Below are 56,218 nucleotides of genomic sequence, written 5' to 3' on the forward strand. Positions count from 1 at the left end.
ATGCTGAACTCCTTGCAGTGACATGGATTGAATTGAGCCCAGGCCAGAATGTTTGGCCCTGTCAGGGCAAAGGGATTGCGCCTTGGGCTAAGCCGTTGAAAAAAAATGGTAGATACAGTATATCTGATCGACCGGAAAGTGCGTTATCCATCATAAAACAGCGCACCCGATATCAATAATGACGTTCAATTACAGAGAAAATCAATGAGTGGTAATCAGTTAATTAAAAGTGTTCTGGCCAGTGTACTGGCAGCGTTTATTATTCCGTTCCTGCTACAACGTGTTGCATCCATCGAGATCGGTTTTTCACCGGCGGTTCTGGCAACCATCGCCATTGTAGTCTTCGTGGTAACCCTTGCTGCGGCTTGGCAGCCGGCTGATGCCGCACCGGTACCGGCTGGTAATCGTGCGCCTGCCGGCGAAAGTGACGAGGATGATTCGCGCGAACTCGGCGTGGTCAAGTGGTTCAATGTGTCCAAGGGGTTTGGATTCATTACCCGCGACAACGGTGATGATGTCTTTGTTCACTTCCGTAATATCCGTGGCCGTGGTCATCGCTCGCTGAACGAAGGGCAAAAGGTTCGTTTCAACGTGCGCGAGAGTGAAAAAGGCCTTCAGGCTGAAGACGTGTCCGTCGTTAACGGCTGATCCCCTCCCGGCAGCCTGGTGAACCAGGCTGCCCCTCCTTCTGCTTTCCTGTACTTCCCTATCAGGCTCCACCCGTCTACTCTAGTCCTCACTATCTGTTCACTGCGAAAGGAGCGCTCCATGTTCGTTGTCTGTAATCGCATCATGGTTAATCAGGGGTATGAAGAGGCTTTTGCGGAGCGTTTTCGTCAGCGCGCCGGGCAGGTTGAAAAACAGCCCGGATTTGTCAGCCTTCAGGTCCTGCGACCGGCCCGCGCCAATGAGCCCTGGGTGGTGATGACGCACTGGCAGGACAAGTCCGCATTTGAAGCCTGGGTTGAGTCGGATGACTTCAAGGCGGCGCACCGCGAGCAGACCTTGCCGAAAGAGGCGTTTGGCGAGGGCGGCGGCCTGGAGATGCACGAAGTTGAAATTCAGGCGGGACAACACCTTTAACCAGGTTCGCAGGAGAGCGCCATGTCATCACCCCCCTCGAACAAGGCGGGCCAAATCAGTACCCAGCGCTGGATGTGGCGAAACCTGCTGCGCAGCGCACTCATTCCACTGCTGCTGGTTGAAACGGTCCTGATCGGGATCTATCTGTTTTCCAACGCCTATATCCGTGATTCCAATATTGCCGTGCTGCGGGAGCAGGCGGATGAACAGTTGGCCAACACCGCCAGACTCGAGGTGGATGTGATCGACCGTCAGTTGCAGGAGGTCGAGGGGCTCACATCGATCTATCAGGGCGCGGTGACCCGGCTGATGCAAGCGCCGTACCCTGAACAGGACACGCTGCCGCCCGGTTATGCACGCACGGACGAAGGGGTTCTGTTCAGTACCGAGGATGACGGCAGTGCAGCCTCTTTCTATTCTGCTCTGACCCCGCCACATGAGCAGGATCTGGGCAAGGTGGTTCAGCTTGAGCAGGCCGATCCACTGATGCTCAGCATCATGCGCAATAACCCGCTGGTGAATGCGATCTACTTCAATACCTGGGATTCCTATAACCGCATCTACCCCTGGTTTGAAACTCAGCTACAGTATCCGCCCCGCATGGATATTCCCGCCTACAACTTCTATTACGATGCGGATGCCCGTCACAACCCGGAACGCGGTGTCGTCTGGACCGATGTCTATGTGGACCCGGCGGGGCAGGGCTGGATGACCTCGGCGGTTGCGCCGGTGTACAGGGGGGACTTTCTGGAAGGGGTCGTAGGGCTTGATATTACGGTCGAAACGATCATTCAGCAGATCCTCCGGCTGGATATTCCCTGGGGCGGTTATGCGGTGCTGATGAACCGGGAAGGCACCATCATGGCGCTGCCTCAAAGAGGTGAGGAGGACTTTGGCCTCAAGGAGCTGACAGAGCACAGCTATCAGGAGGCGATTACTCAGGAAAGTTTCAAACCGGAGCGGTTCAATATCAACAAGCGCGAGGATACCCGCGAGCTTGCCGACGCGATGAAAACCGATGCTTCCGGCGGTGTCACGATCACCCTGCAGGGGCGTGACAAGCGTGTGGCCTGGCGCGAGATCGGGGCAACCGGCTGGACACTGCTGACGATTGTGGATGAAGCCGAGGTCTACAGCGAAGCCACCGCACTGGCGGAACGATTCAAACAGGTAGGCTACCTGCTGATAGCCGGGCTGGTGGTGTTCTATCTCTGCTTTTTCGCTTTCATGTGGCGCCGTTCCATTGCCATGAGCAAGGCGATCTCCACCCCTCTGCAGCGCTTGAATGCCCTGATGGCCGAGATTGGTCGTGAGCGGTACGAGCAGCCTCTGCCTCAGTTCAAACTGCTTGAGCTGCAGCAAAGCGCTCTGGAAGTGGTGCAAATGGGTGAAGCGTTGGGTGGCGCCAACCGAGCCAAGAACCAGTTCGTTTCAAGCATCAGTCATGAACTGCGCACGCCGATGACGACCATTATCGGGTTTGCGCAGCTGCTGCAGTCATCCGAGCAGTTGTCTGCCGAGGATCGGGAGTGTCTGGATGAAATTCTGCATTCGGGCGAGCACCTGCTGCGGCTGATCAACGATGTGCTGGAATTGGCGCAGGTTCAGGCTGAAGCGGGCCGAATACCCGGCGAGCCGGTTGATCTGCACAATGTGGTTGCCTCGGCGGTGCGAATCAGCGAGCCGGCGGCGCGCAGCAAGCAGATCAGGATCGAGTCGGGCTCCGCTGCTGAATGGCAGGGCGTACAGGTTGTGGCCGATGGCAGTCGTTTGTGTCAGGTGCTGATCAACCTGATTTCCAATGCGATCAAGTACAACGCTGAGGGGGGGCGTGTCAGTATCGGCTGGCAGCCGGTCGACGCAGGGGTTCGCATTCTGGTGACGGATACCGGCGTTGGCATCAGCCCGGGCAAACAGTCCGAGCTGTTTCAGCCGTTTAACCGCCTGGGGTATGAGACCAGCAATATTCAGGGTACCGGGATCGGTTTGACCATCAGCAAGCGGCTGGTCGAGTTGATGGGGGGCAGTATCGGCGTGGACAGTCAGGAAGGAGAGGGCAGTACCTTCTGGGTGGATCTGCCCGCCGCTGATCAGGTGCCCTGAATACCGGCCTTCTTTTTGGTGGCAGCTGTCGCTTGAGCGCGGGTCGGGTCCTCGGGCCAGGGGTGTTTGGGGTAACGCCCCTTCATCTCTTTTCTTACCTCGGCATAGCTGCCTCGCCAGAATCCGGCCAGATCCCGGGTCACCTGCAGTGGCCGCCGGGCGGGTGACAGCAGGTGCAAGGTCAAGGGAACGCCGAACCCAAGGCGCGGCGTGTCCATACAGCCAAACATCTCCTGCAGTTTAACGGCCAGGGTGGGGGCGGGTGTGCTGTAATCCACCCGCAGCCGTGAGCCTGAAGGGACCTGAATGCGCTCGGGCGCGAGTTCGTCCAGTGCCTGCTGCTGCGACCATTCCAGCCGGGACAGCAGAATGGCGTGCAGGTCGAGCCCCTTGAGGTCCTCGCCACGGGTTACGCTGTTCAGCCAGGGTGTCAGCCAGCTTTCCAGGCTGCCCATCAAGGCCGGCTCAGCGAAGTCAGGCCAGTCTTCCGGCTCAGGCGCATACTGGCGGACAAACTGTACCCGTGCCTTGAGGCTGAGAGCCTTTTCACTCCAGTTGAATACCCTCAAACCTGCGCGGCTGACGTGCTCAATGATGGCCCGGGTGGCTTGCTCGGGGGGCAAGGTGCTCAGGGGACGGCTGGCCAGCACCAGTTGTCCCACGCGCGTGCGTGCTTCCGCCACGAGACGGTCCTGGTCGGAATCCCATTCCACACACTCCTCACGGCTCAGGCTGTCAGCCAGCAGGCCTTCAAACAGGGCCGGATTCAGTGGGGCTGCCAGCCGGATGCGGTCGACGGCCTGGTTCTGGTGGCTTGATACGGCGGCGATGGCGAGCCAGGTCGAACGGCTGAGGCGATCGGTTGCGTGCAGCCGTACACCGCGTCCCTGGCTGAGCCGGTAGTCGGTTGTCTGGCCGTCCCGCTGTTGTGCGATACGGTCCGGGTAGGCGCAGGTAATCAGGTAGCCCGGTACGTCCGATGGTTCAAGGGCAGCCGTGCAGGTCGGTTGCGGCAGCAGTTGCCGGTACTGTTTGGCGAGCCGGCGAATACGGCTGGCGCTGGGGCTTTTGGCCGTCTCCAGCCATTCCAGCCGCTGCAGCAGGTCGGCCTGCTCCGTCTTGAGTGGGTCACGCTCGGTCAGCAACGCGGCGATGTCAGCGGCCAGTGCCAGCTGCCCCTGCTCGGCACCACAGATCAGCATGTGCGCCAGTCGCGGGTGTACGGGCAGTTCAGCCATCTGCGCTCCACGCTCGGTCAGCCGGTGCTGCCCGGGTGCCGGGGATTCCACGGCACCCAGCAGGTGCAACAGGTCCAGCGCCTGATTGAAGGCGGCTTCGGCAGGCGCGTCCAGCCAGTCCAGCTCGTCCGGATGATTAACGCCCCATTGCAGCAGTTGCAGTGCCAGCGGGGCCAGATCCGCCTGCAGGATTTCCGGTGTGCGCTGTGCAGGCAGTTCGGCATGCTGTTGTTCAGACCAGAGCCGGTAGCAGGTGCCCGGCCCCAGACGACCGGCACGGCCCGCCCGCTGGTGGGCCGATGCCTGAGAAACGCGGGTGGTATAGAGCCGAGTCATGCCGTTGCTGGGGTCAAAGCGTGCCTGTCGGCTCTGCCCTGAATCGATAACCACTTCGACCCCCTCTATGGTCAGGCTGGTCTCGGCAATGGCGGTGGCCAGTACAATTTTACGTTGACCCTCCGGCGCCGGGGCGATGGCGCGCTGCTGCTCGGCCAGGGCCAGATCGCCATACAGCGGGGCGATCAGCACATCATCGTTTCGGCCCAGCGCGGCTTCCAGCGCCTGATGCACACGCCGAATTTCGCCCTGACCGGGCAGAAACACCAGCAGGCTGCCGCTGTGATCATGCAAGGCCTGGAGCGTGCGTGAGACGACACGTTGCTCGACAGGTGTATCCGTTCGTGCAGGCAGGGAGTAAACAATGCTGACGGGATAGGCGCGGCCCTCGCTGCGAATCACGGGCGCCTGCGGCAGTACCTTGCCCAGTGCAAGGCCGTCCAGCGTGGCAGACATCAGCACCAGCTTGAGCGGCGGGCCTTCCCGCAACAGCTCACGTCCCTGCAGTGCCAGTGCAAGCCCCGTATCGGCTTCAAGGCTGCGCTCGTGGAATTCGTCGAACAGGATGGCTCCCACCCCTTCAAGGCCCGGATCCTCCTGCAGCATGCGGGTCAGAATCCCTTCGGTGATGACTTCAACGCGGGTGTCGGCACTGACACGGCTTTCCAGACGGATGCGGTAACCGATGCGTTTGCCAACCGGCTCGTTCAACTGCTCAGCCAGACGCTGCGCCGCGGCCTTGGCGGCCAGGCGCCGGGGCTCCAGCAACAGGATTTTCTGTTGTCCCAGCCAGGGCTGGTCCAGCAGTGCCAGAGGCACGCGCGTAGTCTTGCCGGCACCGGGAGGTGCTTCGAGAATCAGTTCGTTGTGCTGCTGCAGGGTGTGGCCGATTTCAGTCAGCAGGCTGTCTATGGGCAGGCTGGGCGTGGACATGGATGAATCAGTTGGCTAAAGGGGATCACTCTACCAGAAATCACGTGGTTTGAGAGCGATGTATCAGTTCGCTATTACACGTGCTTGCTGTATCATCCTTGATGGAGCCCACAGCAGGCACCAGGTTCTGAAAACAGGCCAGGCAGCCGTTGAACAAGAGAGTGAGAACACAGCGTCTATGCTGCTGATGATTGACAATTACGACAGTTTTACCTGGAACGTGGTGCGTTACTTTGAAGAGTTGAGCGTTCAGGTCAGGGTATACCGCAATAACGAAGTGTCGCTCGAGCAGATTGAGGCGCTGGCACCCAGTCATCTGGTGATTTCCCCGGGGCCCTGTACACCGGCTGAGGCCGGTATTTCGGTGCCGGCAATCCAGTATTTTGCGGGCAAGCTGCCGATCCTGGGCGTCTGTCTGGGGCATCAAAGCATCGGTCAGGCCTTTGGTGCCGAGGTGGTCCGCGCGCGGCAGGTGATGCATGGCAAAACCTCAGCAGTCCATCACACTGGCACAGGCCTGTTTACAGGGCTTGAGCAGCCACTTGAAGTGACACGCTATCACTCTCTGGTACTGCGGCGTGACAGTTTGCCGGGCTGTCTGGAAGAGGTCGCCTGGACCGAGCGTGAGGCAGGTATGCGCGATGAAGTGATGGCGATACAACATCGTGAGCTGGCGATATATGGCGTTCAGTTTCATCCCGAATCGGTTCTGACCCGTCAGGGGCATGCGCTGCTGGAGAATTTCCTGCAGCAGTGATCAGAGTGTTAGGAGGCAAGGATTCATGAATATTCAGGAAGCGTTGGCCCGCGTGGTCGACCATATCGATCTCAGCCGTGACGAGATGGTTGAGGTCATGCGACAGGTAATGACGGGCCAGTGCAGTGAATCCCAGGTGGCCGGTTTTCTGGTCGGGCTGCGCATGAAAAGCGAGTCGATCGAGGAAATCACCGGTGCCGCCCAGGTCATGCGCGAGCTGGCGACACCAGTGCGGCCAGCGAGTGGACCGCTGGTGGATATTGTGGGCACCGGAGGCGACGGCGCCAACCTTTTCAATGTGTCCTCGGCCAGCGCCTTTGTTGCCGCCGCCTGTGGCGTGCACATTGCCAAACATGGCAACCGGGGCGTGTCCTCCAAAAGCGGCAGTGCCGACCTGCTTGAGAAAGCCGGCATCAACCTGGATCTGGGAGCCGATGCGGTTGCACGCTGCATCGATGAAGTCGGCGTTGGTTTCATGTTTGCACCGGGTTATCACGGCGCCATGAAGCATGCGATTGGTGCGCGTCGGGCACTGGGGATGCGCACCCTGTTCAACATCCTGGGACCAATGACCAACCCGGCCGGTGCCAGGCGTGAAGTGATCGGCGTATTCACCAAGAAGCTCTGCCGTCCCATGGCAGAGGTGATGCATCAGTTGGGTGCCGAGCACATCATGGTGGTGCATGCGGATGACGGGCTGGATGAAATCAGCCTGGCGACCCACACCCATGTGGCAGAACTCAAGGACGGGCAGATCCACGAATACACGGTATCGCCTGAGGACCTGGGTATTGAGAGCCAAAGCCTGATCGGGCTGGGCGTGGACAGTTCGGAACAATCGCTGGCGCTGATTCGTGCGGCGTTGGGCAACAGCGAAACCCCGGAAGCCCGCAAGGCGGCCGCGATGGTTGCGCTTAACGCCGGTGCGGCGATCTATCTGGGTGGTCAGGCCGAAAGCCACAAGGCAGGTGTTGAGAAAGCGCTGGAGGCGATTGCCTCCGGTGCGGCGTTGCAGAAAATGGAACAGCTGGCCGCTTTCAGCCAGCAACTGGAGCAGGGCGAGTAATGAGTGATACCCCGACCATCCTGAAGAAAATTATCGCGCGCAAGCGCGAAGAAGTGGCAGAGCGCAGTGCCCGGGTGTCTCTGGAGGACCTGAAGGCCCGCATTGAACAGCAGCAGGGCACCGCGACGGACCCGCGCGGTTTTGTCGCCAGCCTTGAGCGAGCGCTGTCCGAGGGGCGCGCGGCCGTCATTGCCGAGATCAAGAAGGCGAGCCCGTCCAAGGGAGTGATTCGTGATCCCTTCGTACCGGCCGAGATCGCGCCTTCATACGAAGCCGGTGGTGCCAGTTGCCTGTCGGTGCTGACCGATGTGGACTTTTTCCAGGGCAGCGACGAATACCTGCAACAGGCCCGCGCAGCCTGCACCTTGCCTGTGATCCGCAAGGATTTCATTGTGGACCCCTACCAGGTGTACGAGGCACGTGCATTGGGAGCTGACTGCATCCTGCTGATCGTGGCCGCACTGGATGACCAGCAGCTGGCCGACCTGACGGCGCTCACTCATGCGCTGGGGATGGATGTACTGATTGAGGTGCATAACGAGGCGGAACTGCAGCGTATTCTGCCGCTGAATACACGCCTGATCGGCATCAATAATCGCGACCTGCATACCTTTGAGGTCAGCCTGGACAACACCTTCAAGTTGTTGGATCAGATACCGCAAGACCGAATTGTGGTGACGGAAAGTGGTATCCTGTCACCCGACGATGTGGCTGCCATGCAGGCGCGTGAGGTCAATGCCTTCCTGATTGGAGAGGCCTTCATGCGTGCCGAAGATCCGGGCCAGACGCTGGCTGACTTCTTTGCGGCAGCACGCACCCACTAACCCGATTGTTGAGATACACCCGATGAGTATGAGTGTTCGTGTCGGCTGGGACGGAGATGATCGTTTCAAGGCGACGACCGGTTCCGGCTTTGACATTGTGATAGACAAAGACCTGCAGCAGGGGCCGCGCCCGATGGAGTTGATGCTGGCAGGCCTTGGCGGATGTACCAGCGTGGACGTAGTGGCGATCCTGCGCAAGACGCGACAGGACGTGGTGGACTGTGTGGCCGAGATCCAGGCCGAGCGTTCCGACGACGTGCCGTCTGTCTTTACCGAGATCCACGTGAAGTTCGTGGTCAGCGGGCGTGGGCTCAAGCCGGCAGCGGTCGAACGCGCCGTACGCCTGTCCGCTGAGCAGTACTGTTCGGCTTCCATCATGCTCGAGCGTGGCGGGGTCAAGATCAGCCACAGCTTTGAAATTGTTGAAGTGGAATAAAGCCACTGTTTGGCTTGCTATACTGGGGGCGCTGAAGTAGAATTTTGCGTCCTTTTTATTTGTTTAACTCCTTGCTTTCAACCATTCGCATTCGGCGGATGACTTGGAGGCTGTGAAACCGTAAGGAGCAAAAATGCGTCATTACGAAATCGTATTTCTGGTTCACCCGAACCAGAGCGAGCAGGTTCCGGCGATGGTCGAGCGTTACAAAGCGCTGATCGAAGGTGCTAACGGCCAGATTCACCGTCTGGAAGATTGGGGCCGTCGCCAGCTGGCTTACCCGATCAACAACGCACACAAGGCACACTACGTGCTGATGAACGTTGAAGCGACTCAGGATGTGATGGACGAGCTGTCCAGCATGTTCCGCTACAACGACGCCGTTCTGCGTAACATGGTGATCCGTTGCAACGAAGCGATCACTGAAGATTCTCCGATCAAGGCAGCCGAATCTCGCGAAGACCGCAAGCCGCGTCGCGAAGAGCGCACCGAGCAGAAGCAGGAAAAAACTGCTGAAGCCAAGCCCGCTGCTGCAGAGTAATTTTTTAACCTGATTAATTGGAGAAATTCAGATGGCACGTTTTTTCCGTCGTCGCAAGTTCTGCCGTTTCACTGCTGAAGGCGTCAAGCAGATCGACTACAAAGATCTCGACACCCTGAAAGGCTACGTTACCGAAACCGGCAAAATCGTTCCGAGCCGTATCACTGGTACCAAGGCACGCTACCAGCGTCAGCTGGCGACCGCTATCAAGCGCGCGCGCTACCTGGCCCTGCTGCCGTACACCGACAGCCACGACGTATAAGCGTCGGCTGATACAGCCGGAGGCCGTGCGCGGATCTGTGCACGGCCGATCAAGATTAATGCTGTGGATATCCCTGTACGATACGAAGAGGGTATTCATGGCCAGGATTCAAACTGCAGCCTTTGCAGAACAAGAGGTTTTACGAGATGGAAGTTATTCTGCTCGAAGATATCGGTAAGCTGGGCCAGCTGGGTGACAAGGTCGCCGTCAAGTCTGGTTTTGGCCGTAACTACCTGATCCCCCAGGGTAAAGCCGTACCCGCCACCGCCGCTAACATTGCTCAGTTCGAAGAGCGTCGTGCCGAGCTGGAAAAAGCCGCTGCTGACAAGCTGGCTAACGCCCAGGCACGTGCTGAACAGCTGAACGAACTGGAACTGTCTCTGGTGACCAAAGCCGGTGACGAAGGCAAGCTGTTCGGTTCTATCGGTACCCGCGACATCGCTGAAGCTCTGACGTCTGCTGGCGTTGAAGCTGACAAGAGCGAAGTTCGTCTGCCGGAAGGTGCGATCCGCCACGTGGGTGAGTTCGACGTCGACATCCAGGTTCACCCGGATGTGACCGCGACCATCAAGCTGGTCATCGCTGGCGAATAATTCGCCTCAGCGGACAGAACTTGAAAAGCACTGCGCAGTTGGACTGCGCAGTGCTTTTTTTATGCGTAAAATAAGTCATTGGTGTTTTTCGGCACACAGGGTGCCGGCTCAATGGCGAGGAGGTCGTGCAACAGAATGGAAATGGCTGATCTGAATGATGAGGTGCTGGAGTCCATCAAGCAGCCGCCACACTCGGTCGAGGCCGAACAGTCGGTACTGGGTGGGTTGATGCTGGATAACAACACCTGGGATACCGTATCCGAGGTGTTGCTGCAGGAACATTTCTACCGCCCCACGCATCGCATGATCTTCCGCACCATGCAGAAGCTGGTGGATGATGGTCGCCCCATTGATGTTGTGACGCTCTCGGAAGAGCTGGACCGAACCGCCGAGCTGCAGGATGCCGGGGGGCTGGAATACCTGGTATCACTGGCTCGCAATACGCCCAGTGCTTCCAATATCCGCGCCTATGCAGAAATCGTGCGTGACCGATCACTGTTGCGCCAGATGATCAGCGTCGCCAACGAAATTTCCGACAGCGCCTTTCATCCGGCCGGTCGTGCGCCGGAAGAGGTGCTGAACGAGGCCGAGCAGAAAATCTTCCAGATTGCCGAGAACCGCCCCAATCAGGGTGGCCCCGAAGCCGTCAATCCGCTGCTCAAACGTGCCGTGGACCGCATTGATGAGCTGTTCAACAACTCGGATGCGCTGACCGGCGTAACCACCGGATTTGATGACCTGGATGACCGTACCGGCGGCATGCAGAAATCCGACCTGGTCATCGTGGCGGCACGACCGTCCATGGGTAAAACCACCTTCGCGATGAACCTGGTGGAAAATGCGCTGATGGCCACTGAGCGGCCGGTACTGGTGTTCTCGCTGGAGATGCCGGCAGATCAGCTGGTGACACGTATGCTCTCGTCACTGGGGCGTATCAACCAGACCCGGGTGCGTAACGGGCAGCTGGAAGAGGATGACTGGCCCAAGCTGACCACTGCGGTCAACATGTTGAAAAACAAGCCGTTGTTCATCGACGATCAGCCGGGTATCAGCCCGAACGAGATGCGTGCCCGCGCACGTCGTATCCACCGCGAGCACGGTGACCTGGCTCTGATCATGGTCGACTACCTGCAGTTGATGACCATGAAAACCGGGAAGGTGGAGAGCCGTACTCAGGAAATCTCGGAAATTTCACGCTCTCTCAAGGCGCTGGCCAAGGAGATGAACTGTCCGGTCGTGGCGCTCTCGCAGCTGAACCGAAGCCTGGAGCAACGGCCCAACAAGCGCCCCGTCAACTCCGACCTGCGTGAATCCGGTGCGATCGAGCAGGATGCGGACGTGATCATGTTCATCTATCGGGATGAGGTCTATAACGAAGACAGTCCGGAAAAGGGGGTGGCCGAGATCATCATCGGCAAGCAGCGTAACGGCCCCATCGGTACCGTCAGGCTGGCATTCCTTGGTAAATATACCCGCTTTGAAAATCTGGCCATGGGCCAGTATGACTACGGCCCGGACGAGTAGGATGGGCCAGGTGCTCAGGATTCCCTGAGCACCTTGTTGCGAAAGCCTTCGGGGACCGTCAGCACCTTGCGCTCGTCATAATCGAAGAAGACGATGCCGGTCTTGGCATGCGCGATCTCGACAGCGGTGTCCTTGTTACTGAGCAGGTAATAAATGTCACAGCCGTACTTGTTGAAGTCCGCGACCGTCACATCCACCTGAATTCGATCGCCATGGAAACCTTCGGCCTTATAGACAATCGCCGAATCGGTCATGATGATGCTGGCACCTTCCACATCCATCTCGGTGTAATGATAGTGGTTCAAAAAGCGCAGCCGCGCTTCGTGCACCATCGACAGGACCGCATCGTTCCCCAGATGCCCGCCATAATTGATATCGCTGATACGCACGGCCAGCTCGGTACTGAACAGGTAGTTGTCCGGCATTTCCAGTTTAATGCGTGCCATCCTTACATCTCCTTCAACCTTGAACCTTAATCCAGTGCGCGGACCACATCGACCATGGCCGCGGTCAAAGTGCCCAGATCCTTATCACTCATCACATAGGGCGGCATCACGTAGATGAGTTTGCCGAATGGGCGTACCCAGACCCCGCGCTCAACGAACATGGGCTGAACCTCTGCCAGGCTGACCGGTTCGTGGCGCTCAATGACACCGATGGCGCCAAGCACTCGGACATCGTTTACCGATGCCAGTTCACGTGCCGGCTCCAGCCCCTGTTTGAGCCCCTTTTCAAGGCGGGTGACTTCCGCTTTCCAGTCCATCTCCTCAAGCAGGGTCAGGCTCTCCAGCGCGGTCGCGCAGGCCAGCGGGTTGGCCATGAACGTGGGGCCGTGCATGAAACAGCCCGCGCCTCCTGCCGAGATGGTATGTGCGATTTCGGCAGTGGCAAGCGTTGCCGCCAGCGTCATGTAGCCGCCGGTAAGTGCCTTGCCCAGGCACAGGATATCCGGGCTGATGCCGGCATGATTGCAGGCGAACAGCTCGCCGCTGCGCCCGAAGCCGGTGGCGATCTCATCCGCGATCAGCAGTACATCATACTGGTCGCAGAGGGCCCGGGCATGCCGCAGCCATTCCGGAGAATAAAAGCGCATGCCACCGGCACCCTGGACGACAGGTTCGAGAATCAGTGCTGCAATTTCGTCCTGATGCTGGGCCAGTTGCTGCTCCAGCTCAGCAATGTCGGCCGGGTCAAAGGGGGCGTCAAAGGCGGTTTCAGGGCGGGGGGCAAACAGTTGTTGTGCCAGCACGCCACTGAACAGTTCATGCATGCCGTTGACCGGGTCACACACGGACATGGCCCCGAAGGTATCGCCATGGTAGCCGTTGCGAATGCTCAGAATGCGGTGCTTCGCCGGTTTGCCACGTGCGTGCCAGTACTGAATTGCCATTTTCAGGGCAACTTCCACCGACACCGAGCCGGAGTCGGCTATGAAAACCCGCTGCAAGGGTTCGGGTGTCATTTCCACCAGCTTGCGCGCCAGCTCAATGGCCGGGGTATGGGTCAGGCCACCAAACATCACGTGCGACATGGCGTCGATCTGGCCTTTGGCGGCGGCGTTCAGGCGGGGGTGGTTGTAGCCGTGTACAGCGGACCACCAGGAGGCCATGCCGTCGATCAGCTCACGCCCGTCGCTCAGACGTATGCGAACCCCCTGTGCCGATTCCACGGGAAACATGGACGGCGGGTTGATCATCGATGAGTAGGGGTGCCAGATATGCTGGCTGTCGAACGCCAGCTGTTCGCTGTTCGGGCCTTTCATGGTGCTCCTCGTGTTCGTGTGAGGGGCTCCATTAGAGCGGTCTTTGCCGGCTGGTGCAACCCGCAATCAGGCTGCTCTGACCTGATTACGGCCTTTTTCCTTCGCCTGATACAGGGCCTTGTCGGCCCGGTTCAGGACATCGGACGTGTTCTTGTCGTCGGGCTTGATGGCGGTCATCCCAATTGACAGGGTCATGGCGATGTCATTGGCTTCCTGCCGGGTCGGGTTCTGCTCCATGCGTTCTCTGATCAGCTCAGCCAGATGGCGGGCCCCTTCCAGGTCGGTACCGGGCAGCAGGATGGCAAACTCTTCGCCCCCCAGGCGGCCCAGCAGGTCGGTCTTGCGCAGGCATTCAGTGGCCTCCGCCGCGAAATGTTTAAGGACCGCATCCCCGGCACTGTGGCCGTAATCATCATTGATCTGCTTGAAGTGGTCGAAATCAAGCATCAAAAGGGTGCTTTGATGTTTAAGGCGCCGGCACAGTCTCAGCTCTTCTTCCAGGCGCTCCAGGAACGCGCGGCGGTTGCTGAGGCCTGTCAGTGAGTCCGTAGTCGCCAGTTCCTGGAGTTTGCGTTCGTTTTCCTTGCGTTCGGATATATCGCGGAACACCGTGACGACACCGGTTATTTCGCCATTCTCCCAGAGTGGGCGACTGGTCACGACAACCGGAATCAGCTCTCCTGTGCGGGTACGAAACTGTTCGTCGCCCTCGTAGCTCTGGCCACTCAGCGGATTGACGAAAATGGGGCACTCGGACAGTGTCAGCTGGGCGTTTTCCTCATGGGAATGAAGCAGGTTGTGCAGGTTGCCCTGGTAGAGCTTGGTGGCATTGAAGCCGGTTAACCGAGTCACCGCTTCATTGATGTAGACGGTCTGGCCATCCAGGTCCTGTACATAGATGCCTTCACCCACGGCCTGACCAATGGCGTCCAGTTGTTGCTTCTGTGACTGCATTTCCAGCCGCTGCCGGTGCTGGTTGAGCAAAAGCCAGCCAAGCAGGCACATGACTACCAGGCTGATGCCCAGAGCACTGAAAAACTCCCACTGGGTGCTGGTGAGAATCGATGCGGACTGGAGCGCCAGAATGTAGCCGGCGGGGCGGTTGTCGAAGTCCAGCACGGGAATGAATGCGGCACTGTAACCGATGCTGTTGTGGTACAGCGCCAGAGCAAAGGGTTCACCCTGATCCAGTTTGCCTTGTAGGTTCAGCCGGGCCATCTGGGTGCGTAATACGTCCAGTGGCAGGATAATATTTTCCGGCAGCTGGAGGCTGTCACGGTCAACCAGATAGCCGCTGCTGATGACCGAGGGCTCAAAGGCCCGGGTGTTGTCCGCCACGCTGACCTGTTCGACCGATTCGCGGTGAAGCAGGAACAGAAACGCTTGTCCGGAGGCAAGAGAGGCCAGATCCTCGCTCACCTCGCGAAAGGAAACAGCCGTTTCCATCGTGCCGGTCAGCTCACCGGATGTAAAAATAGGATGAATGAAGCGAAAGCCGATAAACAGGCGCCCGACTTCAAAACCGTAGCGGGGAATGGGCTGGGTCTGCATCTGGCGCAGAGACGATCTGACCGGCAACAGGTTGTCGCCATGCATGTCCGGGGCGTGAAAGCGAAGGAAGCTGTTGCCGTCGGCATCGTGAAACTGCCATTGGCGAATGCCGCGAACAATCAGGTCGCGGAACTGGGGCCTCAACTGGCGATAAAGCTCGTTCCGGGCTTCATTCTGCTGCTCGCCAGTACTGTTGACACCCTTGACCAGCAGAGGCACAGCCGTGGGGTGTCGCAGGACACTGGTGTAAAAGGTATCCATGGCCAGGGCGTAGCGCTGAAGGCTGGCGTCATAGGTGGTCTGCAACAGCTGTGAGGTGTGATCCAGGTATTGCTGCTCCTTGTCGTAACGGATCTCGTTGAGAAAGGCGACGATCCCGACATAAACAAACAATAACACCAGTATGTAATTGGCTTTGCGCATGCACACTGACTCGGCAGTTTATAGGCCTTCAGTCAGCTTAACACAGATATGCCCGGTTTGAGTCTCGGGCTGCCGACACTTATTCCGGCCGGAACAGCTGTCCGGTGGAGATGGCCTTCACCGTCTTGAGCAGCAGCAGTGTCACGACAAAGGTCACCAGAATCAGCGAGATCCAGCTCAATACCAGGAAAAAGGGGTCACGGCTCTGTAACCACATGCTCTGAGTCGCGATGGAGAAGGCGGCCAGCGGAAAGCTGTAGGCCCACCAGGACAGGTAGAACCTGAGTCTGGAGAAACGAGGCCATTGTGTGAACAGCAGCAGCGTAATGAAAAGCGCCGCGTAGTAGAGCACCCGGGCAAAGTTATCGGCCTGCCCTCCGTTCAGCTGCAGATAGGACACGAACCCCACTGCCGGTGGCGCAATCATGATGAACAGTGTGGGCAGCAGCTTTTCCGGCAAGGGGTCATGAAACAGCACACGGTTGAACACCAGCGTCTTGAGTACCAGCCAATAGAGCAGACCGATAGCGAAAAAGAACCAGCTGGCTTCAGTATGTCCATGCTCAACACCGGCAATGGGGGCAATGATATTCCCGACCACCGGAATGAACCAGGCAGGTGTGATGTGCTGGATTCTGAAATGCGTGTGATGGATCCACTGATTCATCACGAACAGGGTCAGAATCAGATGCAGGGATGCACCACAGATCCAGAGATAATGGGACAGCGCTTGGGATATCTCGAAGGTGGCGATGGACAGCAGTAACAGACTGATGGAAAACGCCGGGAAAAAGCTGATCTGAATCGGATGCTTGAGCTCTCCGATCACCTGCTCCCGGTGCTGAATGCACTTGAACATGTAGACCGTGGTGATGATCAGCAGCACACAGGCGGTGACCACCAGCATGATCTGCGCCACCATCGGGTTGACGCCCAGTGTATAGGCAGCCTTTTGCCAGCTGAGCGTCAGGCCGGTCAGGCCCATAACGGTTGCAAAGAAGGCCACCGAAAAGTAGGCCAGCCAAGGGGAGTTTTGTTCGGGCCGGGAAGGTGTGGTGGTCATGCTGGGAGCTCTTTATAAGGATGTTCTTATATATTGTGTCGACTTGGCCTGGCTGAGGCAAGAGAACCGAACCGGACAATGGATGCTCATGCCGTGGGCCGATCCATGCTGATCACATGGATCTGTGACGGGCTGATTTTGAAGCGGATATTCAGGCCGTAGAGGCTGATGCCGTAAATTCTGTCTTCATCGCCTTTCTTATAGGCAGGACGCGGGTCGCACTGAAGAATTTCGTTGATCTGCCGGGCCAGTGGCTGATTCAGTGCCTGTGAAAAATGTTCACAGGCCACTTCCGCCTCGGGGCTGAACCTCAGCGGGAGTTCCAGCCGCTCGACCTGCGGCGCGAGTGCACATTCGGCATCCGGGATACTGTCGGCATAGGGCAGGTAGGGTTTGATATCCAGAATCGGAGTGCCATTGAGCAGATCGGCCCCTTCGACCTCAAGCTTCACTCGATCCCCGTCGCACTTGACCGCGTTCAGCCGCACGCAGGACAGCCCTATCGGGTTGGGGCGAAAGGGGGAGCGTGTGGCAAAGACGCCGACTCGCTGGTTGCCCCCCAGGCGTGGTGGGCGCACCGTGGGACTCCAGCCCTTGTCAGCCGTCGCGCTGAACAGAAAGACCAGCCAGATGTGAGTGCACTGATCCAGCCCGCGAACGGCTTCAGCACTGGCATACGGGGGTACCAGCTCGACCTCGGCCCTGACGGTGGCGAGCCCCGGTTGGCGGGGGATGCCGAACTTTTCGTCAAATGGGCTGTGGATAAAGCCAATGGGTTCCATAACACAAGATCTCCTGAAATGCAGAGCGTCATTCTAGCCCAGGCCTGTGACCGGATAACACTCCTTCTACGGACAAATCAGAAAAAAGCGAAAATCTATTCAAGTACATGAATACACTGGATTTTTAATATATTAGTTAAATTTAATTTAAATAAATATCAATTAGATTCAATGTCGTAGCTTTACATTTATTAATGAGCTGCTACCTTGAAGTCAAAATAATTTGTCTGGAGTGTGCTACACAAACAGCCGAATTAAAAGGATGCCCCCATGAGTGAATCGGCTACAACTGCCGGCTATTCGCGTTTTAATAGCCGCAATGCAAATGGTACTGCAAAAGAAAAGTCCGTCTGTTTTTTTATAGCGGTCGTCATTATCCTGAATGTGATGACCCTGCTTTTCACACTCTTCAATGGGGAGTTGCTGGTATTGCCAGCACTCGTCCTCTCGACAATTGCTCTTGCCTTAATGCTGGGGTCCGGCAAACGAAAATCGTCAGTTCAGGTCGATCGCTCCCCGGAAGACAGGGTACAGGCGCAAAGCGCAGACGACGTCAAGTCTGAATGCCTTAACCCTTCATTGAAAACCATCCTGCCTGTCTATCGTCAGTTGCTTGCAGAAGGCCGATTAACGATGGAAGAGTCGGTAACGGATCTGACAGAACGGTTTGACAGGCTGAATAACATTCTCAATGTTGCGCTGAATACCGATGACCAGAGCGGTTTTGAGACGCGCCAAAAGGCCTTGACTGAAGTAACGCAGTCCGCCCGCAATACCTTCCAGGAGCTGATGGGCTCGCTGGAAGACTCCGAGCAGCGAGATGCTCACACATGCTCGATGATCGAACAGTTGTCCGAGCACAACAACTCCCTGGTCGGGTTTTCCGATGTCGTGCGTGATATTGCTGACCGAATCAACCTGCTGGCATTGAACGCTGCAATCGAGGCTGCTCGAGCGGGCGAGCATGGCCGTGGCTTTGCCGTTGTTGCCAGTGAAGTCAGGGCCCTGGCCAAGCAGTCTTCTGAAGCAGGCGATGAAATACAAAAAGTGGTTAAAACGGTCAATCAACAGATTAATAAAATACTGGAACAGGCACAGGAGAATCTCTCTCTGTCGAATGAAGCCAGAGCTAATAAAAATGAAACCATTCACAGGACAATTAATAATATTGACCAGCATGTTTCGATTATAAGCTCTGATGCTCAGGCCTTATTGCAATTAAAAGATGATGTCTCAGACGAGGTGAGCATGGTTATTATGCGGCTTCAGTTCCAGGATGAATTAAGCCAAATGATCACTCACCTGGATGAATCCATTATTGAAATAGAGCAGTGGCTCGAAAAGGACAATATCAAGCAATCACCTGATTTCCGGCAACACTTGAGGCAGTTGGCAACAACTGATCTGGAGCGGGCGCTTCTCGACGGCAGGCCTGTCAGCCGCTCCGGCTCTCAGGACTCGGATGACGAACTCACATTTTTCTGAGGAACAGACGATGAGTAAAACGATCATGGTTGTGGATGATTCAGCCTCTGTTCGACAGGTTGTAAGCATGGCACTCAAAGGCGCAGGTCACAGTGTCGTGGAGGCTGTCGACGGCAAGGATGCGTTGCAAAAGCTGGATGGCCGCAAGATCCATTTGGTGATCAGCGACGTGAATATGCCCAACATGGATGGCATCACGTTTATCAAGGCACTAAAGAACCAGTCGGCCTACCGGTTTACGCCGGTTTTGATGCTGACGACCGAATCTGAGGCGTCCAAAAAGGCTGAGGGCAAGGCGGCAGGTGCCAAGGCGTGGCTGGTGAAGCCTTTCAAGCCGGATGTGCTCCTGTCTGCGGTTACCAAGCTGGCATAGGTGCCTCATGTCGAAAAAAACAGCATCTGCGCCTGAGAAGTGGTCGATCGAGAATGGGCTGAGCATTTTTGATGTTGCTGCGCTTGAAGCTCAATGCCCCTGGTTACAGTCATTGCCCCGTGACAAGCAGTTACGGCTGAGGCTGGTGGGTATCGAGGAGGTGGATAGTGCCGGGGTGCAGTGGTTACTGGCCCTGAAGCATCGGCTCAAGCTGCACGGAAATGAACTGGTACTGGATGCAGAAGCATCTCCTGAATTGTCAGAGGCCCTGCTGCTGATGGGCCTGACCGAGTCCCTCGGCATTGCAGTGGCTGCAGAGGAGGATGCATGACAGATCCTGTTGATATCTTCCGAGAAGAAGCCTTGGAGCACCTCAGTAATCTTGAGGCTGCGTTACTTGAGCTGGAGCAGGCACCGACATCCGCCGAGGAAATTGATGCGGCTTTTCGTTCAATGCACACCATCAAGGGTGCAGCCGGGATGGTGGGGTTTGATCACCTGTCTCAGTTCACACATCACCTCGAAACCCTGTTTGACCGGGTGCGTGAGGGGCAGGTAGAGCTCACGGCACCGCTGATTAACCAGATACTGGAAGCACGAGATCACATTGAGCGCCTGCTTGATGACCCTTCGCCGTCGGTAGAGCTGCAGGCGGTCAGTGCCGCCCAGATTATCCAGTTCACCGAGGTAACCGGCGAAGAGCACGCGGGGCCGGAGCGTCAAGAAACGGGGCATGCGTCGCAGACAGCTGCAGGTGAGGCGCGGCTTTACCGGATTGACATCTGCCCGGCAGCCGATGCATTTCGAGATGGTTTTGATACCTTGCCACTGCTGAAAGAGTTGTCGGGGCTGGGTGAAATACATGTGACCACCCGCCTGGGCAGCAGCTTTGATCCCCGGCATTTTGAACCCGAAACCTGTGTGCTGGCGCTGAGTGTTGCACTGACCACGCACGCCAGCCGCGAATCCATTGAAGATGTTTTCATCTTTGTGGGAGACGAATGGCAAATAGACATAACTGCCATCACGGCTGATGAAGACTGTCGTCTTGGCGACCTGCTGGTCGATCAGAAAGTTGTGGCACCCGATGCCCTTGAGCAGGTACTGGAGCAGCAGCCTCGGGCGGGGGAACTGATCACGGCGGCCGGGCTGGCAGCGCCTGAAACGGTACAGAGCACCCTTGACGAACAGCGCTTTATTCGTGAGCAACAGAAAAAACAGCGCAAGGCGACGCCTGAGCAAAGCATCAAGGTGCCTCAGCACAAGCTGGATCAATTGATGGATCAGGTGGGTGAGCTGGTTATTCTTCAGGCGCGCCTGGAACAGCTTGCTCTCGAAAGTGACGATGAGCGTGCGTCTTCTCTGGCAGAGGAGCTGTCCCGCCTTTCGACCGGCCTCCGGGAAACCACCTTTGATATTCGGATGTTGCCAATCGGTTCTACCTTTGGCCGTTTCCGCCGACTGGTGCGTGATTTGGCCAATGATCTGGGCAAGGAAGTCGTGCTCGAGACCGAGGGGGCTGAAACCGAACTGGACAAGGTCGTGATTGATCGCCTGTCTGATCCTCTGGTGCATCTGCTCAGGAACAGCCTGGATCATGGTATCGAGACACCTGAGGTTCGCCGGGAGAAAGGAAAGCCCGCACGTGGGCATCTTTGGCTCAGTGCTTCTCAGCATCAGGGGCAGATACAGATCCTGATTCGTGATGACGGGGCCGGGCTGGATACCGAGCGAATCCTGTCCAAGGCTATCGAGCGAGGCGTGGTGCAGCCCGGCGCTGACCTTGATCCACAGGAAATCTATCAACTGATTTTTGAAGCGGGCTTCTCAACGGCCCAGACCGTTTCAGACGTTTCCGGGCGAGGCGTCGGTATGGATGTGGTGAAACGCTCCATTGAATCCTTGCAGGGGCGGGTGCAGCTGGACTCAACACTCGGTAAAGGTACTGAAGTGTGTATCACCTTGCCCATGACGCTGGCCATTATCGATGGCCTGATGACCGGTGTGTCTCGAGAGCGGTACGTACTGCCCTTGAGCACGGTGGAAGAGTGTGTCGAAGCTGTACCTGAAACGGAAGATGAGAACTCTGGCGTCAGACTGATACGGCACCGGGATGCGCTGATTCCCTGCCTGCGTCTGCGGGACTTTTTCCGTGTCGGCGGTCAGCCTCCCGAGATTGAGCAGACAGTGGTTGTGCGGGTCGGAGAGGCGCTGATGGGAATCACGGTTGATGAAGTGGTAGGTCACTTTCAAACCGTTATCAAAAGCCTGGGGCGGCTGTACCAGGGCGCTGGGGGCGTTATGGGCGCAACGATTATGGGAGATGGGCAAATTGCCATGATTCTTGACGTGGGCGAGCTGGTGGAACAGGCCCGCAAATAAGCATGCAAATTGCCTGATAAAGGGGGATGAAATGAAACGTATCACGATAAAAGCCTTGCTGTATGCCGGCTTCACCCTATTGGTCCTTTTGTTGGCGGCCAACAGTTATCTCAGCCTGTCTGCACTGGACCGGTCTCAGTCACGACTTGATGAAACCATTAACGGGCCTGCCGAGAAGGTCAAGCTGAGCGGTCAGGTGCGCGCCAACCTGCTGGAGCTTGACCGCATGACCAAGAACATCATTCTGGCCCGTCGCACCGAAGTGCGTCAGCAGTCGGCGCAGGCATTCAGTGAGGCCCGTGGCACTCTGAATGAGCGGCTGGATGCGTTATCGGGTCTGGTGGATACGGCGCAAGGCCGCGAGGCACTGGAGATGTTCAACACTCAGTTATCCGAATATGTGGAGATCAGTGAGCGCGTAAGAGCCCTTATTGAGAACGGCAGTGTAGGCAGCCTTCAGTCTTCATCAGATGCCAATCGGCAGGCATTTGCGCTGCTGGAGCGTGAAGGCGATCCGGCACTGACAGAGGCTGAACAGGCCCTGAGGACGCTGGTACGCATTAATGATGCTGACATGGTAGCGGCGCTGGACCGTGCCACACAGCGTTACTCTGAAGCCCGTAACCAGCTCTTGAGTCTGCTGGCCGGGTCCGCTGTCATCGCCATTATTGTTGCAGCCCTGATCATAATGCGCATCAACGAGGTCAGCCGTATCGCCCAGCGTATTGGCCAGGGGGACTTGAGCCAGTCGTTTGATCCTGCTGCCAGTGACGCTGATATCTACGGTGTCTTGCGCGCCATGAATGAGCGCCTCAGGGACATAGTCAATGAGATCAAGGAGGCCTCAGGCAATGTCACTACGGGCAGTGTTGAAATGAGTAATACCGGGCAGCAGATCGCTCAGGGCGCTACCGAGCAGGCATCGTCGCTGGAAGAGGTGTCTTCTGCCATGGAGCAGATGACAGCCAACGTCTCCCAGACCGCAGATAATGCCCGTCAGACCGAACAGATAGCGTTGCAGGCTGCAAAGGATGCACAGACCACGGGCGATGCCGTACAACAGTCGGTGGGCGCCATGCAGGACATTGCTGAAAAGATCAGCATTATTGAAGAGATCGCCCGTCAAACCAACTTGCTGGCATTGAACGCGGCCATCGAGGCGGCACGTGCCGGCGAGCACGGTAAAGGGTTCACAGTGGTTGCGGCCGAGGTACGCAAGCTTGCCGAACGCAGTCAGAAAGCCGCGGGTGAAATCGTCGAACGCTCCAATAATACGCTTGAGGTATCCGAGCGGGCTGGCAAGTTGCTGCAGGATCTGGTGCCCAGCATTCAGCGGACCTCCGGGCTGGTGCAGGAGATCAGTGCCGCCAGCGTGGAGCAGGACAAGGGCGCGTCTGAGATCAACAAGGCGCTGCAGCAGCTGGATCAGGTCGTGCAACAGTCTGCTGCATCTGCCGAAGAGATGGCCGCGACCTCTGAAGAACTTTCTGCCCAGGCCGAGCAGATGAATACAACGGTTGATTTCTTCCAGCTGGGGGGTGGGCAGGCCCAACAGGCCAAAAAGCAGTCCGGCCGTCAGGCGAAGCGTAATACCACCTCTTCCTGGACTCGCGGTGATTCTTCAAAGGCTTCAAGCACAGGGGCCGGTCAGCCTTTGAATGAGCGTGGCTCGGGCATCGACATTGATCTTGATGACGAAGAATTTGTCCGTTACTGAGGTGCTTATGGATGATCAAACCGAACTGGCACCCATGGATGCTATTCAAAGCCTGCAGATCCTTTCATTTGTACTGGATGAAGAGTGGTTTGGTGTAGAGATCAGTGGCATTCAGGAGGTGCTTGAGTATCGCAATGTCACTCAGGTGCCACGCACACCCGATTTCATGCTGGGGGTCATCAACCTGCGTGGTCGAGTGATTCCGGTGGTGGACCTGAGGCGTCAGTTTGAAATGCATCTGTCCGCACCGACCGTGGATACCTGTATCGTGATCATTCACGTTGAAGTGGACGGTGAAAATACCCCGCTGGGTATCCTGGCCGACAGGGTGCATGAGGTTGTCGAGATTGATACAGCCGATATCAAGCCGCCACCCAGAATCGGCAATCGCATCAAAACCGCGTTTATTTCGGGCATTGTGCGCCATGACGAGCACTTCATTATTCTGTTGCGGCTGTCGAAAGTCTTTGCGCCTGAAGAGCTGGATCTGGTGAGGGAGCAGGTGTCTCAGGAAGAACCAGCCGAATGGGATGATGTATGAATGCCGGTAATTCCGGTTCCCTGAGCGCACGTGACCATCGCAAGGTGGCGCAGTTTATTGAGCAGGCTGTTGGCATCCAGCTGCCCGAGCATAAGCGAAGTCTGATTGAGGTGCGGCTGCGAAAGCGCCTCAAGGAGACACGCTACACGAATGTGTCTGACTATATCGATTACGCCCTGTCAGAAGAGGGGGCGGTAACAGAGCAGCCTCGGCTGATTGATGCCATTACAACAAACAAGACTGCTTTTTTCAGGGAGCCGGCGCATTTTCAGGTGCTGTCACACTGGATCATCGAACAGCAAGAGGCAGGGCAGTCGGGGTTCAAGTTATGGAGTGCGGCCTGCTCAACAGGTGAAGAGCCCTATACGCTTGCGATGGTGATGGCTGAGCTCCAGGGGCAATCGGGGAGCCTGAACTTTGATGTCCTGGCGACGGATATCTCTGAAACCGTACTGCAGAAGGCCGCAGGCGCAACCTATAGTGCGGAGTCGATAGAACCTATCCCTTTGCCTCTGAGAGAAAACTATTTGCTGCGCAGCCTCAAGCAAACGCCCCCTTTGTACCGGGTGACGAAAGAGCTGCGTGAGCGTGTCCGGTTTGGCCGCTTTAATTTGATCAGCGGCAGTTACCCAAGCAAGCCAGGTTTTGACGCCATATTCTGCCGCAATGTCATGATCTACTTCAGCGCAGATGACCGTGCGCGGGTGATTCGACAACTGCATGCGGCCCTGAAGCCGGGGGGGCTTCTGTTCATCGGCCACTCGGAGAGCATCGGCCCTGTCCATCCGGGGTTTGAAACCGTGGCTCCCACCGTATACCGGCGAAGTGATGGAGGATGAGATGATCAAGGTTCTGATCGTAGATGACTCGGCCGTGGTGCGCCAGGGGCTGACTGAAGTATTGGAAGCGGACCCGGCAATCGAAGTGATAGGCGCGGCTGCAGACCCCTATCTGGCAGTTGAAAAGATGCGCCGCCTGAAACCGGATGTCATCACACTGGATGTTGAGATGCCACGCATGGATGGCATCACCTTCTTACGTAAGCTGATGTCACAGCACCCCATTCCGGTTGTCATTTGCTCTTCGCTGGTTGGGGAGGGAAGCGACACGCAAATCAAGGCACTGGAATACGGCGCCGTTGATATCATCGCAAAACCTGCGTTTGGTACTCGCCAGTTTCTGCAGGAAAGCAGGACGCGTATTCAGGACTCGGTCAAAGCGGCGGCCGAGGCGCGTCTCAAAAAGTTGCCGGTGATGCAGTCCCGCCAGAGTCAGCCCAAGCTCTCGGCTGATGCGGTTCTCTCATCTTCTTCCATTAGACCCATGACGGAAACGACCGAGAAGATCGTGGCAATTGGCGCTTCGACCGGGGGAACCGAAGCCGTTCGCGTGATTCTGGAAGCCATGCCCGCGAACTGTCCGGCACTTGCCATCGTGCAACATATGCCAGAAGGCTTTACCCGCTCATTCGCCAAGCGGCTTGATCAGTTGTGCGATATAAAAGTCAAAGAAGCGGAGGACGGGGATACGCTGCTGCGTGGCCATGCCCTGATCGCGCCCGGCAACCGGCATATGCTGATTCAACGCAGCGGTGCCCGCTATTACGTTCAGCTGCGCGACGGGCCTTTGGTAACCCGTCACCGTCCTTCAGTGGATGTGCTGTTCCGGTCTGCTGCGCGGCATGCTGGGCGAAATGCTCTGGGGGTTATTTTGACCGGCATGGGCGATGACGGGGCCGCGGGCATGCTGGAGATGCGAGAAGCGGGTGCTGCCACCCTGGGGCAGGATGAAAGCTCAAGTGTCGTCTACGGCATGCCCCGTGAGGCGTTTGCTCGGGGAGGGGTAGAGCATCAATTTCCGCTCAGCCAGATGGCCTCGGCGCTGCTGAAAGTGACCGGAATGTAGAAGCTGCCTTTCACCTCACTCCCGGCCCTGTCAGGGTTCGTTGTGCAACAGGGTCGCACGGTGCTGAACCGGTGTTGTACTGCTCCAGTAACGCGATGCCTTTTCGGCCTGCTCGCCCAGGCGATGTATGTGGCTCAGTGCGTCCAGAAGTGTGACGGAATCCGAGGGTGACAGCTGGCTGGACAGGGTCTGGTTCAGCAGATGGCTTTTCAGGTGTTGATACTCCCGCTCCATCTGGTGCTTCATCCGGTGGGTTTCGTACCCCTGAGTGGCCTGGTCATCCCGCACTTCACAGGCATCAATCAGGTGAATCACGGCTTGCTGGTACTCATGGATGCTGGAGCGCACCCCCGAATCTTCCAGCTGCTCAAACACCGGGTAGTATTCGGGCAGACGTGCGGCCAATCGGGCCATTTCGCTGAGGTAGCGAGCCACACGCAGCGATATGGGCAGGGTTTCGCTGATCTCGGCGCTCAGGTTCTGTCGTGCTAGTTCCTGGTTAAAGCTGCCGATACGGCCAATCAACTGGTTCAGGCTCTCGTACTGTTGCTCCAGCCGTCCGGCGGCGCCGCGCTCGGCACTGATCGCCTCGCGTGCCATACGGCTGCAGATACGGCTCACGCGGGCGAGCTCCATGTTGATTGCTTCAACGGCCAGAGAGGGGGTGGTCAGGATGTTGTTATCCAGATAGCGCGGCTTGGCCTCGCTCTCCTCCTCGGTACGAAAGCGTTTTTTCAGGAACCCGACCATGCGGTCGGTCAGCGGCCACATCAGCGCCACGCCCACAACATTGAACAGCGTATGAAACAGCGCCAGCATGGTGACCAGGTCAAAGTCTGCCGCGTTGATTCGGTTCAGAAAGCTCGCCATCAAGATCAGGAATATCAACCCCACCAAACCGGTCAGCAGGTTGAAAATGACATGGGCTGCGGAGATGCGCTTGGCATTGGGTGTGGCACCGATAGAGGCCATCAGGGCGGTAGTGGTGGTGCCGACGTTGGCGCCGATGACCAGTGCCGCGGCAGCGGCCAGTGTGATGCTGCCGGAGTGTACCAGCGACAGGGCGATGGCAATGACGGCAGCCGAGGCCTGCATCAGAAAGGTCATGGCGATCCCGGCCACCACGAACAGGGCCAGCGCCAGTGGGCTGCTGCCGAATTCGGCCAGGGGCAGGCTGTCACTCAAGCCGTCAAAGCTGGCGCGCAGGAAGTCCAGCCCGATAAAGAACAGGCCAAAGCCCACCAGTGCGGTGCCCAGATGGGCCGGCCGGCTGTTGTTGCCGGTAATCCGCAAGACCATGCCCAGACCGATCAGCGGCAGTGCAAAGGCACTGATCTTGACCTTGAAACCGATCAGAGCGACCAGCCAGCCCACCATTGTCGTGCCGATATTGCTGCCGTAGATGATGGAAACCGACTGCGCCAGAGACAGCAGGCCTGCGTTCACGAAACCCAGTGTGGCGACGGTGACGGCACTGGAGGATTGCACCATCGCAGTGATCAGTGCACCGGAGAGTACTCCTTTCAGGCGTGAGCCGGTCGCACGTTCCAGCGTGGCCTTGAGTGAACGGCCGGCGGCCTGTTTCAGGCCATTGGTCAGCAGCTGCATGCCCAGCAGAAACAGGCCGATACCGCCAAACAGTTGGCCCAGCATTTCCAGTGACATCAGGCGTTCTCCTCCATGAAGCGTCATTTTAAGCTAGCAAAGTGTGCCCCTTCGGTCGAGAGGTGGGCCGCTAATGCTCAAGCGCGACGGATTTGATCAAGGCCACCATCGACTGGCCCGGCTCAAGTGCCAGCTGGTCGCAGGCGCGGCGGGTGAGCATGACGGGTAAAAGTGCTTTGCCAAAACTGACGGTCACCTGCATACGGCCCGGATCCAGGGGGGACAGCGACTCGATACGTACCGGTAACTGGTTCTGCAGGCTGGTGTCCGGTACCGGCTGTGCGGCCAGAGATACATCGCGGGCATGGATGGAGACCCGAATACTTTGCCCGGGCTCGAGCTGCTCGGCCGGGACCCAGATCAGCGGCGCTTCCGGCGCGCAGCGAATGCCGGCCAGTGCATAGTCGTTATCGACCTGTTCGACTTGCCCCTGCAGCAGTGCCTGTGCATCCGCCGTGATGGCCCCGGTGTGTGACAGCAGCTCGACCGGGTTTCCGGATTGGGCCACTTGCCCGTCCGAGAGGCAGACCAGGTGGTCTGCCAGACGCACCACTTCATCAGGTGCGTGGGTTACATACAGGATCGGGATCAGGTGACGGTCGTGCAGATCACGTATCAGCTCGAGAATCAGGTGACGTGAGGTCTGGTCCAGCGCGCTCAAGGGTTCATCCAGCAGCAGCAGGCGAGGGCGGCTCAACAGCGCCCGCGCCAGTGCAACCCGCTGGCGCTGCCCCCCCGAAAGCGTGGCGGGCCGGCGTGCCAGCAGTTCGGACAGTTGTAAGCGGTCCATGATCCAGGCCGAGTCCATTTGCGGGCCCTTGCGTGCATAGCGGTCGGCAAAGGTCAGGTTGTCGGCGACACTGAGGTGCGGAAACAGCCGGCTGTCCTGAAACACCATGCCCACGTCCCGTTTGTCCGAGGCCAGAAACTGCTGTTGTGAGCTGTCCTGCCAGACCTCTCCCCGGAAATGGACTAGCCCCTCCTGTGCCGGCTCAAGACCGGCCAGCAGCCGTAGCAGGGTAGACTTGCCGCATCCCGAGGGGCCGAACAGTGCGGTGATGCCGTTGGTCGGCAGCTTCAGGTCGAGTGCCAGCCGAAACGGGCCATAGCGGTGTGACACTCGCACGTGGAGGGTCATGGCATGACCTCGGCAGGTTTGCGTCGCTGGGCTGTATACAGTGCCAGAAGTGCTGCCGCCGAAAAGGCCAGCATCCCGCCGGCAAGCCAGTGCGCACGGCTGTAGTCGAGTGTCTCCACATGGTCATACAGGATAATGGACAGGACCTGGGTTTCACCCGGGATATTGCCACCGATCATCAGTACAACACCAAATTCGCCCATCGTATGGGTAAAGCCCAGTATGCCGGCGGTCAGGAAGCTGCGTTTGCACAGGGGGATCACCAGCCGGCGGAGCCGATCGAGGGGGCCGGCTCCCAGCGTTTTGGCCGCCTGCAACAGGCCTTCGTCCAGCTGCTCGAAGCCGCTTTGCAGGGGTTGCACCACAAATGGCAGGGAGTAGAGCATGGAGCCGATCAGCAGCCCCGTGAAGCTGAATGCAAGGGGGCTGTCGGTCAGCGCATTCCAGGGAGCGCCCAGACCCCCCTGAGGCGAGAAGGCCAGCAGCAGGTAGAACCCCAGTACGGTGGGAGGCAACACCAGAGGCAGTGCAACCAGCGACTCGATGACCGTTTTCCAGCGCCTGCGCGTATGGGACAGCCACCAGGCCAGCGGTGTCCCCAGCAGCATCAGCATTAGGGTGGTGGTGCCGGCCAGTTTGAGCGTCAGTCCGATTGCGGCCAGGTCCTGCTCAGTCAGTCCCATGCGGTACCTCGTAGCCGTATTGGCGAATCAGCACGCGCGCCTCCTGGCTGTTCAGAAAGCGCATGAAGGTGTCCGCCAGCGCATTATCACGGCTGGGCGTCAGCCGGACCAACTGTTGCTCGATGGGAGCGTGCTGCGTATCGGGTAGTCGCGTCCACTGCCGTGCCGGGACCGATCTCTGCAGCAGGAGTGATACGGCTACCAGCCCCTGATCCACATTGCCGGAGTCCACAAACTGGAACGCCTGCGCAATATTGGTCCCCTGCACCGGTTTCACGCTGCTCCAGAGGCCATTGGCGCTCAGGAGCTCCCGTGCTGCCTGACCATAGGGAGCGGTTTTGGGATTGGCGATGGCCAGACGGCCCGGCCTGATGGCGCTGAGGGATGAAGGGGTTTCTCGGGGCTGCCAGAGGGCCAGTTGACCGATGGCGTAGGTCTGGCGTGAGCCCTGAAGCGCATAGCCTTCCTGCTCCAGTCGGGTGGGGCGTTCACGGTCCGCCGCAAAAAATATGTCAAAAGGCGCGCCCTGCCGGATTTGTGCATACAGGACGCCAGTTGAAGCCGTACTGATACGAATATCCTGCAGGCCGTGCGGGTCGAATGCGTGTACCAGCTGTTCAAGCGGATACGCGAAGTTGGCCGCAACTGCCAGACGCAGGCTCTCGGCGTGTGCACCCGTCGAGAGCAAACAAAGAAGCAGCAGGCTGTATGTGATGGATTTCATGCTGTATTCCGGCCGAACATGCGTCTGCCAATTTAGCGAACCTCCGGTGTTCTGGCCAGCACCCAGACATCAACCTGCTGTGCACCGGCCTGCTTCAGCAACCCCGCCAGGGTGTTTACGGTGGTGCCGGTGGTCATCACATCGTCAACCAACGCAACATGCGCAGGAGGCGTGCACTCAACTGCAAAGGCATCCGCCAGATTGCGTCGCCGTGTTTGAAGGTCCAGCTCAGCCTGATGTGGGGTGGGGCGTATTTTGTGCACGTCTTCCCGGACCGGACAGGCGATTTCCTGTGCCAGCACGCTGGCCAGCAGCCGGGCTTGATTGAAGCCTCGTTTGGACTCGCTGGCAAGGTGCATGGGCACGGGAATGATCGCGTCCGGCCAGGTTCTGTGTTCATGGTGCAGTTTCAGATAGGTGGCCAGCAGCTGCCCCAGCCAGCCGAGCGGGTTGGGTTTGCGCCGGTATTTCAGAGCAGGGAGGATCTGGTTTAACGGAAAGTCATAGCGAAAGGCCGCCAGGCTGTGGTCAAAGCAGGGAGGCTTCCTGCGGCAGGCTGCGCAGGCATATTCAGCCAGGCCGGGTGGCAGGGGCAACGCACACCGGGGGCAAAAGGAAATCAGCCAGGGCAGGTCCGCATGACAGCCTTCACACAGACCGCTTTGAACCGCCGTGTAGATGCCGCAAAGGCTACATTTCTGTTTAATAAATGAGCAGTAGTTTATCGTGTGCGTAAACATAGGTTGACAGTTCCCTCTGTCGATTTATGATGAGATCCAGTTTTCATCGTGCGCCTTAATACCCGCGCCACACCGATTATGTCACAAGGGGATTGACGTTATGCAAAGCCAGGCTGATGTGCGCCATGACTGGACTGAACAGGAAGTCCGTGAGCTGTTTGAATTGCCCATGAACGACCTGCTGTTTCAGGCGCAAAGTGTTCATCGCCAGCACTTCAATCCCAACGAGGTTCAGGTCAGCACTCTGCTGTCGATCAAAACGGGAGCCTGCCCGGAAGACTGTAAATACTGCCCGCAGAGTGCCCACTACAATACCGGGCTGGAAAAGCAGCGCCTGATGGAAGTGGAAGCGGTATTGAACAAGGCGAAGCAGGCCAAGGAGGCGGGCTCTACCCGTTTCTGCATGGGGGCCGCCTGGAAGCATCCGACTGATCGTGACATGCCCTACGTGATCGAAATGATCAAGGGCGTGAAAGCGATGGGGCTGGAAACCTGCATGACACTGGGCATGCTGAAGGAGTCACAGGCGGAACAGCTGGCTGAAGCGGGGCTGGACTATTACAACCATAACCTGGATACCTCGCCGGAGTTTTACGACAAGATCATTACGACGCGCACCTACGAAGACCGTCTGGATACGCTGCAACACGTCCGCGACTCCGGCATGAAGATCTGCAGTGGCGGTATTCTGGGCATGGGTGAAACCGCCAAGGATCGCTACGGTCTGCTGATGCAGCTGGCCAACCTGCCGCAGCAGCCGGAATCGGTGCCGATCAACATGCTGGTGAAGGTACAGGGCACGCCTCTGGAAGACGTGGAGGATCTGGACCCGCTGGAATTCATCCGTACCATCGCCGTGGCCCGAATCATGATGCCGAAATCCCATGTGCGCCTGTCTGCCGGCCGTGAGCAGATGTCTGACGAGCTGCAATCCATGGCGTTCTTTGCCGGTGCCAACTCCATTTTCTACGGCGAGTGCCTGCTGACCACGCCGAACCCGGAAACCCACCGTGATCTGCAGCTGTTCAAGCGCCTGGGCATTCGTCCGGAGCAGCGAATTGAAGATTCTGATGCGGATCAGGAGCAGAAGCTGGCCGCCGAGATCCAGGCGCAACAGGACGCTGAGCTGTTCGTTGATGCCACCGCCACGCACTGAGGCGCGCCCATGTCCTTCAATGATCTGGCTGCCGCGCTTGAGGCGCGGCGGCAAGAGAACCTTTACCGCCAGCGCCGCGTGCTGGAATCGGCTCAGGGGCCGGAAGTCAGTGTCGATGGCAAGCGCTACCTGGCGTTCTGTTCCAACGATTATCTGGGCCTTGCCAATCATCCCGAGGTGATTGCGGCACTCAAGCAGGGGGCCGACACCTTCGGTGTGGGCGGTGGGGCCTCTCATCTGGTCAACGGTCATTCACAGGCGCATCACGAACTGGAAGAAGAACTGGCCGATTTTACCGGCCGTGAGCGGGTGCTGCTGTTTTCCACCGGCTACATGGCCAACATCGGTGCCATCAATGCACTGCTGGATAAGCAGGATGCGGTGTTTCAGGATCGGCTCAATCATGCTTCGCTGCTGGATGCCGGTCTGCTCAGCGGTGCCCGTTTTCAGCGCTATCTGCATAACGACCCCGACAGTCTGGCCCAGCGGCTGGGGCGCTCCGAGGCCCGTCGCAAACTGGTGGTTACCGATGGTGTTTTCAGCATGGATGGGGATATCGCCGATCTGCCGGAATTGAGTCGCATCACCCGCGAGCAGGATGGCTGGCTGATGGTCGATGATGCCCATGGTTTTGGCTGCCTGGGTGCAACGGGCGCCGGCTGTGTCGAGCACTTCGGCTTGAGCAACGATGAGGTACCGGTACTGATCGGGACTCTGGGCAAGGGCTTCGGAACCTCGGGGGCGTTTGTCGCCGGCTCCGAAGTGCTGATCGAAACCCTGATCCAGTTTGCTCGCACCTACATCTACACCACCAGCATGTCACCTGCGGTGGCTCAGGCGACCCGTGCCAGCCTCAAGCTGGTACAGGCCGAACGCTGGCGCCGTGACAAGCTGGCGCAGCTGATTCAGCGTTTTCGCCATGGCTGCGAGCAGCTGGGCTATGAACTGATGGATTCGCCAACGCCGATTCAACCGATCCTGATCGGTGATGCCGGCGAGGCGATGCGTATCAGTGCTGAACTGGAAGCACGTGGCATCTTCATCAGCGCCATCCGCCCGCCAACGGTACCGGCGGGCAGCTCCCGTCTGCGTGTCACCCTCAGCGCCGCGCACAGCGAAGAGCAGGTCGATCGCCTGCTGGATGCACTGGACGCCGTGCGTGCAGGAGGTGCTGCGTGAGTTTGTGGTATGAAACACGCGGCAGGGGCCCCGAGCTGGTACTGCTGCACGGCTGGGGGCTGAGTTCCGATATCTGGGGCGACTTGGCTGACGGTCTGGCCGAGCGCTACCGGGTGACGTTGATCGACCTGCCGGGGCTGGGGCGCTCAGCCCCGGCCGGTGATATGTCGCTGACGGCAGTGGTTGATGCGCTGCTGGAAGTCGCGCCCGACTCGGCGCATTGGGTGGGGTGGTCCCTCGGAGGGCAACTGGCACTGTCGGTGGCTCAGCGGGCACCCGAGCGTATCCAAAGCCTGAGCCTGATCGCGGCCAACCCCTGTTTCGTGGCGCGTGAAGATTGGTCCTGTGCCATGGCGCCTGAGGTGTTCGGCGCCTTTGTTGAGTCGCTCGCGGACAATGAAGCCAAGACATTGCAGCGCTTTGCCGCCCTGCAGACGCGCGGCTCGGCTACGGCGCGTAATGAACTCAAGCGGCTCAAGTCCGTCATTGTGTCGGCCGAGCCTCAGGCGCTTGCATCGGCACTGATGCTGCTGGAGTGCGACCTGCGCTCAGCGCTGGCCGGAATGAGTTGCCCGGTGCAGTTGATGCTGGGTGCCGAGGACCAGCTGGTGCCGGCCGAGCTTGCGACCCAGGCACCAGCGCTGAACCCTCGCCTGAAAGTTCAGGTGCTGGAGCAAAGCGCCCACCTGCCCTTTGTCAGCCATGCCGGTCAGGTGTTGGACATGCTGAGTGCACTGATGCAACAGGTGGATGGTGTCGATGCAGCGGGATAAGCGCAAGGTGGCTCAGGCGTTCAGCCGTGCGGCCGGCAGCTACGATACTGTTGCTCAACTCCAGCGAGACATTGCAGATCAACTGATGCAATGGCTGCCGGCTCAGGTGGACGGTAACCTGTTGGATCTCGGATGTGGTACGGGATATGCCGCGCCTTACCTGCGTCAGCGTTATCCACAGGCACCGCTGCTGCACCTCGATCTGGCGCACGGAATGCTGAGTTATGCCCGAGAGCAGCGCCCGGTTGCGGGTGCCCATTACCTGTGCGGCGATGCTGAAGAGCTGCCGTTGGCCGACAGCAGTATCGATCTGATCTGGTCCAGTCTGGCGGTTCAGTGGTGTGAACAGCCTGAGCGCTTGATGGATGAGTTGAAACGGGTCCTGAGACCGGGAGGGCGCTGCATGCTGGCAACGCTGGGGCCGCATACCCTGCATGAGCTCAAACAGGCATGGGCGGCCGTGGACGACGATGTTCACGTCAATAATTTTGTCTCCTTGTCGCAACTGCTTGAGCACAACCGAGGCCTGACCCTGGTGCGTTCTGAAACGGAGCACAGAGTGCTGCGCTACAGCCGTTTGCAGGAGCTGATGCATGAGCTCAAGGCTCTGGGTGCGCATAACGTCAATCGGCGTCGTGAACAAGGGCTCAGCAGCCGGCAACGTTTGATACGCCTGCTGGAAGCCTATGAACAACAGCGGCTGGATGATGGTACGCTGCCGGCGACCTACGAAGTCTATTATCTGGAGTTGCGTAAGGAGTCTCTGTGAAAAAGCGCTTCTTTATTGCCGGTACCGACACCGATGCCGGTAAAACACTGGTGACCACCGGTCTGTTGGCGGCTGCCAATCGCCAGGGGTTGAGAACCATTGGGCTCAAGCCGGTCGCGGCGGGCTGTGAGCAGACCCCTGAGGGCTTGCGCAACTCCGATGCCCTGCAGTTGCAGCAGGCGGCCAGTATTACGCTGAGCTACGAGCAGGTAAATCCGGTGGCGTTCGAGCCGCCCATTGCGCCCCATATTGCCGCCGAGCAGGAAGGGCGTACGCTCAGTGCCGACCGTCTCGCGGCCTATTGTCGCGGCGCCATGATGCAGCCGGCCGACCTGGTACTGGTAGAAGGGGCGGGAGGCTGGCGAGTGCCGTTAAGCATGCGCGAAAGCCTAGCACGCTTGCCTCAGCTGCTGGAGCTGGACGTCATTCTGGTCGTGGGCATGAAGCTGGGGTGTATCAACCATGCGATCCTGACAGCGGAAGCGATCGCGCGTGACGGCCTGCACCTGGCAGGCTGGGTCGCCAACCATATTGATCCTGACATGAGCTGCCCGGATGAAAATCTGGCAACGCTGGAGCGCCTGTTCCGTGCACCCTTGCTGGGACGTATACCCTGGCTGGACAACCCGACCCCTGAAGTCGTTGCCGATCATGTTGATCTGAGTCCTCTGCAGTTGAGTAAAAAGTGACCAGAGCCAGGCTTTGTTCTATACTGGTCCCAGAATAGGTCCAGGCTTGGTGGCCTGAAACGCAACAGTCGGGCAGTTAGCCCGCAAGGTAAGGTGAGTCATGAACGTTACAGCTGCTCAGAACAGTGGGTTGTTCAACGTCAACCGAACTTTGGACAACGCGCCCAAGGCATCCGGTGATGTACAAGGCAGTGGCAAACCTGAAGACAGCAGTCTGGCATCCGGCCGAGAGGTCAACCCTGCAGTTGCCCAGTCCACTGTCGAAGCAACCACCGAAGCGGCGTCCACCAAAGTGGTGAACCAGGCCGATGAGGTGCTGGGTAACCTGATCGACACCCGCGCCTGACGGTCAGGTGACGCGTCTTTGACAGCCGGTCAAGACAATGAGTACGCCTCTGATCTCCACAACCGTGAGGCCCGTCGGGTACGTTGGGTACTCGGCTGTTGGCAGCACAGGCGGCTCCACACCTGTTGGTTCGTCCTCTGAGCAGGAGTCAGCTCAGAGGGCTTCCTCCCCCTACGTCTCATCAGAGCAGGCTTCCACTGCATCTCAGTCAGGCCGTGATCGAGGTCTAACCAAGGCCGAGGTGCTGGAGCAACAGCGTGTCATTGACTCTCTTCAGGCACGTGATCGTGAAGTCCGCCAGCATGAGCGCGCCCACCAGGCGGCGGGTGCGGGGCTGGCTGGGCCCGCTTCCTACACCTTCCAGAAAGGGCCGGACGGCCGTATGTACGCCATTGGCGGAGAAGTGGGTATTGATACTTCCCCTGTGGCGGGCGACCCGCGCGCGACGCTCGAAAAGGCTCAGACCATTATTCGTGCCGCCATGGCGCCAGCCGAACCCTCGCCTCAGGATTATCGTGTAGCGGCCAGTGCCCGTGCCATGGCCGCCGAGGCGCGGGCTGAGATGCAAAAGCTGGCAGAAGAAAAAGCGGCTGAAGAAACCTCCGGTGAAGAGGAGGGGGCTGACGAGGCTTCAGGTGCTCGTGAAGCTCAGGCGAACAGCGACCGCGCCTCCCCGCCCGGCTCCGAGGGCACGGGCGCTCGTGAGGCGTCTTCCACTTCATCCCGTGAGCTGGGTGCTGTTGAGCAGCGCCTGATCAAAAGCGGCGCCTACAGTCAGTTGTACCCGCCCGGTACGCTGTTCAGTCAGCAGGCGTGAAAAAAGTCTCGACCAGTTTGGTAAAGGCGGCCGGTTTTTCCACATGGGGCAAATGCCCTGCACCCGCAATAATCTTGAATTTTGCCTGTGGAAAAAGTGTTTCAATCGGGCGCTGATGCTCGGGCTTCAGGTAGTCCGACTCCCCTCCTTTGATAAACAGGGTGGGTCCACCGTAGTGTGTATTGGCTGAATCAGGCGCTGCACTGATATCAGAATAGTCTTCCGCCAGCGTGTCCAGATTCATGCGCCAGGCAAACTGTCTGGCATCATTGCGATACAGGTTTTTCAGAAGAAACGCCCGCGTAGGCTCGGAGTCGACGTACCGGGCCAGCACCTGATCGGCTTCGCGCCTGCTTTTCAGGGTGGTCAGGGGAATGGCTTTCAGCCCCTGGATCACATCGTCGTGGTGAGGTGGATAATGCACCGGTGCAATGTCGACAACCACCAGCTTTTCAACCCGCTCCGGATGATCCAGCGCGAACTGCATGGCGACCTTGCCGCCCATGGAGTGCCCCATGAGCAGGACTCTGTCCAGTTCCAGGCTATCCAGTAATGCCTTCAGATCGGCGCTCATGTCGGCATAGGTCATGCCTGGAGAGTGCGGGGAGCGCCCGTGGTTGCGCAGATCAACGGCGATCACATCAAACCGTTCGCTCAAGGCTCTGGCCTGCAGGCCCCAGTTTTCAAGGCTGCCAAAGAGGCCGTGCAGGATCACCAGCGGTTTGCCCTGGCCCAGGCGTTGGAAATGCAGTTTCATCCATCTGTCCCCGAACTGAAACGGGGTGCATCAGCACCCCGGTAAAATCACAGAATATCGAGCAGCTCGACATCAAAGACCAGTGTTGAGTAGGGCGGGATGCCGCCCGGGGAGCCCTGAGCTCCATACGCCAGCTGGTACGGAACGTAGAGGCGCCATTTGGCTCCCTTGGTCATCAGCTGCAGCGCTTCGGTCCAGCCGGCGATCACGCCGCCCACCGGAAACTCGGCCGGCTGGCCGCGCTCGTAGGAACTGTCGAACACCTTGCCGTCGATGAAAGTACCGTGATAGTGGGTACGCACTTTGCTTTGAGCAGTCGGCTTGTCGCCGTCCTCTTCACCTGCAGTGATCACTTCATACTGCAGGCCGGATTCCAGAGTGATGACGCCATCACGTTTGGCATTCTCGTTCAGGAACTGCTCGCCAGCGGCGGCGGCTTCCTTGGCTTTGGCTTCCTGCTCGGCGCGCAGGCGCTCGGTAATTTCCTGGAAGGCAGCCTGAATCTGCTCAGCGGGGACGCGCAGCCCTTCACCTTCAAAGGCATCACGCAGACCCTGGGTAACGGCGTTGATGTCGACACCGTCGAAGGTGCCCTGAGCCAGCTGATCGCCCATCTGGCGGCCGATGCCATAGCTGGCACGCTGTTCAACGGTTTCAAATGTCGCTTCTGACATGAGTATGACCTGTTTGGCGGTTAAAAGAGGCGGATCTTAACACAGCCACCTGTCGGGTTCAGTCCTCTGTCTGTTCGACCCTGCTGGTAACCTGCCCATGGTGCAGGCGGGTAATCAGCCGATCGCCGGGCTGAACCTGGCTGGCAGAGGTAATAGCCTGGCCCTTGTCGTCCTGAACAATGGCATAGCCTCGCTCAAGTGTCGCCAGTGGGCTGACTCCGTGCAGTTGGCGCATCTGTGCGCTGAGTTGCTCCTGCTTGTGCTTGATCAGCCGCTGTACTGCCGTTTGCAGGCGTTGCTGAAGCGGCATCAGCAGCAGGCGATTTCGGGCCAGCAGGCGATCCGGACTGCTGCGCTCCAGTCGATGCTCCAGCTGCTCAATCCGTTGCCGGTGCAGTTGCAGTTTGGCCCTGAGGGCACGCTGCAGTCTCAACTCAAGCTGGTCCAGACGCTGGGACTGCTCGCGCAGGCGCTCACCCGGGTGCCGCAGGCGCTGGCGCAAGTGGTGAAGATGTGTGCGCTGCTGCTGCAACTGGCGGTGAATCTGGCGCTGCATGCGCTGCGAGAACATTTCCAGCTGGCGCAACTGGATGCTGCGGTCCGGGCTGACCAGCTCGGCAGCGGCAGACGGGGTCGGTGCCCGCAGGTCGGCCACCAGGTCACTGATCGAAATATCCACCTCGTGGCCCACCGCAGACACAATCGGAATGTGCGAGGCTGCAATGGCGCGAGCCACGCGCTCTTCATTGAACGGCCAGAGGTCTTCCAGTGAACCGCCCCCACGGCCCACAATCAGGACGTCGCAGCGCTGGTCACGGTTCGCCAGCTCTATGGCTTGTACGATCTGACTTGCGGCTTCTGTCCCCTGCACGGCCGTCGGGTACAGCGCCACTGGCAGCGAGGGGCAGCGGCGCTCCAGTACCTGAAGGATATCGTGTATGGCGGCACCGGAGGGTGAGGTGATCACACCCAGGTGTCTGACTTGCGGCGGGATTGTACGTTTGCGGGCCTGGTCGAACAGGCCTTCTGCGGCCAGCTTATGCTTGAGCTGCTCAAAGGCCGCCTGCAGACGTCCGGTACCACTTTCCTTCATCTGCTCACAGATCAGTTGAAAGTCGCCTCGGCCTTCATACAGGCTGACCTTGGCAAGGACTGTTACCAGATCGCCTTCCTTGGGCCGAAAACCGACACGCAGGTTTCGCCCCTTGAACATGGCGCAGCGAACCTGAGCCCGCTCGTCTTTGAGGGTGAAATACCAGTGGCCGGAAGAGGGGCGTGCCAGGTTGCTGATCTCTCCTTCTACCTGAACGGTCATGAAGGAGTTTTCCAGCAGCGCCTTGACCTCTCGGTTGAGCTGACTCACGCTGAGCGCAGCAGTGCGTTTCGTGGGGTATGCAGGATTCATGTGCGCATCATAAACCAGCCGGCACCGGGCCGCATCAATAAGTGCATTTGCATTGCATGCTGGTCATTTTTCGGGCATAATTTCCTGTTTAATTTTTCACAGAAATACGGGCTGGTTCAGTATGTTGCGAATCGTTGAAGAAGCGCTCACCTTTGATGATGTTTTGCTGGTTCCGGGATACTCCGAAGTACTCCCGAAGGACGTTTCACTGAAGACCCGCCTGACCAAGGGTATTGAGCTGAATATTCCGCTGGTCTCGGCGGCGATGGATACCGTTACCGAATCGCGTCTGGCGATCGCCATGGCGCAGGAAGGGGGTATCGGGATTGTCCACAAAAATCTCACCATCGAGCAGCAGGCGGAAGAAGTTCGCCGTGTTAAGAAGTACGAGTCTGGCGTTGTTGTCGACCCGGTTACTTGTAGCTCCGATACGCCTGTTCGTGAAATCATCGAACTGTCACGCAAGCTGAGTTTCTCCGGTTTCCCGGTGGTCGATAATGGCGAGCTGGTGGGTATCGTGACCAGCCGTGACGTTCGCTTCGAGAACGATCTCGAAGCCACTGTTTCCACGATCATGACGCCGAAAGACAAGCTGGTCACCGCCAAAGAGGGTGAAGATCCCGAGGTGATCCGCGAACTGCTGCGCAAGCACCGCATCGAAAAAATCCTGCTGGTGGATGACAACTTCTCCCTGCGCGGCATGATGACCGTAAAAGACATGAACAAGGCCCAGGCTTTCCCGAACGCGGCGAAAGACAGCCAGGGTCGCCTTATCGTCGGCGCTGCCGTCGGTACCGGCCCGGAAACGCCGCAGCGTGTCGAAGCGCTGGTTGGCGCGGGTGTTGACCTGATTGTTGTCGATACCGCTCATGGTCACTCCAAAGGGGTGGTTGAGCGTGTTCGCTGGGTGAAAGAGAACTTCCCGCAGGTTCAGGTTGTCGGTGGCAACATCGCAACGGCTGAGGCAGCAGTTGCGCTGGCAGAGGCCGGCGCCGATGGCGTCAAGGTCGGCATTGGCCCGGGCTCCATCTGTACGACACGTATCGTTGCAGGTGTGGGCGTGCCTCAGGTGTCAGCTGTTGCCAATGTGGCGGCGGCACTGCGTGAGCACGGTGTTCCCCTGATTGCCGATGGCGGTATTCGCTTCTCTGGTGATTTCTCCAAGGCCATTGCGGCCGGTGCGGCTGCCGTCATGGTTGGTTCCATGCTGGCCGGTACTGACGAAGCGCCGGGCGAAGTCGAACTGTTCCAGGGCCGTGCGTTCAAGTCCTACCGCGGCATGGGTTCTCTGGGAGCCATGTCGGGCCTGACCGGCTCTTCTGACCGCTACTTCCAGGATGCCAAAGACGGTGCCGAAAAGCTGGTGCCGGAAGGCATTGAAGGACGTGTGCCCTGTAAGGGCCCGATGGCGGGTGTGGTACATCAGTTGATGGGTGGTCTGCGGGCCTCCATGGGTTATACCGGCTGCGCAACCGTGGAAGAGATGCGCAACAAGCCGAAATTTGTACGCATTACCAATGCCGGCATCACTGAAAGCCATGTGCACGATGTCAGCATTACCAAGGAAGCGCCCAACTATCGTGTGGGCTGATCGTTTTCAACACTAACCTGACAAGTGGGGCGCAGCATGCTGCCCCACTTTTTGTTTGAGCCGTTCTGCGGCCAGCATTCGGTGGAGTCACTGAGTATGAGCAAAGACATTCACGCGCAACGCATCCTGATTCTGGACTTCGGGTCCCAGTACACCCAGCTGATCGCACGACGTGTGCGCGAGATCGGTGTTTACTGTGAGATTCACGCCTTCGACATGGATGAAGCGGCGATTCGTGAATTTGATCCCAAGGGTATCATTCTGGCGGGCGGACCCGAGTCCGTGACCGAGCTTGATTCACCGCGCGCGCCCGAGTGTGTGTTCAACCTGGGCTTGCCGGTGCTGGGGATTTGCTACGGCATGCAAACCATGGCTGAACAGCTGGGTGGCAAGGTTGCCAGCTCTGACAAGCGTGAGTTCGGTTACGCGCGCGTGCGCCTGGCAGACAGCCCCAGTCGTCTGCTGGAAGGTATTGAAGATCACATCGCCAACAACGGTTCACTGTCGCTGGATGTCTGGATGAGCCACGGTGACAAGGTCACCGAGCTGCCGGAAGGTTTCCACGTGATCGCGTCCACCGATTCGGCACCCGTATCGGCCATGTGTGATCCCAAGCGCAACCTCTACGGTGTTCAGTTCCACCCGGAAGTGACCCACACCAAGCAGGGTCTGCGCATCCTTGAGCGTTTCGTGCGTGAGATCTGTGATACCGATGCGCTCTGGACAGCTGCCAACATCATTCAGGATCTGGTTGAGAAGGTTCAGCAGCAGGTCGGTGACGAAAAGGTCCTGCTGGGGCTTTCCGGCGGTGTCGACTCCTCGGTCGTGGCAGCGCTGCTGCACAAGGCCATTGGTGACAAGCTGACCTGTGTGTTTGTGGATAACGGTCTGCTGCGCAAGGGTGAAGGCGAGCAGGTGATGGACATGTTTGCCCGCAACATGGGGGTCAACGTGATCCGTGCCAATGCTGAAGATCAGTTCCTGAGCCGCCTTGAAGGGGTTAATGATCCGGAAGACAAGCGCAAGATTATCGGCAATACCTTTATCGAAGTATTCGACGATGAATCAGAAAAGCTGAAGGATTGCCGCTTCCTGGCACAGGGCACCATCTACCCGGACGTGATCGAATCAGCCGCCGCCAAGACCGGCAAGGCGCACGTGATCAAGTCCCACCACAATGTGGGTGGCCTGCCGGAAGATATGAAGTTCGATCTGGTTGAGCCGCTGCGTGAGCTGTTCAAGGATGAAGTTCGCAAGATCGGTCTGGAACTGGGCCTGCCGTACGATATGGTGTACCGCCATCCGTTCCCGGGGCCGGGTCTGGGTGTGCGTATTCTGGGTGAAGTGAAGAAGGAATATGCGGACATCCTGCGTGAGGCTGACGCAATCTTCATCGAAGAACTGCACAAGGCTGACTGGTATCACAAGACCAGCCAGGCATTTGCGGTCTTCCTGCCGGTTAAGTCAGTTGGTGTTGTGGGTGATGGCCGTCGCTACGAGTACGTGATTGCACTGCGTGCCGTGGAAACGATCGACTTCATGACCGCGCGCTGGGCGCACCTGCCGTATGAGCTGCTGGAAACCGTATCCAGCCGTATCATCAACGAGGTGGATAAGGTCTCGCGTGTCACTTACGACGTTTCCAGCAAGCCGCCGGCGACCATCGAGTGGGAATGATCCCGCGGGCATGAGCCGATAATGGATTGAACAAAGCCCGCCTGTGCGGGCTTTTTTGTGAGCACATGAAGATGAGTGATCAGGAGTCCAAAGACCAGGTGTTCATGCGTCAGGCGCTGGCGCTGGCAGAGCGCGCGGCTGAAGCGGGGGAGGTGCCCGTGGGGGCGCTGGTTGTGCTGGACGGTCAGGTTGTCGGGGAGGGGTGGAACCATCCGATCAGTGGCCATGACCCCACGGCCCATGCCGAGATCATGGCGCTGCGGGATGCGGCGGCGCGGGTCGGGAACTATCGCCTGCCGGGAGCGGAGCTGTATGTCACCATTGAACCCTGCACCATGTGTGCCGGTGCGATTGTGCATGCCCGCATCGGGCGCGTTGTGTTTGGCGCCACCGAGCCCAAGGCCGGTGCAGTGGTCAGCAATGCCCATACCTTTGACCAGAGCTGGCTGAATCACTGGCCGGATTATCAGGGCGGGGTACTGGCGGATGAGTGCAGTGCCCGCATCAGTGCCTTCTTTCGCGCCCGCCGTGAAGCCAGACGGCGGGAAAAAATGTCGGGTTCATAGCGGGCCGGGCAGATTCGAAAGCGGCAGCAGGTTCTCGGTGTCCGGTTCTGGTGCAGGCTCGGGGGCCTGCTCGGCCACCTGAATATCGGACTCCAGTGTGAATTCGCCGTCAGTGGCGGTCTCCACTTCCCAGCGCATCAGCTCCATATATTTGCGGATATTGCTCACATAGGTCACGGGCTCATGACCGCGGGCAAAGCCGTAACGGGTCTTGGGGTAATGCTTGGGGTCGCTCAGGCGAGGCAGAAACTCGCGTACATGTTTCCACTTGTCCGGATTCTTGCCTGCCTTTTGCGTCAGGATACGGGCATCCTCAAGGTGGCCAAAGCCCACATTGTAGCCAGCCAGTGCAAACCAGGTGTGGTCAGGCTCGGGAATACGGTCGGGTATCTTTTTCTTCACAATGACCAGATAGCGTGCGCCGCCCAGAATACTCTGTTTAGGATCGGTTCGGTCCTCTACACCCACCTCTTCGGCGGCCGCATTGGTCAGCATCATGACGCCTCTGACACCGGTCGGTGAGACGGCATCCGGGTTCCAGTGCGATTCCTGGTAGGCGATGGCGGAAAGCAGCAGCCAGTTGATGCCGGTTTCCTCTTCAGCCTGGCGGAACCAGGGGTAGAGAGGCAGGAAGCGCTGTTCCAGATCTTCCCGGAAAGAGACGGTATCAAAAAAGTTCAGCGGGTTCGTGCGTGAAAAATAACGCTCCTCAAGCTCTGCTACGAGTGCCTGGGTGTCTTCCTGTTTGAACCATTGGTACAGGGCTGCCTTGAGTGTGCCGTCGTGATGGCGGTTCAGCATCCAGGCGATCGGCTGGGGCGGGCTTAGCTCAAAGGCGGCCTTGAGCCCGGGGTAAAAGGTCTTGTGGGCATCAAATACCGTAGAGTCCAGAATGGTGAAGTCCAGGCTGCCCTCATGCACCTGATCCAGCAGGTCGGTAACCGCGTCGTCTTCGCTGACGGTCCAGGACAGTTCAGGGTGTTCGCGTTTGAGGTCTTTCAACAGATCTTCGTAGCTGGACCGCTTGAGCACGCTGATGGAGCGGCCATAGAGGTCTGCCACGCTTTCTGGAGCAGGATTGCCACGGCGAACCCGGTACACCAGTACGGGAGCGCTGCTTCGGTAGGCCGGTGAGAAGTCGAAGCGGGACTGGCGCTTGTCGGTGACCGTCAGGCTGGCCGCAACCAGATGCGCATCACGCTCCTGCAGGACACGAAAAAGTCCGGAAAAGCGCTCGGGGATCACCAGGTCCAGCCGAACGCCAAGGTGCTCTGCAAAGGCTTTGGCCAGTTCATACTCGAAACCGGCAGGCTCGTTCTTGCGAATATAGTAGGTGAGCGGCGAGTTGGTTGTGGCGACGCGGAGCACACCCTTCTGTTTGATGGCTTCAAGTTGCGTGGGAGTATTCAGACTGATCAGAGCCAGCACGAACGTGATCCCGACCAGAACGGCCAGGTAGATCAGCTCTCGAAGGTGTGGTGCGCTCTGCAACTTAAACATGGGCCGGTCTATTCTGTATCTCGATGGTTTGATCGGGTAAAATCACCCCTTCGTTAACGCTCTCCAACGCCTGACTCGCAGGTAGAACCAAGAGGCTCGATATCAACATGCTCGTACTGCGTGGAGCTCCCGCTCTTTCGTCTTTTCGTCATGCCAAACTGCTGTCCCAGATTCAGTCAACCGTACCGGTTGTCAGCGGACTATACGCAGAATTTGTTCATTTTGCAGATCTGAAGCGTGATCTGAAAGACCAGGAGACTCAGGTTCTTGATCGTATCCTGCGTTACGGCCCCAAGGCCAGCGCGGGTGAGCCGGTTGGGCAGCTGTTCCTGATCGTGCCGCGTCCCGGTACGATTTCACCCTGGTCCAGCAAGGCAACCGACATCGCACACAACTGTGGTCTGGATGCCATTGAGCGCCTGGAACGTGGTCTCGCCTACTATGTGCAAAGTGAACAGCCACTTACGGCCGAGCAGCAGGAACAGATCGCTGCGCGCCTGCATGACCGCATGGTTGAAGCGGTCATGGCTGAACTGGATCAGGCGGAAGCGCTGTTCCGTCACGAGCAGCCGCGCCCGATGACCCAGGTGGGTATTCTGGACGGTGGCCGCGAAGCACTGGTTCAGGCCAACATGGATCTGGGGCTGGCGCTGGCAGAAGATGAGATCGATTATCTGGTCGAAAGTTTCAAAGGGCTGGGGCGCAACCCGAACGATGTCGAGCTGATGATGTTCGCCCAGGCCAACTCCGAGCACTGCCGCCACAAGATTTTCAATGCGAGCTGGGATATCGATGGTGTGCGCCAGGAGCACTCCCTCTTTGCCATGATCCGCAACACCTACAATCAGGGTGGCGAGAACGTATTGTCGGCCTATAAGGACAATGCATCCGTGATTGTCGGCAGCAAGGCGGGCCGTTTTTACCCGAACCCGGCAACCGGTCAGTACGGCTACAATCAGGAAGCGATCCATATCCTGATGAAAGTGGAAACGCATAACCACCCGACCGCGATTGCGCCTTTCTCGGGTGCGGCGACAGGCTCCGGTGGCGAAATTCGTGACGAAGGCGCAACCGGCCGCGGTTCCAAGCCCAAGGCAGGCCTGACCGGCTTTACCGTCTCTGATCTGCATATTCCGAGCTTTGAGCAGCCCTGGGAGTCCGGCTACGGCAAGCCGGAGCGTATTGCGTCTGCGCTGGATATCATGATTGAAGGCCCGATCGGTGGCGCCGCATTCAACAACGAATTCGGTCGTCCCAACCTGACCGGTTACTTCCGTACTTTCGAGCAGAAGGTACCGGGTGCCAACGGTGATGAAGTACGCGGCTACCACAAGCCGATCATGATCGCCGGTGGTCTGGGCAACATCCGTGAAGATCATGTGGAGAAGGGCGAAATTACCGTTGGGGCCAAGCTGATCTGTCTGGGTGGCCCGGCGATGCTGATTGGCCTGGGTGGCGGTGCCGCTTCTTCCATGTCCTCCGGCAGCTCTTCTGCCGATCTCGATTTTGCCTCCGTTCAGCGTGGCAACCCGGAGATCGAGCGCCGCTGTCAGGAAGTGATCGACCGCTGCTGGCAGCTGGGTGATGACAACCCGATCGCGTTCATCCACGACGTGGGTGCCGGTGGTCTGTCCAACGCCTTCCCCGAGCTGGTGAAGGATGGCGGCCGTGGCGGCAACTTCGAGCTGCGTAACGTCAACAACGACGAGCCGGGCATGTCACCGCTGGAAATCTGGTGTAACGAAGCCCAGGAACGTTACGTACTGGCAGTGAAGCCGGAAGATCTGGCGCGATTTGAAGCGATCTGTGAACGTGAGCGCTGCCCGTTCGCGGTGGTGGGTGAAGCGACTGAAGAGCACCACCTGACACTGGGCGATACCCATTTTGAGAACAAGCCGGTCGACCTGCCGATGAGTGTGCTGTTTGGCAAGCCGCCGAAAATGCATCGCACCGTTGAGCGCAAGGCCTACGAAGTACCGGAGTTTGATACCACCAGCATCGAGCTGGCCGATGCGGCTGAGCGAGTGCTCAAGCTGCCGGCGGTGGCATCCAAGTCTTTCCTGATCACCATCGGTGACCGTTCCATCACCGGTCAGGTAGCGCGTGACCAGATGGTCGGTCCCTGGCAGGTACCGGTCGCAGACTGTGCGGTCACGACGGCTTCCTTCGACACCTATGCCGGTGAAGCCATGGCGATGGGTGAGCGTACGCCGCTGGCACTGATCGACTCTCCGGCATCCGGTCGCATGGCCATTGGTGAAACCATTACCAACCTGGCGGCGGCGCGTATCGACCAGCTGTCCGACATCAAACTGTCTGCCAACTGGATGTGTGCCGCGGGCCATGCCGGTGAAGACGAGAAGCTCTACGACACCGTCAAGGCCGTGGGTATGGAGCTGTGTCCGGAGCTGGGCATTACCATTCCGGTTGGCAAGGACTCCATGTCCATGCGCACTGTCTGGGATGACAACGGTGAGCAGAAGAGTGTTACTGCGCCGATGTCACTGATCATCTCCGGTTTCGCGCCGGTACTGGATGCGCGCAAGACACTGACCCCGCAGCTGCGCACCGACAAGGGTGAAGCCGACCTGATCCTGCTGGATCTGGGTAACGGCCAGAACCGCATGGGGCTGTCTGCGCTGGCGCAGGTCTACAACGAAGTGGGGCAGAACGTACCGGATGTGGATAATGCCGAGCTGCTGGCCAACTTCTTCGCTGCCGTTCAGGAACTGAACGAGCAGGGCCTGATCCTGGCGTATCATGACCGTGCTGATGGTGGTCTGCTGGCAACCATTGCCGAGATGGGCTTCGCCGGTCGTACAGGTGTTGATCTGAACCTGGACCTGCTGGCGGAAGATACCTCCGAGCTGGCTGCGGCGCTGTTCAATGAAGAGCTGGGTGCCGTAATCCAGATCCGCCGCGAGGATATGGAAACCGTTCTGAACGAGTTGAACGCGGCAGGACTGGGTGAAGTGGCCAAGGTGATCGGTACGCTGAATCCGGATCTGCAGCTGAACTGCTTCTATGATGACGAAGAAGTCTACAGCGCGGACCTGATTCATCTGCAGCGCTGGTGGGCTGAAACCTCCTATCGTATTCAGGCGCTGCGTGACAATTCCGAGTGTGCGCAGCAGGAGTTTGACCGCCTGCTGGATCGCGAAGATCCGGGCTTGAACGTGAGCCTGAGCTTTGACCAGAATGAAGATGTTGCGGCTGAGCTGATTGCATCCGGTGTACGTCCGAAAGTCGCGATCCTGCGTGAGCAGGGCGTTAACGGTCAGGTGGAGATGGCGGCCGCGTTCGACCGTGCCGGCTTTGACGCGATCGACGTGCACATGAGCGATATCCTGTCCGGCCGCACCACACTGGATCAGTTCCGTGGCCTGGTGGCTTGCGGCGGCTTCTCCTACGGTGATGTGCTGGGCGCCGGTGAAGGCTGGGCCAAATCGATCCTGTTCAACAGTGTTGCGCGTGAGCAGTTCTCCGCCTTCTTTGAACGTGAAGATACTTTCGCGCTGGGCGTGTGTAACGGCTGTCAGATGCTCTCCAACCTGCATGAGCTGATTCCGGGCGCGGACCTGTGGCCGCACTTCGTGCGCAACCAGTCCGAGCAGTTCGAAGCGCGTGTCGCAATGGTGGAAGTCGAAGAGAGCCCGTCCATCTTCCTGCAGGGTATGGCCGGTTCCCGTATGCCGATCGCCGTGGCACATGGTGAAGGGCGTGCCGAGTTTGAAGACGATGCCCAGCTGCGCATGCTGAATGAGTCCGGTACGGTATCACTGCGCTATGTGGATAACCGTGGCGATGCAACGACAGTGTACCCGGCCAACCCGAATGGATCGCCCCTGGGTATTACGGGTCTGACGACACCGGATGGCCGTGTCACCATCATGATGCCGCACCCGGAACGTGTTTTCCGCGGGGTTCAGAACTCCTGGGCACCGGATGACTGGTCAGAAGACGGTGCCTGGATGCGCATGTTCCGCAACGCACGTGTGTGGGTGGGTTGATAGGGTTTCTTCCGCTCACAAAAAAAACGGCAGCTTCGGCTGCCGTTTCTTATGCGTGAGACTTCAGGCGGATGGCTCAGGGTCTGACGTAACTGAAACCCTGCTGCTGAAGTCTGACAATTTCAGGCAGGCCTGCCTGTACCACATCCGCTTCGGATACGTCGTACAGATCTTCTCGCCCGATATGATAGCCGTCCAGCGTATTGCCGCAGATAATGAAGCGTACGCCGCTGAGGCGAAGGGTATCGAGCGTGATCTGTTTGGTGCTGTCAATTTTGGCCGAAACGAAGTACTCAATTGCAGGGCCATGGATAACGGCACGCAAATCGACTCGATCTTCGCCAACGGCCTGAAGGTGGTTGGTGATATTGGTCAGGGTCGCGTTGATGCGGGCGGTATCCCCGTAATTGATATGGTAAACCACTTTCTGTTCGGCATAAGTGTCTGCCGTTGCAACGGCAGGCGTGACGCTGAGCAGGAGTGTCAGCGCCAGATAGAGGGCTTTCAGCATAAAGCATCTCCTGTGTGTAGGTGCATAAAAAAAGCCGGCGCAGGGCCGGCTTTTTTCGGAGCGATAAACGTTTACTTCTGCATGCGCTTTTGGCCCATGATTTCAACGTCTACGCGACGATCAGGACGCAGACATGCAATCAGTTCAGCGCCACGGCCGGTGCAGTTGGCAACCGGTGCAGATTCGCCCATGAAGCCGATGGACATTTTGCTGGCATCAACGCCTGCCTGTTCCAGCTTGGCAGCCACTGCACGAGCACGGCGCTCAGACAGTTTTTCGTTGTATTCAGCAGAGCCGATGAAGTCAGCGTAGCCGACCAGCTTAACGCTGTTCAGGCTTGCCAGAGAACCGATGTAGTTCACGATGTTGCTGACGTTACCGACTTCGGTGCTGTCAAAATCGAAGTACAGCGCGAACTTCTTCTCAACGTCGGCCATGGTTGCAACCGGAGCGGGTTCCGGAGCAGGCTCTTCTGCCTTGGCCATTACGTTGTCACAGCCCTCAACCGCCATTTCCGGGGTCCAGGAGCTGGTGTGCCAGCATTCACCAAAGCTGGTGCGCCAGATGGTTTCGTTGGAGCTTACGGCGTAACCCGGAAGGTGAGCCTGAGCAGCAGAAGCGCCCAGGGCCATTGCCAGTCCAGCAGCGATTGCAATCTTTTTCATCGTCATATCCTTGTGCCAGGTGGATGTTCAGATCTGTGAACAATATTAGTACATTAAAGCGCTTTATGCCTTAACGCCAGCCAAACATCACACGTAAGTATCACACCCAGGATCAACCGTGAAATGTCAAAGCTAACTGACAGACATCTTAGCTCAGGGCAAGACTTTTTTATATGGTTTTACGGTCACTTTCTGATAAACGCCCGCATTAATATAAGGATCCGCATCGGCCCAGGCTTTTGCCTCATCCAGTGACGCAAATTCAGCGATCACCAGGCTGCCGGTAAAGCCGGCCGGGCCCGGGTCTTCGCTGTCTATCGCCGGGTGAGGGCCAGCAACCAGCAGTCGCCCCTGTTCCTTCAAGGCTTCAAGGCGAGCCAGGTGCTCGGGCCGTGTTTCAAGGCGTTGTTCGAGAGTACCGGGGCGGTCTTCCGCCATGATTGCATAATACATATTCAGTCTTTCCCGTTGTCGGTTTGTTCAGGCGCGTGACGAGAAATATAAATCCCCTGCGCCAGAATGAACACCAGGGTGCATCCCAGCATGCCAAACAGCTTGAAATTCACCCAGGCTTCTTCACTCATGGTGTAGACGACAATCAGGTTGAGAATGCCCATTGCCGTGAAAAAACCGACCCACCCCATATTGAGGCGTTTCCAAACCAGTGATGGCAGTTCGATCGCCTGACCCATGAGACGTTCGACAATCGTTTTTTTACCAATGAACTGACTGATCAAAAAGGCGGCCGCAAACAGGATATTAACCACAGTGGGCTTCCATTGAATAAAGGCCTTGTTATCAAACAGCACCGTGGCGCCACCCAAAACGATGACAAGGCCGAGGGTGACCAGCTGCATTTTTTCGATTTTGTGAGTGGTAAACCAGGTGTAGGCCATTTGTGCCAGCGTGGCAGGAATCAGCACGGCTGTTGCGAGAATGATGTCGCCACTGAATTTATATACGGCAAAGAATATAATGACAGGAAGAAAATCGAGTAGTAGTTTCATCGGCCTGCTAATCTGAAATTGAAAATGAATACCGAGGTGCAACCCCTATCGTGATCGCCGACCTCCCCGCAGCAGATCTCCCCCGTTTCGATCTGCATATGCATAGTACCGCATCCGATGGCGCGCTGTCGCCGCAGGAGCTGGTTGAACTGGCCAGTGAAAATGGCGTGAAACTGCTGGCACTGACAGACCATGACACCCTTTCGGGTCTTGATGAAGCGGCTGCGACCGCCCGTCAGTGTGGCATTCGCTTTGTTCCGGGCGTTGAGCTGACCTGCCGCTGGAATACGCGTGTCATTCATCTGTTGGGGTTGGGGATAGATCCTGCGCATGAGGGGTGGAAGGGCTACATCGAAAACCTTGAAGGGCTGCGTCAGGCGCGGGCCGAAAAAATAGCCAAACGCTTGGTGGCCAAAAAGCTGCCTGAAGATCTGCTGGCGCGTGCGCAGGCTCTTGCCGGATCGGGACAGATTGGTCGGCCCCATTTTGCACGAGCGCTGATTGAAGCCGGCATTGTCAGCACTGAAAGTGAAGCCTTTGATCGCTATCTGGGGCAGGGTAAACCCGGCGATGTGAAGGCCGAATGGCCGGATATGCATGAGGCTATTGAGCAGGTAAAGGCCAGTGGCGGTTTCGCCCTGCTGGCTCACCCGACCAAATATAACCTGACGTTTTCCAGACTGCGTATTCTCGTCAAGGAATTGGGCAATGCGGGCGCAGACGGGTTTGAAGTGGCCTATCCGGGCGTGAGTCAGGAACAGATCAGGTTATTGATGCGCATGGCTGATCAGCACGATATGTATGTCTCGGCCGGCAGTGATTTTCATACGCCTGCAAACCGCTGGACACATTTGGGGCGGTTTCCACAGGTTGATACGCCGCGTCAGCTCGCGCGAGTTCTGGTGTGAGGGCGTGGTGATGAATGATTTTGAGAGTACAGGAGGCCTTATGAGCCAGTTTTTTCAGGTACATCCGGAAAATCCGCAGAAGCGGTTGATTCAGCAGGCCGTGGATATTATTCGTCAAGGTGGGGTTGTAATATACCCGACCGATTGTGGCTATGCGCTTGGCTGTCATTTGGGTGATAAAAAAGCCGTTGATCGCATCAAGCGTATTCGTCAGCTGGATGACAAGCATAACTTCACTCTGGTGTGTGACGACCTTTCGTCCATTGGGACCTACGCCAAGGTCGATAACCAGATGTTCAGGCTTTTGAAAGCCCACACTCCGGGGGCTTATACCTTTATTCTGCCTGCCACGACTGAAGTACCGCGCCGGCTGTTGCACCCCAAGCGTCGAACCATCGGGATACGGGTGCCAAATAACAATATTGTGGCGGAACTTTTATCCTGCCTGGGCGAGCCCATTATGAGCACTTCCCTCATTATGCCGGGCGATGAGTTGCCCATGACGGATCCGTATGAAATGCGGGACCTTTTGCAGCACCAGGTCGATTTGATTATTGATGGCGGTTATTGCGGCATGGAGCCAACCAGTGTCATTAATATGACCGGTGATATGCCTGAAGTGACCCGTGAAGGTGCCGGCAATACCGAACATTTCAAATAATAATGAACGTGCTGTTGAAAAATAACTTTTTATGTCGATAATTAAATAAAATTTTAACTGAGCACGGGCACGGAAATGACTGAATTTGTTAAAACGCTGACGCGTAAAAACTCGTTACGCAAACACTGTCAGGAAATGACGTTGGCTGAAATCGATAAGGTCATTGCTGATCTGAGCGATATTCGTGCTGAGGTTGAAGAAGCCAAGCGTCGCGAAGAAGAGATCGAACGCGCCAAGCAGGAAAAGGTCGAGCAGATCCAGCGTTTGATGAAAGAGGCCGGTGTTGATCTGGACGAGCTTAAAAAAGGCATCGAGCCTTCAGCGTCTCGCAAAACCGTCAAGGTCAAATATGCCATTACCGATGATGAAGGTAATGAACATACCTGGTCGGGTCGTGGACGTACGCCGGTTGTATTCCGTGAATATATGGACAAGCACGGCATTACAAAAGATCAGTTGCCCACACCGAACTGATCATGCATCATACGATCCAAGAAAGCCTCTTTGGGGAGACCTGAAGGGGCTTTTTTGTTATTGAAGGCCTTTGTAAGGCCGTGAACAGGATATAGAGACGTCAAAATGAGCAATGAAAAGTTACAGAAAGTTTTGGCGCGCTCCGGATTTGGCTCACGTCGTGAGATGGAGCGCTGGATAGAAAGCGGTCGTATCCGTATCAATGATCAGGTTGCCACGCTGGGTGACCGGGTCGGGTCGGACGACCAGGTACTCGTCGATGGCAAGGCTGTTACGTTGATGTTCCCCGAAACGGCTGAACGGCGAGTGCTGATTTATAACAAGCCGCTGGGTGAGGTCTGTACCCGTCACGACCCCGAAGGGCGTCCTACGGTGTTTGATAACCTGCCGCCCCTTAAGCAGGGGCGCTGGGTGGCGATCGGGCGACTCGATATCAATACCACCGGTCTGCTGATATTTACCACTGACGGCGAGCTGGCCAACAGGATGATGCATCCGTCCATGCAGATTGACCGTGAGTATGCGGTGCGAGTGCTGGGGGATGTCGATGAGGCGATGCTGACACGCCTGACAGAAGGTGTGCTGCTGGAAGATGGCATGGCACGCTTTACGGATGTGCAGTACTTCGATGGTGAGGGCGCCAACAAGTGGTATCACTGTGTCGTCATGGAAGGGCGCAACCGAGAAGTGCGCCGTCTGTGGGAGTCTCAGGGGTTGCAGGTAAACCGCCTCAAGCGGGTTCGTTTCGGGCCGGTTTTCCTCCCCAGCGATGTGAAAGTCGGTACCTGGCGTGAGCTGGAACCCAAGGAAGTCGATCTGCTGTCAAAAGAGGTTGACCTTGAGCCCGTTCGCACGCATCGCCCGACTCCGCTTGAGTCCGAGCGTGAAAAGCGGCTGTACAAGCGGCAGAAAGTACGCCAGGAAGTGGTGAAGGGGCAGTCTGATGAGCAGCCTCGCACGGCCGGGCGGGCCAAGCCCAAGGCGCGCTCAGTCGGGCGCCGAAATACCAACCGCCGTGGTCGTCGCGTTTAATACGTGAGCGATGCGTGAATAAAAAAGTGGAGCCCGGGGGCTCCACTTTTTTTGTGCTCAGGCTTTGCCTTCGCCCTGGGCGTCCATGGACTGTCCATTGATTGACTTGCTGTCAGGCCCCATCAGGTAGAGATAAAGCGGCATGATATCGGCCGGCTCCGGGTTTACTTCCGGCGGCTCGGCCGGGTAGGCATAGGCACGCATCTGTGTGCGAGTCGCTCCCGGGTTGATGGCATTAACACGGATATTGGGTGTGTTTTCCAGCTCATCGGCCAGTACTTCCATCATCCCTTCAGTGGCAAACTTGGAGACCGCATAGGCCCCCCAGTAGGCACGTCCCTTGCGACCCACTCCCGACGACGTGAAAACCACCGATGCGTCACTGGACTGGTGCAGCAGCGGCAGCAGTGTCTGTGTCATCAGGAAGGGTGCGTGCACGTTAACACGCATTACCTGATCCCATGTGATGGGGTCGTAGTTTTCCAGTGGCGTGCGCTGCCCCAGCAGGCTGGCGTTATGCAGGACCCCGTCCAGATGCCCGAACTCATCATGCAGCTTGTTGCTGAGTTCGATGTAATCGTGCTCGGAGGCAGAGTCCAGGTTCAGTGGCACGATCGCCGGCTGTGGATAACCGGCCGCTTCTATTTCATCGTACACGGCCTCCAGCTTCTCCAGCGTACGACCCAGAAGCACGACGGTAGCACCGTGCGCGGCAAAGGCGAGTGCTGCTGCCCGGCCGATACCATCACCGGCACCGGTGACCAGAATAATGCGGTCCTGCAGCAGGTCGGTGCGGGCGCTGTATTGAAACATCCTTGACTCCTTCACAACAGTCGATAGGCAGATTACAGAGGGTTATAAAAGGGATTGTAGCAGGGGGTGCAGCGCTTCGGGGTGCTCGCAGATGTGGTCGCTGTGCCAGTCATCACAACGTTCGCCCTCATTGAGGTAGCCCCAGGCGGCGGCAACGGTGATCATTCCGGCGGCGCGCCCGGCTTCAATATCGCGAACATGGTCGCCCACGTAAATGCTTTTGGCGGGTTCCGCTCCCAGTTGCCGGCAGGCCAGAAGCAGTCCTTCCGGGTCGGGCTTGGTTTGTTGTACCTGCTCGGGGCAGATAATGCACGGGCAGTGTCCCCATCCGACTTGCTGTAACAGGGGGCGGGTAAAGCGTTCCGGCTTGTTGGTCACGATGCCCCAGGGGTGCTGGTGACTGTCCAGCCAGTCCAGTAGTGCATTCATGCCCTCAAACGCCCGGCTTTCCGGGTAGTGGGTGCCGGCATATTCATCCAGCAGCTGCTGGTGCAGCTCGGAAAAGCCGGGTGTATCCATGCCGATATTGAATGCATGGCACACCATGGCCCGGGCACCGTTGGACACCTGGGTTCTCAGACTGTCGTAACTGATGGCGGGCTGCCCTGCCTGTTGCAGCATCCGGTTGATGATGCCGTGGAAGTCTCGAGCCGTATCCAGCAGAGTGCCGTCGAGGTCGAACAGAATGGCGGAACGGGCACTCACGTGGTCAGTCTCCCTTGTGGCAGGCGAGCATATAGTTTACGTCCACATCCTCGGGATCCAGTCGGTACGCCCTGGTGAGCGGGTTATAGACCAGCCCGGTCATCTCCGTGATCTCCAGGCCCGCTTCACGGACCCAGCCGCCAAGCTCGGCGGGGCGGATAAATTTATTGAAGTCATGCGTGCCATTGGGTACCAGCTTCAACAGGCGTTCGGCCCCCAGAATCGCAAAGAGGTAGCTCTTCGGGTTGCGGTTCAGAGTCGACAGGAACAGGCGGCCGCCGGGCTTGAGCAGGGCAACGCAGGCGCGAATGACCGACGCCGGATCGGGAACGTGCTCCAGCATTTCCATGCAGGTGATCAGGTCGAAAGAGGCCGGGCATTCTTCGGCCAGGTCTTCAACCGTTATCTGGCGGTAGGTAATCTGAACGCCGCTTTCAAGTCCGTGCAGCTTGGCGACCTTGAGCGGAGCTTCCCCCATGTCGATGCCGGTCACGCTGGCACCGCGCTGAGCCATGGCTTCAGACAGAATGCCGCCGCCGCACCCCACATCCAGTACGGTTTTGCCGGCCAGCCCGCCAATGCGATCAACAAAGTCGACCCTGAGCGGGTTGATGTCGTGCAGCGGTTTGAATTCGCTGTCGCGGTCCCACCAGCGGCTCGCCAGCTCTTCGAATTTGGCAATTTCCGTTGGGTCCAGGTTCAGCCCGCGATCCTGTTTCATGGTCTCAGCCTTTGTTCTTCATAATCGTTGAGCACATTCTACCACTATGGGGAAACGCTCGGAAATCAATGCGATGCTGCAAGGGCGACTTAAAAGGGAAGGGGGGAGCGCTGTTTACATGAGGGTCCGGGCAAGCGTCTCTAATGCGCTCTCTGTCGGCAAGTATGAGCCCCGTCAGCGTC

56 protein-coding genes and 1 pseudogene (1 of these 57 running past the window's edge) are annotated in these 56,218 nt (G+C 58.0%); 34 read left to right on the forward strand and 23 right to left on the reverse strand.

The window, feature by feature from the left end:
• Positions 1-2 carry a 2-nt sliver of a SlyX family protein gene (locus H9C73_RS06740; protein ID WP_209287046.1) on the reverse strand. Its footprint begins 205 nt before the window's first position, so just 2 of its 207 coding nucleotides fall inside the window; the start codon is cut by the window's left edge — 2 of its three bases fall inside, at positions 1-2; its stop codon lies off the left edge, out of view.
• 202 nt (positions 3-204) lie between these two features.
• On the opposite strand from H9C73_RS06740, the gene H9C73_RS16335 reads away from it, so the two are divergent.
• From H9C73_RS16335 to H9C73_RS06755, 3 genes are all read left to right on the forward strand, one after another.
• On the forward strand, positions 205-648 hold the full coding sequence (locus H9C73_RS16335; RefSeq protein ID WP_328797948.1) for a cold-shock protein: 444 nt from the start codon (positions 205-207) through the stop codon (positions 646-648).
• Between the two features lie 120 nt (positions 649-768).
• Positions 769-1,083, forward strand: a complete 315-nt coding sequence (locus H9C73_RS06750; RefSeq protein ID WP_209287047.1) for an antibiotic biosynthesis monooxygenase family protein — start codon at positions 769-771, stop codon at positions 1,081-1,083.
• A gap of 21 nt (positions 1,084-1,104) precedes the next feature.
• Positions 1,105-3,186 (forward strand): sensor histidine kinase, encoded by a 2,082-nt coding sequence (locus tag H9C73_RS06755; protein ID WP_209287048.1) that lies wholly within the window; start codon positions 1,105-1,107, stop codon positions 3,184-3,186.
• Here H9C73_RS06755 and hrpB read toward each other — a convergent pair.
• Entirely contained in the window at positions 3,174-5,693 is a 2,520-nt protein-coding gene (gene hrpB, locus H9C73_RS06760) for an ATP-dependent helicase HrpB (protein WP_209287049.1), read from the reverse strand. The two genes, H9C73_RS06755 and hrpB, sit on opposite strands and share 13 nt — an antisense overlap.
• A gap of 178 nt (positions 5,694-5,871) precedes the next feature.
• On the opposite strand from hrpB, the gene H9C73_RS06765 reads away from it, so the two are divergent.
• From H9C73_RS06765 to dnaB, 8 genes are all read left to right on the forward strand, one after another.
• On the forward strand, positions 5,872-6,450 hold the full coding sequence (locus H9C73_RS06765; protein WP_209287050.1) for an anthranilate synthase component II: 579 nt from the start codon (positions 5,872-5,874) through the stop codon (positions 6,448-6,450).
• Between the two features lie 25 nt (positions 6,451-6,475).
• Positions 6,476-7,516: an anthranilate phosphoribosyltransferase gene (trpD, locus tag H9C73_RS06770; protein ID WP_209287051.1), complete on the forward strand. Its 1,041-nt coding sequence runs from the start codon at positions 6,476-6,478 to the stop codon at positions 7,514-7,516.
• Positions 7,516-8,340, forward strand: a complete 825-nt coding sequence (gene trpC / locus H9C73_RS06775) for an indole-3-glycerol phosphate synthase TrpC (protein ID WP_209287052.1) — start codon at positions 7,516-7,518, stop codon at positions 8,338-8,340. Before trpD ends, trpC begins: the two co-directional genes overlap by 1 nt.
• Before the next feature lie 28 nt (positions 8,341-8,368).
• Positions 8,369-8,776: an OsmC family protein gene (locus tag H9C73_RS06780; RefSeq protein WP_407944007.1), complete on the forward strand. Its 408-nt coding sequence runs from the start codon at positions 8,369-8,371 to the stop codon at positions 8,774-8,776.
• Positions 8,777-8,909: 133 nt separating this feature from the next.
• Entirely contained in the window at positions 8,910-9,317 is a 408-nt protein-coding gene (rpsF, locus tag H9C73_RS06785) for a 30S ribosomal protein S6 (protein ID WP_209287054.1), read from the forward strand.
• Positions 9,318-9,348: 31 nt separating this feature from the next.
• Positions 9,349-9,579 (forward strand): 30S ribosomal protein S18, encoded by a 231-nt coding sequence (gene rpsR / locus H9C73_RS06790; RefSeq protein ID WP_010321876.1) that lies wholly within the window; start codon positions 9,349-9,351, stop codon positions 9,577-9,579.
• Between the two features lie 146 nt (positions 9,580-9,725).
• The gene (rplI, locus tag H9C73_RS06795) at positions 9,726-10,172 is read left to right on the forward strand and encodes a 50S ribosomal protein L9 (RefSeq protein ID WP_209287055.1); all 447 of its coding nucleotides are present in this window, start codon (positions 9,726-9,728) and stop codon (positions 10,170-10,172) included.
• Between the two features lie 135 nt (positions 10,173-10,307).
• Positions 10,308-11,696 carry a replicative DNA helicase gene (dnaB, locus tag H9C73_RS06800; RefSeq protein WP_209287056.1) on the forward strand — a complete coding sequence of 463 codons (1,389 nt, stop codon included), beginning with the start codon at positions 10,308-10,310 and terminating at the stop codon, positions 11,694-11,696.
• A 14-nt stretch (positions 11,697-11,710) separates the two neighbouring features.
• Here dnaB and H9C73_RS06805 read toward each other — a convergent pair whose 3' ends face one another.
• From H9C73_RS06805 to tsaA, 5 genes are all read right to left on the reverse strand, one after another.
• Positions 11,711-12,142: an acyl-CoA thioesterase gene (locus tag H9C73_RS06805; RefSeq protein WP_209287057.1), complete on the reverse strand. Its 432-nt coding sequence runs from the start codon at positions 12,140-12,142 to the stop codon at positions 11,711-11,713.
• 26 nt (positions 12,143-12,168) lie between these two features.
• A complete protein-coding gene (bioA, locus tag H9C73_RS06810; protein ID WP_209287058.1) occupies positions 12,169-13,458 on the reverse strand; it encodes an adenosylmethionine--8-amino-7-oxononanoate transaminase in 1,290 nt (429 codons plus the stop codon).
• Positions 13,459-13,524: 66 nt separating this feature from the next.
• Entirely contained in the window at positions 13,525-15,432 is a 1,908-nt protein-coding gene (locus H9C73_RS06815) for a diguanylate cyclase (RefSeq protein WP_209287059.1), read from the reverse strand.
• A gap of 79 nt (positions 15,433-15,511) precedes the next feature.
• Entirely contained in the window at positions 15,512-16,495 is a 984-nt protein-coding gene (locus tag H9C73_RS06820) for an SLAC1 anion channel family protein (RefSeq protein ID WP_209287060.1), read from the reverse strand.
• An 86-nt stretch (positions 16,496-16,581) separates the two neighbouring features.
• On the reverse strand, positions 16,582-17,277 hold the full coding sequence (tsaA, locus tag H9C73_RS06825) for a tRNA (N6-threonylcarbamoyladenosine(37)-N6)-methyltransferase TrmO (protein WP_209287061.1): 696 nt from the start codon (positions 17,275-17,277) through the stop codon (positions 16,582-16,584).
• An 864-nt stretch (positions 17,278-18,141) separates the two neighbouring features.
• Here tsaA and H9C73_RS16440 point away from each other — a divergent pair.
• The 8 genes and pseudogenes from H9C73_RS16440 to H9C73_RS06865 form a co-directional block, all read left to right on the forward strand.
• Positions 18,142-18,762 (forward strand): annotated as a pseudogene (locus H9C73_RS16440) (methyl-accepting chemotaxis protein); the annotation flags it as partial.
• A gap of 10 nt (positions 18,763-18,772) precedes the next feature.
• Positions 18,773-19,135 (forward strand): response regulator, encoded by a 363-nt coding sequence (locus H9C73_RS06835; protein ID WP_010321867.1) that lies wholly within the window; start codon positions 18,773-18,775, stop codon positions 19,133-19,135.
• Between the two features lie 7 nt (positions 19,136-19,142).
• Positions 19,143-19,466 carry an STAS domain-containing protein gene (locus H9C73_RS06840; RefSeq protein ID WP_209287063.1) on the forward strand — a complete coding sequence of 108 codons (324 nt, stop codon included), beginning with the start codon at positions 19,143-19,145 and terminating at the stop codon, positions 19,464-19,466.
• A complete protein-coding gene (locus tag H9C73_RS06845; protein WP_209287064.1) occupies positions 19,463-21,517 on the forward strand; it encodes a chemotaxis protein CheA in 2,055 nt (684 codons plus the stop codon). Before H9C73_RS06840 ends, H9C73_RS06845 begins: the two co-directional genes overlap by 4 nt.
• Before the next feature lie 31 nt (positions 21,518-21,548).
• A complete protein-coding gene (locus H9C73_RS06850) occupies positions 21,549-23,234 on the forward strand; it encodes a methyl-accepting chemotaxis protein (RefSeq protein ID WP_209287065.1) in 1,686 nt (561 codons plus the stop codon).
• A gap of 7 nt (positions 23,235-23,241) precedes the next feature.
• Positions 23,242-23,775, forward strand: coding sequence for a chemotaxis protein CheW (locus tag H9C73_RS06855; RefSeq protein WP_209287066.1), 534 nt, complete (start codon positions 23,242-23,244; stop codon positions 23,773-23,775).
• Positions 23,772-24,614 carry a CheR family methyltransferase gene (locus H9C73_RS06860; protein ID WP_209287067.1) on the forward strand — a complete coding sequence of 281 codons (843 nt, stop codon included), beginning with the start codon at positions 23,772-23,774 and terminating at the stop codon, positions 24,612-24,614. Before H9C73_RS06855 ends, H9C73_RS06860 begins: the two co-directional genes overlap by 4 nt.
• A 1-nt stretch (position 24,615) precedes the next feature.
• A complete protein-coding gene (locus H9C73_RS06865; protein ID WP_209287068.1) occupies positions 24,616-25,680 on the forward strand; it encodes a protein-glutamate methylesterase/protein-glutamine glutaminase in 1,065 nt (354 codons plus the stop codon).
• A gap of 30 nt (positions 25,681-25,710) precedes the next feature.
• Here H9C73_RS06865 and H9C73_RS06870 read toward each other — a convergent pair whose 3' ends face one another.
• The 5 genes from H9C73_RS06870 to H9C73_RS06890 all read right to left on the reverse strand — a co-directional run bounded on the left by H9C73_RS06870 (position 25,711) and on the right by H9C73_RS06890 (position 30,486).
• A complete protein-coding gene (locus tag H9C73_RS06870; protein WP_209287069.1) occupies positions 25,711-27,345 on the reverse strand; it encodes a Na/Pi cotransporter family protein in 1,635 nt (544 codons plus the stop codon).
• A 70-nt stretch (positions 27,346-27,415) separates the two neighbouring features.
• Positions 27,416-28,471 (reverse strand): molybdenum ABC transporter ATP-binding protein, encoded by a 1,056-nt coding sequence (modC, locus tag H9C73_RS06875; protein ID WP_209287070.1) that lies wholly within the window; start codon positions 28,469-28,471, stop codon positions 27,416-27,418.
• 8 nt (positions 28,472-28,479) lie between these two features.
• Positions 28,480-29,166: a molybdate ABC transporter permease subunit gene (gene modB / locus H9C73_RS06880; RefSeq protein WP_209287071.1), complete on the reverse strand. Its 687-nt coding sequence runs from the start codon at positions 29,164-29,166 to the stop codon at positions 28,480-28,482.
• Positions 29,153-29,890 (reverse strand): molybdate ABC transporter substrate-binding protein, encoded by a 738-nt coding sequence (gene modA / locus H9C73_RS06885; RefSeq protein WP_209287072.1) that lies wholly within the window; start codon positions 29,888-29,890, stop codon positions 29,153-29,155. Before modA ends, modB begins: the two co-directional genes overlap by 14 nt.
• 32 nt (positions 29,891-29,922) lie before the next feature.
• Entirely contained in the window at positions 29,923-30,486 is a 564-nt protein-coding gene (locus H9C73_RS06890; RefSeq protein ID WP_209287073.1) for a ComF family protein, read from the reverse strand.
• A gap of 244 nt (positions 30,487-30,730) precedes the next feature.
• Between H9C73_RS06890 and bioB the strand changes: the two genes are divergently transcribed.
• From bioB to H9C73_RS06925, 7 genes are all read left to right on the forward strand, one after another.
• Positions 30,731-31,786: a biotin synthase BioB gene (gene bioB / locus H9C73_RS06895; RefSeq protein ID WP_209287074.1), complete on the forward strand. Its 1,056-nt coding sequence runs from the start codon at positions 30,731-30,733 to the stop codon at positions 31,784-31,786.
• Between the two features lie 9 nt (positions 31,787-31,795).
• Positions 31,796-32,965, forward strand: a complete 1,170-nt coding sequence (gene bioF / locus H9C73_RS06900) for an 8-amino-7-oxononanoate synthase (protein ID WP_209287075.1) — start codon at positions 31,796-31,798, stop codon at positions 32,963-32,965.
• Positions 32,962-33,738 (forward strand): pimeloyl-ACP methyl ester esterase BioH, encoded by a 777-nt coding sequence (gene bioH / locus H9C73_RS06905; protein ID WP_209287076.1) that lies wholly within the window; start codon positions 32,962-32,964, stop codon positions 33,736-33,738. Before bioF ends, bioH begins: the two co-directional genes overlap by 4 nt.
• Positions 33,725-34,507, forward strand: a complete 783-nt coding sequence (bioC, locus tag H9C73_RS06910; protein WP_209287077.1) for a malonyl-ACP O-methyltransferase BioC — start codon at positions 33,725-33,727, stop codon at positions 34,505-34,507. Before bioH ends, bioC begins: the two co-directional genes overlap by 14 nt.
• The gene (bioD, locus tag H9C73_RS06915) at positions 34,504-35,196 is read left to right on the forward strand and encodes a dethiobiotin synthase (protein ID WP_209287078.1); all 693 of its coding nucleotides are present in this window, start codon (positions 34,504-34,506) and stop codon (positions 35,194-35,196) included. The genes bioC and bioD overlap by 4 nt, the downstream gene beginning before the upstream one ends.
• Positions 35,197-35,296: 100 nt before the next feature.
• Positions 35,297-35,542, forward strand: a complete 246-nt coding sequence (locus tag H9C73_RS06920; protein WP_209287079.1) for a hypothetical protein — start codon at positions 35,297-35,299, stop codon at positions 35,540-35,542.
• Positions 35,543-35,579: 37 nt separating this feature from the next.
• Complete coding sequence (locus tag H9C73_RS06925) at positions 35,580-36,359, forward strand: putative metalloprotease CJM1_0395 family protein (protein WP_209287080.1); 780 nt, start codon at positions 35,580-35,582, stop codon at positions 36,357-36,359.
• Here the strand turns inward: H9C73_RS06925 and H9C73_RS06930 are convergent.
• The 3 genes from H9C73_RS06930 to xseA are packed head-to-tail and all read right to left on the reverse strand — an operon-like array spanning position 36,343 to position 39,195.
• A complete protein-coding gene (locus H9C73_RS06930; RefSeq protein WP_209287081.1) occupies positions 36,343-37,116 on the reverse strand; it encodes an alpha/beta fold hydrolase in 774 nt (257 codons plus the stop codon). The genes H9C73_RS06925 and H9C73_RS06930 overlap by 17 nt on opposite strands.
• A 47-nt stretch (positions 37,117-37,163) precedes the next feature.
• Positions 37,164-37,790 carry an FKBP-type peptidyl-prolyl cis-trans isomerase gene (locus tag H9C73_RS06935; RefSeq protein ID WP_209287082.1) on the reverse strand — a complete coding sequence of 209 codons (627 nt, stop codon included), beginning with the start codon at positions 37,788-37,790 and terminating at the stop codon, positions 37,164-37,166.
• 58 nt (positions 37,791-37,848) lie between these two features.
• Positions 37,849-39,195: an exodeoxyribonuclease VII large subunit gene (xseA, locus tag H9C73_RS06940; RefSeq protein WP_209287083.1), complete on the reverse strand. Its 1,347-nt coding sequence runs from the start codon at positions 39,193-39,195 to the stop codon at positions 37,849-37,851.
• Between the two features lie 121 nt (positions 39,196-39,316).
• Here xseA and guaB point away from each other — a divergent pair, with 121 nt between their 5' ends.
• From guaB to tadA, 3 genes are all read left to right on the forward strand, one after another.
• Entirely contained in the window at positions 39,317-40,786 is a 1,470-nt protein-coding gene (gene guaB, locus H9C73_RS06945; RefSeq protein ID WP_209287084.1) for an IMP dehydrogenase, read from the forward strand.
• Positions 40,787-40,882: 96 nt separating this feature from the next.
• Complete coding sequence (gene guaA / locus H9C73_RS06950; RefSeq protein WP_209287085.1) at positions 40,883-42,463, forward strand: glutamine-hydrolyzing GMP synthase; 1,581 nt, start codon at positions 40,883-40,885, stop codon at positions 42,461-42,463.
• A gap of 71 nt (positions 42,464-42,534) precedes the next feature.
• Positions 42,535-43,029, forward strand: a complete 495-nt coding sequence (gene tadA, locus H9C73_RS06955) for a tRNA adenosine(34) deaminase TadA (protein ID WP_209287086.1) — start codon at positions 42,535-42,537, stop codon at positions 43,027-43,029.
• On the opposite strand, the gene mltF is transcribed toward tadA, so the two are convergent.
• Complete coding sequence (gene mltF / locus H9C73_RS06960; RefSeq protein ID WP_209287087.1) at positions 43,024-44,529, reverse strand: membrane-bound lytic murein transglycosylase MltF; 1,506 nt, start codon at positions 44,527-44,529, stop codon at positions 43,024-43,026. The genes tadA and mltF overlap by 6 nt on opposite strands.
• Before the next feature lie 107 nt (positions 44,530-44,636).
• Here mltF and purL point away from each other — a divergent pair, with 107 nt between their 5' ends.
• Positions 44,637-48,539: a phosphoribosylformylglycinamidine synthase gene (gene purL / locus H9C73_RS06965; RefSeq protein ID WP_209287088.1), complete on the forward strand. Its 3,903-nt coding sequence runs from the start codon at positions 44,637-44,639 to the stop codon at positions 48,537-48,539.
• Between the two features lie 76 nt (positions 48,540-48,615).
• Here purL and H9C73_RS06970 read toward each other — a convergent pair whose 3' ends face one another.
• The 4 genes from H9C73_RS06970 to H9C73_RS06985 form a co-directional block, all read right to left on the reverse strand.
• Positions 48,616-49,050 carry a DsrE family protein gene (locus tag H9C73_RS06970; protein ID WP_209287089.1) on the reverse strand — a complete coding sequence of 145 codons (435 nt, stop codon included), beginning with the start codon at positions 49,048-49,050 and terminating at the stop codon, positions 48,616-48,618.
• A gap of 71 nt (positions 49,051-49,121) precedes the next feature.
• Positions 49,122-49,715 (reverse strand): OmpA family protein, encoded by a 594-nt coding sequence (locus H9C73_RS06975; RefSeq protein WP_209287090.1) that lies wholly within the window; start codon positions 49,713-49,715, stop codon positions 49,122-49,124.
• Positions 49,716-49,868: 153 nt separating this feature from the next.
• A complete protein-coding gene (locus tag H9C73_RS06980; RefSeq protein WP_209287091.1) occupies positions 49,869-50,168 on the reverse strand; it encodes a YciI family protein in 300 nt (99 codons plus the stop codon).
• A 2-nt stretch (positions 50,169-50,170) separates the two neighbouring features.
• Positions 50,171-50,722 (reverse strand): septation protein A, encoded by a 552-nt coding sequence (locus H9C73_RS06985; protein WP_209287092.1) that lies wholly within the window; start codon positions 50,720-50,722, stop codon positions 50,171-50,173.
• A gap of 98 nt (positions 50,723-50,820) precedes the next feature.
• On the opposite strand from H9C73_RS06985, the gene H9C73_RS06990 reads away from it, so the two are divergent.
• The 4 genes from H9C73_RS06990 to rluB all read left to right on the forward strand — a co-directional run bounded on the left by H9C73_RS06990 (position 50,821) and on the right by rluB (position 53,797).
• Entirely contained in the window at positions 50,821-51,630 is an 810-nt protein-coding gene (locus H9C73_RS06990) for a PHP domain-containing protein (protein ID WP_236014127.1), read from the forward strand.
• Between the two features lie 40 nt (positions 51,631-51,670).
• On the forward strand, positions 51,671-52,291 hold the full coding sequence (locus H9C73_RS06995) for an L-threonylcarbamoyladenylate synthase (RefSeq protein WP_209287120.1): 621 nt from the start codon (positions 51,671-51,673) through the stop codon (positions 52,289-52,291).
• 75 nt (positions 52,292-52,366) lie between these two features.
• Positions 52,367-52,765, forward strand: a complete 399-nt coding sequence (locus H9C73_RS07000) for an H-NS histone family protein (RefSeq protein WP_209287094.1) — start codon at positions 52,367-52,369, stop codon at positions 52,763-52,765.
• 105 nt (positions 52,766-52,870) lie between these two features.
• Positions 52,871-53,797 carry a 23S rRNA pseudouridine(2605) synthase RluB gene (rluB, locus tag H9C73_RS07005; protein WP_209287095.1) on the forward strand — a complete coding sequence of 309 codons (927 nt, stop codon included), beginning with the start codon at positions 52,871-52,873 and terminating at the stop codon, positions 53,795-53,797.
• Positions 53,798-53,854: 57 nt separating this feature from the next.
• Here the strand turns inward: rluB and H9C73_RS07010 are convergent, their stop codons facing one another.
• Genes H9C73_RS07010 through ubiG form a run of 3 tightly spaced genes read right to left on the reverse strand, consistent with a single transcriptional unit; the run spans position 53,855 to position 56,036 of the window.
• The gene (locus tag H9C73_RS07010) at positions 53,855-54,610 is read right to left on the reverse strand and encodes a YciK family oxidoreductase (protein WP_209287096.1); all 756 of its coding nucleotides are present in this window, start codon (positions 54,608-54,610) and stop codon (positions 53,855-53,857) included.
• Between the two features lie 42 nt (positions 54,611-54,652).
• The gene (locus tag H9C73_RS07015) at positions 54,653-55,315 is read right to left on the reverse strand and encodes an HAD family hydrolase (protein WP_209287097.1); all 663 of its coding nucleotides are present in this window, start codon (positions 55,313-55,315) and stop codon (positions 54,653-54,655) included.
• A gap of 4 nt (positions 55,316-55,319) precedes the next feature.
• The gene (gene ubiG / locus H9C73_RS07020; protein WP_209287098.1) at positions 55,320-56,036 is read right to left on the reverse strand and encodes a bifunctional 2-polyprenyl-6-hydroxyphenol methylase/3-demethylubiquinol 3-O-methyltransferase UbiG; all 717 of its coding nucleotides are present in this window, start codon (positions 56,034-56,036) and stop codon (positions 55,320-55,322) included.
• Between the last annotated feature and the right edge of the window lie 182 nt (positions 56,037-56,218).

It is taken from the genome of Marinobacterium alkalitolerans, from assembly GCF_017776525.1.
GTDB lineage: Bacteria > Pseudomonadota > Gammaproteobacteria > Pseudomonadales > Balneatricaceae > Marinobacterium > Marinobacterium alkalitolerans.

Coding starts and splice junctions, on each gene's coding strand:
- H9C73_RS16335 (WP_328797948.1), top strand. CDS start 205: ATGAGTGGTAATCAGTTAATTAAAAGTGTTCTGGCCAGTGTACTGGCA.
- H9C73_RS06750 (WP_209287047.1), top strand. CDS start 769: ATGTTCGTTGTCTGTAATCGCATCATGGTTAATCAGGGGTATGAAGAG.
- H9C73_RS06755 (WP_209287048.1), top strand. CDS start 1,105: ATGTCATCACCCCCCTCGAACAAGGCGGGCCAAATCAGTACCCAGCGC.
- hrpB (WP_209287049.1), bottom strand. CDS start 5,693: ATGTCCACGCCCAGCCTGCCCATAGACAGCCTGCTGACTGAAATCGGC.
- H9C73_RS06765 (WP_209287050.1), top strand. CDS start 5,872: ATGCTGCTGATGATTGACAATTACGACAGTTTTACCTGGAACGTGGTG.
- trpD (WP_209287051.1), top strand. CDS start 6,476: ATGAATATTCAGGAAGCGTTGGCCCGCGTGGTCGACCATATCGATCTC.
- trpC (WP_209287052.1), top strand. CDS start 7,516: ATGAGTGATACCCCGACCATCCTGAAGAAAATTATCGCGCGCAAGCGC.
- H9C73_RS06780 (WP_407944007.1), top strand. CDS start 8,369: ATGAGTGTTCGTGTCGGCTGGGACGGAGATGATCGTTTCAAGGCGACG.
- rpsF (WP_209287054.1), top strand. CDS start 8,910: ATGCGTCATTACGAAATCGTATTTCTGGTTCACCCGAACCAGAGCGAG.
- rpsR (WP_010321876.1), top strand. CDS start 9,349: ATGGCACGTTTTTTCCGTCGTCGCAAGTTCTGCCGTTTCACTGCTGAA.
- rplI (WP_209287055.1), top strand. CDS start 9,726: ATGGAAGTTATTCTGCTCGAAGATATCGGTAAGCTGGGCCAGCTGGGT.
- dnaB (WP_209287056.1), top strand. CDS start 10,308: ATGGAAATGGCTGATCTGAATGATGAGGTGCTGGAGTCCATCAAGCAG.
- H9C73_RS06805 (WP_209287057.1), bottom strand. CDS start 12,142: ATGGCACGCATTAAACTGGAAATGCCGGACAACTACCTGTTCAGTACC.
- bioA (WP_209287058.1), bottom strand. CDS start 13,458: ATGAAAGGCCCGAACAGCGAACAGCTGGCGTTCGACAGCCAGCATATC.
- H9C73_RS06815 (WP_209287059.1), bottom strand. CDS start 15,432: ATGCGCAAAGCCAATTACATACTGGTGTTATTGTTTGTTTATGTCGGG.
- H9C73_RS06820 (WP_209287060.1), bottom strand. CDS start 16,495: ATGACCACCACACCTTCCCGGCCCGAACAAAACTCCCCTTGGCTGGCC.
- tsaA (WP_209287061.1), bottom strand. CDS start 17,277: ATGGAACCCATTGGCTTTATCCACAGCCCATTTGACGAAAAGTTCGGC.
- H9C73_RS06835 (WP_010321867.1), top strand. CDS start 18,773: ATGAGTAAAACGATCATGGTTGTGGATGATTCAGCCTCTGTTCGACAG.
- H9C73_RS06840 (WP_209287063.1), top strand. CDS start 19,143: ATGTCGAAAAAAACAGCATCTGCGCCTGAGAAGTGGTCGATCGAGAAT.
- H9C73_RS06845 (WP_209287064.1), top strand. CDS start 19,463: ATGACAGATCCTGTTGATATCTTCCGAGAAGAAGCCTTGGAGCACCTC.
- H9C73_RS06850 (WP_209287065.1), top strand. CDS start 21,549: ATGAAACGTATCACGATAAAAGCCTTGCTGTATGCCGGCTTCACCCTA.
- H9C73_RS06855 (WP_209287066.1), top strand. CDS start 23,242: ATGGATGATCAAACCGAACTGGCACCCATGGATGCTATTCAAAGCCTG.
- H9C73_RS06860 (WP_209287067.1), top strand. CDS start 23,772: ATGAATGCCGGTAATTCCGGTTCCCTGAGCGCACGTGACCATCGCAAG.
- H9C73_RS06865 (WP_209287068.1), top strand. CDS start 24,616: ATGATCAAGGTTCTGATCGTAGATGACTCGGCCGTGGTGCGCCAGGGG.
- H9C73_RS06870 (WP_209287069.1), bottom strand. CDS start 27,345: ATGTCACTGGAAATGCTGGGCCAACTGTTTGGCGGTATCGGCCTGTTT.
- modB (WP_209287071.1), bottom strand. CDS start 29,166: ATGGGACTGACTGAGCAGGACCTGGCCGCAATCGGACTGACGCTCAAA.
- modA (WP_209287072.1), bottom strand. CDS start 29,890: ATGAAATCCATCACATACAGCCTGCTGCTTCTTTGTTTGCTCTCGACG.
- bioB (WP_209287074.1), top strand. CDS start 30,731: ATGCAAAGCCAGGCTGATGTGCGCCATGACTGGACTGAACAGGAAGTC.
- bioF (WP_209287075.1), top strand. CDS start 31,796: ATGTCCTTCAATGATCTGGCTGCCGCGCTTGAGGCGCGGCGGCAAGAG.
- bioC (WP_209287077.1), top strand. CDS start 33,725: ATGCAGCGGGATAAGCGCAAGGTGGCTCAGGCGTTCAGCCGTGCGGCC.
- H9C73_RS06920 (WP_209287079.1), top strand. CDS start 35,297: ATGAACGTTACAGCTGCTCAGAACAGTGGGTTGTTCAACGTCAACCGA.
- H9C73_RS06925 (WP_209287080.1), top strand. CDS start 35,580: ATGAGTACGCCTCTGATCTCCACAACCGTGAGGCCCGTCGGGTACGTT.
- H9C73_RS06930 (WP_209287081.1), bottom strand. CDS start 37,116: ATGAAACTGCATTTCCAACGCCTGGGCCAGGGCAAACCGCTGGTGATC.
- H9C73_RS06935 (WP_209287082.1), bottom strand. CDS start 37,790: ATGTCAGAAGCGACATTTGAAACCGTTGAACAGCGTGCCAGCTATGGC.
- xseA (WP_209287083.1), bottom strand. CDS start 39,195: ATGAATCCTGCATACCCCACGAAACGCACTGCTGCGCTCAGCGTGAGT.
- guaB (WP_209287084.1), top strand. CDS start 39,317: ATGTTGCGAATCGTTGAAGAAGCGCTCACCTTTGATGATGTTTTGCTG.
- guaA (WP_209287085.1), top strand. CDS start 40,883: ATGAGCAAAGACATTCACGCGCAACGCATCCTGATTCTGGACTTCGGG.
- tadA (WP_209287086.1), top strand. CDS start 42,535: ATGAGTGATCAGGAGTCCAAAGACCAGGTGTTCATGCGTCAGGCGCTG.
- mltF (WP_209287087.1), bottom strand. CDS start 44,529: ATGTTTAAGTTGCAGAGCGCACCACACCTTCGAGAGCTGATCTACCTG.
- purL (WP_209287088.1), top strand. CDS start 44,637: ATGCTCGTACTGCGTGGAGCTCCCGCTCTTTCGTCTTTTCGTCATGCC.
- H9C73_RS06970 (WP_209287089.1), bottom strand. CDS start 49,050: ATGCTGAAAGCCCTCTATCTGGCGCTGACACTCCTGCTCAGCGTCACG.
- H9C73_RS06975 (WP_209287090.1), bottom strand. CDS start 49,715: ATGAAAAAGATTGCAATCGCTGCTGGACTGGCAATGGCCCTGGGCGCT.
- H9C73_RS06980 (WP_209287091.1), bottom strand. CDS start 50,168: ATGTATTATGCAATCATGGCGGAAGACCGCCCCGGTACTCTCGAACAA.
- H9C73_RS06985 (WP_209287092.1), bottom strand. CDS start 50,722: ATGAAACTACTACTCGATTTTCTTCCTGTCATTATATTCTTTGCCGTA.
- H9C73_RS06990 (WP_236014127.1), top strand. CDS start 50,821: ATGCATAGTACCGCATCCGATGGCGCGCTGTCGCCGCAGGAGCTGGTT.
- H9C73_RS06995 (WP_209287120.1), top strand. CDS start 51,671: ATGAGCCAGTTTTTTCAGGTACATCCGGAAAATCCGCAGAAGCGGTTG.
- H9C73_RS07000 (WP_209287094.1), top strand. CDS start 52,367: ATGACTGAATTTGTTAAAACGCTGACGCGTAAAAACTCGTTACGCAAA.
- rluB (WP_209287095.1), top strand. CDS start 52,871: ATGAGCAATGAAAAGTTACAGAAAGTTTTGGCGCGCTCCGGATTTGGC.
- H9C73_RS07010 (WP_209287096.1), bottom strand. CDS start 54,610: ATGTTTCAATACAGCGCCCGCACCGACCTGCTGCAGGACCGCATTATT.
- ubiG (WP_209287098.1), bottom strand. CDS start 56,036: ATGAAACAGGATCGCGGGCTGAACCTGGACCCAACGGAAATTGCCAAA.